Source organism: Methylomarinum vadi, assembly GCF_000733935.1.
Classification (GTDB): domain Bacteria; phylum Pseudomonadota; class Gammaproteobacteria; order Methylococcales; family Methylomonadaceae; genus Methylomarinum; species Methylomarinum vadi.
Genome location: NZ_JPON01000001.1, coordinates 1,670,120 through 1,727,790, shown reverse-complemented (window position 1 = coordinate 1,727,790; position 57,671 = coordinate 1,670,120). Strand labels below are relative to the sequence as shown.

Below are 57,671 nucleotides of genomic sequence, written 5' to 3'. Positions count from 1 at the left end.
CGCCGCGTTTGATGGCGGCCAATGAGGCGAGCGCCTTTTCTTTTCTATTTTTCTTGGCCTGGGCGCTGTTGTCATGGCGAATAAACCGGGCATGCGCATTGGTCTGGAAAACCGGAATATTGTATTGCCGGTTTAACGGGATACCATCGATCTCGGCGGACAGGCTAAGCCGCCAAAAATAGTAGTCGCCACGCTGTTCGACATCCGCTTCCGGTAATCCTTCCGGGACATCGAAACGAAATTCCAGGCGCACGCCCCGTCCGCCGGCTTCGGCTTCGGCGAACCCTTCTTCGGCCCATTTGACGCTTTCCCGGCGACTACGGTTATCGCCCGACCCGGAAACATAAGTGTTCACGCATTCCAGGGTGACTCTGTAGGGAATACGGAAGTCTGAGACTTTAGGCAATAACAGGCTACCGCCGACATGGCCGCCGATCGAACCGGGAAAAGGGTCCAGCTGTAATTCGATGATACCGAAGCGGCGCCATTCTCGCGTCATCTTCCAGGCCTTGCTTAATAAAAACAGACCAACCAATGGGAACAACAGGCCGAGCAAGGCGGCATAGTTATTCTTGTTCAATTCGTCTTCCAACACGAACAGAATCGGCATGCTGATCGCGCTCCAGAAGATGGCGAATCCCCACATGAAATACAGGCTGGTTTTGGCATTGGAAAGGATTCGGTTGCTCCGCCATTCTTTTTTGTCCAGCCAGGGAGTGGCTGACGGAGAACGGCGAGGCCCGGAAGATGCTGGATTTGTTGATTGTTGGTATTGTTCGGCTTGGTGCCGGACAAAGTCGAGAAAACTAACGTTGTTCGAAGTGTCCGCCTGCTGCCGCCATTGCCGCCTAAGTTCGAGCAGTGAGGGTTTATTTCGTCTACTGCGTACGGTCGGGGTGGGGCGAAGGCTGGCATAAGCAATGCCCAGGCCGATCAAAACAAAAATCGAACAAAAACCGGCCATCAGCGCGAACAAACCCCAGCGCATGTCCCGGTCTATGACGGCTTGGGCCGGGTCAGCGGGGTCATACCAGATCGGTACCGCCTGGCCGTTTTCTTTCAACCATTGCAGGTGTCGAGTCAGATCTTGGTGGTAGGAACCGATATTGTCCTCGCTGGTAGCCACATAAACGCGGTCGTTTTGGTATTCGATGCCGGCAATGCTATAGCGATAATTTGCCTCCGTCTTGAATTCGGAGCCGGCAACATGGAGTAATGTCGCGTTCGCCGGTTGCCAATGGCGCATGGCATGCCAGTAGCGGTAGGTCGGAATTGCCGTTTCCAATGCAATCATGATTCCGCCGCCGGCGAAGGCGCAGCCCAAGAGCAGGCCGAACAGCATGCCTATTATTTTCATCGAGTTGCCATCGATTGACAGTAAAGAGCCATGAAACGCAATTTAGCCTCTTTACATTGACGCATAGGCCGCGCAAGCTTGATAAAGCGCTTGTAACACCTGTTTATCGTGGCTGAAACGACAATTTGTTTCCTGCTTGTGTTCGAAATATTTGCCGCTCTGTTGCTGGCCTAGCGGATCGGTCGCCAACCAGACCGGCGTTTCGGCGCCCTGGTCGGGGGATTCGTGGCCGCCGAAGCCTAGATTGTTGCTCAAGGTGGAATTGACGTCGCCGGGGTGACAGGCATTGACGGCGATCCGGTAGGGACCGAGTTTTTCGGCGAAAGCCTTACTCAGCATGCGGTCGGCCTGTTTCGATTGGCGGTAGGCTAGGTCGTTATCGTAACGCCGGCGTTTGAATTCCAGGTCGTCCAGATCGAGCCCGCCGGCCCAGTAGCTGGCGACATTGACGATGCGGGCGGGCGCAGAGGCCCGCAATACCTCGCGGAATTCCTCGATCAAGTGGAAATAGCCCAGTACATTGGTGGCGAACTGCAGCTCGATGCCTTCGGGCGTTTCCTGCCGGGTGCGCGGCGTGCAGGCGGCGTTGTTTATCAGGGTATGTAATGGACCGGTCCAGCGCGCCGCCAATGCGCGAATCTCCGCCAGTCTGCTCAGGTCGGCGAGCTCGTAGCGTACGTTGGGGTTGTTCGTTGCCGAGACGATTTCATCGACGGCACATTGGCCCTTATCGGGGTTGCGGCAGACCAGGACGACGTCGGAATTCGGTGTCGCGGCCAGTCGCCGGGCGATGGCCTTGCCGATCGCCCCGGTCGCGCCGGAGACGAGAAAAACAGTGCGGCCGTTGGAGTGGGATGACGATGCGAGTTGAGACTGGGCCATGGCTATGGGAAATCGAATCACTTTTCAAAAGCATAGCATGAACTTAAGAGGCGGCAAGTAATGTTGCCGCCGATATAATGTCGATGCAGGATCAGAGATCGATATCGATACCGACCGGGCAATGGTCCGAACCCATGATATCGGGCGAAATAAAGGCGTCGGTAATTCTCTCGAGCAGCGCGGCGCTGGTCAGTACATAGTCGATCCGCCAACCGATGTTCTTGGCTCGGGCATTGGCGCGAAAGCTCCACCAGCTATAGGCGACGGTGTCGGGATGGAAATGGCGGTAGGTATCGACAAAGCCGGCTTCGAGAAAGCGGCCGAAGCCGTCGATCTCGGCCTGGGTGTAACCGGCCGTTTTATTGTAATTCGGCTTGGGCCGGGCGATATCGATTTCCTGATGGGCGACATTGAAATCGCCGCAGACGATCAACGGTTTTTGTTGTTCCAATTGTTTCAGATAGGCGAGAAATTCCACATCCCAGATTTGCCGGTAATCGAGCCGTACCAGTCCCTGCCCGGAATTGGGAATATAGACGTCGACCAGGATGAAATTTTCGAATTCGGCGGCGATGACGCGGCCTTCCCGGTCGTGTTCGTCGATGCCGATATCGTTGAGGATGTTCAGCGGCTGTTGCCGGGTCAGCAGCGCGACGCCGGAATAGCCCTTGCGCTCGGCGCTGTTGGAAAAAACATGATAGCCGTCGATATTTTCCAGCGCGGTGGCGACTTGCTCGGGCTGTGCCTTGGTTTCCTGTAGCAAAACGCAGTCGGCATCGAGGCCGGCTAAGGTTTCGGCGAAGCCTTTTTTTTGTACCGCGCGGATGCCGTTGACGTTCCACGAAATGATTTTCATCGTAAGTTCTTTCGCTTAGTGTTCAGTTGCTGCTGCCCGGCAAAGGCGGAGTTATGCCGGGCTAGTTCGTTAAGCCCAGAGTTAGGCCGAAATTTGCGCCGCTTCCTTGGCGCGGCGGGTGATTTCGTCCCAGTTCTCGGCGTCGACCAGATCGGCCGGAGCCATCCACGAACCGCCGACGCAAGCGACGTTTTTCAAGGCCAGATAATCGGCCGCGTTTTTCGGGCTGACGCCGCCGGTCGGACAGAAAGTCACTTGCGGCAACGGGCCGCCGATCGATTTCAGCATCGGTACGCCGCCAGCTGCTTCGGCCGGGAAGAATTTCATTTCGGTGATGCCTTTTTCCATCAGGCGCATCACTTCGCTGGGGCTGATGACGCCGGGCAGAATGGGTACGCCCGAGGCGATGGCCGCATCGATCAGGTTTTCGGTCACGCCGGGGCTGACCAGAAACTCCGATCCGGCAGCAATCGCTTGTTGCAGCGTTTCGGTGTTGATCACGGTGCCGGCACCGACGATCGCGCCCGGCACTTCGGCCTTGATTTGCTTGATCGCGTCCAGCGCCACCGGCGTGCGCAGGGTGATTTCCAATACTTTCAAGCCGCCTTCGACCAGGGCGTGAGCCAGGGGCACGGCGTGTTCGAGGCGGTTGATGACCATTACCGGAATCACCGGCGAGGTATGCATGATGTCTTTGATGGCTGTCATAGAGGGTTGTCGTTTGATATTGTGTAGGTTGGGTTAGGCGCTAGCCGTAACCCAACGTATTTGCTGGTAAAATTTCTTAATCTACCGGAAACAGATTCGAAGCGCCGGTTTCCGCAGTCGATGCGCCTAAACGGAAATTGCCGAACATTTCCCGTCCCATGCCGTAATGGTGGTTGGTGGTTTGTTTCGGCCGCGGTTCGCGGGCGTCGAATTCGGTTTCGTCGACCAAGGCATTGACGTCGCCGGTTTGCAGATTCAGCGAAATGATATCGCCTTCTTGGACTTTTGCCAGCGGCCCGCCCATTTCGCATTCCGGGCATAAATGGATCACCGAAGGCACCTTGCCGGAAGCGCCGGACATGCGGCCGTCGGTAACCAACGCGACATTAAAGCCCTTGTCCTGCAACACGCCAAGTGGCGGCGTCAGTTTATGCAATTCCGGCATGCCGTTGGCTCTCGGGCCCTGGAAGCGGATCACCGCGACGAAGTCTTTTTCCAGTTCGCCGCGCTTGAAGGCGGCCAGGAAGTCTTCCTGGTCGTCGAACACCACCGCCGGTGCCTCGACGATTTGATGGTCCGGCGAAACGGCGGACAATTTGGAAACACCGCGGCCCAGGTTGCCTTGCATCACATGCAGGCCGCCGGTGGCGTTGAACGGTTTTTCAACCGTGCTCAGCACTTCGGTATCCAAGGAGGCGGAAGGGCAAGGTTTCCACACCAGTTTGCCGTCTTCCAGCTTAGGTTCCCGGGTATAGCTGTTCATGCCTTTTTCGTCGGCGACGGTCAGGATGTCCGCATGCAGCAGGCCATGTTTCAGCAGTTCGGCGATCAAGACGCCCATGCCGCCGGCGGCATGGAAATGGTTCACGTCGGCAGGACCGTTCGGATAGATTTTGGTCAATTGCGGGATGACTTTGGACAGGTTGTCGAAGTCGTCCCAGTTCAACGTGATGCCGGCAGCGCGTGCGATCGCGATCAAATGCATCGTGTGGTTGGTTGAACCGCCGGTCGCGAGCAGGCCGATTACGGCGTTGATGATCGCCTTTTCATCGACCATGTGGGCGATCGGGCGGTAATCGTCACCCAGTGCGGTGAATTTAATGACCTGGCGAGCCGCCTGTTTGGTCAGTTCGTCGCGCAGCGGCGTATAAGGATTGACGAATGAACTGCCGGGCAGATGCAGGCCCATGATTTCCATCATCATCTGGTTACTGTTGGCGGTGCCGTAGAAGGTGCAGGTGCCGGGCGAATGATAGGAGGCCGATTCGGCTTCCAACAATTCCTTGCGGCCGATTTTGCCGACGGCGTAGGCCTGGCGGGCGCGCGCTTTTTCCTTGTTGGTCAGGCCGCTGGGCATCGGGCCGGCCGGCACGAACACCGCCGGTAAATGGCCGAAGCTGAGAGCGCCGATCAACAGGCCGGGTACGATCTTGTCGCAAACACCGAGATACAGGGCCGCGTCGAACATATTGTGGCTCATCCCGATAGCCGTCGCCATCGCGATCAGGTCTCGGCTGAACAGCGACAATTCCATGCCGGGCTGGCCCTGGGTGATGCCGTCGCACATCGCGGGCACGCCGCCGGCGACTTGGGCGACGCCACCCACTTCATGGACGGCTTCTTTGATCAACTTGGGAAAATCCTTATAAGGTTCGTGCGCCGACAGCATGTCGTTATAAGCGGTGATAATGGCGACATTGGCTTGCTGGTTGCCGGTCAGGGCGGCTTTATCCGCTGCGCTACAAGCGGCGAAGCCATGGGCTAGGTTACCGCAAGGCAATGTGGATCGATTAGGGCCTTCCTTGGACTGTTTGTCGATGTGTTTCAGGTAAGCCGAACGTGATTCATGACTGCGTTCGATGACCTCTTGTGTCACTTTTTCTATCGTGGGGTGCATAATGCATTCCTCTTGGTATTTGTGATCGAGTCGAAGCGCCCCCTCCTGAGCCGGAGATAGTGGGCGCTTATAATGATTGATTAAGGCGCCCAGTAAAGTTCGACCGGCACTTTATTCTGGCGCAGGATCGCGCGTACCGGCATGTCTTCGACAGCGCCGTCGGCCTGGGCTTGTTTAAACACGGCCAGTTTTTCCACGCCGGTCAGTAGGATGATCAATCGTTTTGAATGGAGCAGACCGTTCAACGTCAGGGTCAGGCGTTCGGTATTGGGGCCGGTCACCTCGCTTTGTTGCGCGGTGATGGGCGCAGTCAGTTGAGTATTGTCCTCCGCCAAGGCTTCGCTTAAGCCTTGGGCATGGGGGAATAGAGACGCGGTGTGGCCGTCGTTGCCCATGCCCAGTATCGCTACGGTAAACGGTTTGGGAATGGCCCGATAATGTTGCTCGCTTTCGGCGCAGCCTTCCAAGGCGGTTTCGGCGGCGGTTTTCATGCCGGTAAAAGTGGCTTCAGCGGCGTTATTGATCAACAACGTGCGCTCGATCAGCGCTTCGTTGCTGGCGTCGTGATCCTTGTCGACCCAGCGTTCATCGACCAAAGCAACATGGATTTTCGACCAGTCCAGATCGCTTTCCGACAAGGTCTGGTATAGCGGTGCCGGCGTGCCGCCGCCGGAAACCATGAAACTGGCTTCGCCCTTGTCGGTCAGGGCCTTGTCCAGATGTCTTTGGCAGGCCAGGGCCAATGCGCTGAATAAGCTGTCGCGGTCTTCGAATAGAAATTGTTTAATCATGATAATGTCCTATTGTTTTGTTAGCCTTCCCAAGCGCGGCCATCGCGAGCCAGCAGTGAATCGGAAGCGATCGGCCCCCAGGTGCCCGCCGGATAAGGTCGCGCTTCTTCGTTGGTTTTGGCCCAGGCTTTTTGGATCGAATCGATCCAGGTCCAGGCCTGCTCGATTTCCTCGCGGCTCAGGAACAGGGTCGGGTTGCCGCGCAGGGCTTCCAGGATCAGTTTTTCGTAACCGCCGAACAATTTGTTTTTCTTGAAGGCCTCGGAGAAACTCAAATCCAGCTTGGTTTTCTGCAGCTTGATGTCGCCATCGATGCCCGGAACCTTGTTCAACATTTCGATTTCCACACCTTCGTTGGGCTGAAGATGGATGATCAGTTTGTTCGGCGGCAGATGTCGGAAGCTGTCCTTGAAGATGTTGTGCGGCAGTTGTTTGAAATAGACGACGATTTCGGTGCGCTTGTAATTCATGCGCTTGCCGGTACGCAGATAAAACGGCACGCCGGCCCAGCGCCAATTGTCGATATCGACCCGCACCGCGACGAAGGTTTCCGTCGTGCTGTCGGTGTTGGCGCCTTCCTCTTCCAGATAACCCGGCACCGGCGTGGCTTTTTGGAAGCCTTTGGTATATTGGCCGCGCACGGTTTTTTCCTCGACGTTGTTCTCGGTGATCGGCCGCAGCGCCTGTAGCACCTTGATCTTTTCGTTGTGGATGCTGTGCGCCTCCAGATCGACCGGCGGTTCCATGGCGACGAAGGTCAGGATTTGCAGTAAGTGGTTTTGCAGCATGTCGCGTAGTTGGCCGGTGTGGTCGAAGTATTCCCAGCGGCCTTCAATGCCGACTTCTTCCGCAACGGTGATCTGGATATGATCGATCGTATTATGATCCCAGTTGGTGGTGAAGAAGGAATTGGCGAAACGCAATGCCAAGAGATTGAGGACGGTTTCCTTGCCCAGGTAATGGTCGATACGGAATACTTGGTCTTCGTTGAACACTTCGGCGACGACGTCGTTGATCTCGCGCGATGAAACCAAGTCGTGGCCAATCGGCTTTTCCATGACGATGCGCGATTGGTCATTCAGTACGCCGGCTTGATCTAAGCCCTGGCAAATGCTTTTGAACAAGACCGGCGAAACGGCAAAGTAATTGACCAGGACATTGGTTTCCGGATGCAGAACATCGTGCAATTGCTGATATTCTTCCATTTGGGTCAGGTCGATTTTCAGATAGGACAAGCGTGCTGAAAAGCGTTGCCAAATGTCTTCGTCGATGTCGTCGTTGAGGAATGAGTGCAGATTTTTATGCGCGATATCGACGAATTCCGCGTTATCTTTTCGATGTCTGTCGACGGCAATGATGCGGGTTCCGGCTTCCATTAAACCGGCCTTTTCCAATCGGTAAAGGGAGATGAGCAGTTTGCGGGTGGAGAGGTCACCCAGGCCGCCGTATATGACCAAGTCGCAAGGTTTAAATGTTTTGTTTTTCGGCATTAGTGTTTCGTTTGAGAAAGAAGGATTTAGACGCATCTTAACGATGCTATAGCAGGAAAAAAATACCGTGTTCGCACTCGGAACGGACAGTATAAAAGAGAGTGCCCACAGTCCTGCATGGAAAAAAATTCCACTATTATAGTGGGCGTTGTATAAGCGAACAAGTTTCTAGCCGGAGGGCTGTTGCAGGAATGCTTGAAGTTCCTGTTTGGTCGCTAACCCCTCGCGCGCGCCGGTGCGGGTGCAGCAAATGGCTCCGGCGGCGCTGGCATAACGCAAGGTGTCCTGCCAATTCAGTTTGGCCGCGACGGCTGCCGCGAAGGCGCCGTGGAAGGCGTCGCCGGCGCCGGTGCTGTCAATGGCGTCGATCGGGAAGGCCGCAAGGCTGCCGTGTTCCTGGCCGGTTTGCCAGATTAATCCTCGTTGACCCAGCGTGATGACGACGGTCGGTGCTTTTTCCGCGAGTTTGGACAGAGCGCTTTCTTCATTACCGGCGAACTGAACGGCAAATTTTTCCGAACAAACCAGATAATCCACTTTATTCATTAACGCCAAGGTGCCTTGATGGACCGAGCCGGCATCGAGAACGGTAGGAATATTGATGTTTCGGCAATAATCTGCCAAAGGTAGCGATAATTCGGGTTCGTGGCCGTCAAACAGCACGGTTTTGACATCGATACCGGAAAAATCGAGTGCGTTTGCTGGCAAAGGACGGGTGTCTCCTTTGTAATTGATTAGTGCTCTTTTGCCGTCCGGTTTGACGATAATCGCAGATATCGGTGTGGGATTAGCGCCGCGGATTAAGTAAGTATCGGCCACGCCGTTTTCTATAAATTCCTGCCGGTGTTTGTCCCCATACAGGTCGTTCCCCAAATAACCGGCAAAGGCGGAATGAAAGCCTAGCCTTGCCACGATGACGGCGGCATTGGCGGCCGGCCCGCCGCCTACGCCGTGGCAGCTTTGTGCGAAAAGTTTTTCGTCCTCATCGGGGTGATGGTCAACCGAAAAAATCAGGTCGTAACAGGCATGGCCGACACACAGGACATCGAGAAGGTTTTGCTGAGTGGTCATTCGCTTTGTGTTTCTGCGGCTAAAAAAACGAGATTAGCATTTTTACTATGAAATGCGAAAAGAATGGCAGAAACGGTTCCCGGTTCTTGAGTGTCGGAGATTCGGTTCGGTTGCTTGGGTGGACAGACCGGTAATGCCGAGGTATGCTCGAATTTTTTATGGACTAAAGGAAAAGACGATGCAAATTACTCCTCAGTTATTACCGGAGATGATCGAGGCGATCGATCAAGCGATCAGCGCCAATGCCGAGGAAGTAACGGCCCTGGATCAGGAAATCGGCGACGGTGATCATGTCTATAATTTACAGCGCGGCATCGAAGCGTTGAAATCTCAGGAGCAAGACTTTGCGGCACTGGATTGGGTGGCGGCCTGGCAAAAAATCGGCATGACGATGATGTCTAAAATCGGTGGAGCGTCCGGTTCCTTATATGGTTCCTTGTTTGTGACGATGAGCAAGGCGGCCAAAGACCGGCAAATGGATTTGTCGGTTTTCGCCAATGCGTTTGCCGAAGGGGTCGAATCGATCAAAAAAAGAGGTCGTGCCGATGTCGGCGAGAAAACCATGCTGGATGTTTGGGTGCCAGTAGTTGAGTGCTTGCAGGACGCTGCGTCCGAAGGTTTGTCGGAGTCCGAATTGTTGGATAAAATCAATGAAGTGGCCGAGGCCGGCGTGGAGGCCACGCGAGACATGGTGGCCAAAAAAGGGCGGGCGTCTTTCCTGGGGGAGCGTACCATCGGCCATATCGATGCCGGCGCGAAAACCGCGCAGTTGATGATTGCCGCAGTCTGTTCTGTAGTGGGAAAGCAGTTGTAGGAGCGATACCCTCGTCGCCAACCCAGGAAGGTCGGGTTGCATCATGCAACCCAACAGGGCAATGCCGGGCGTTACCGCTTAACAGCCCCAGCGCAAAGAGGCGGTATTGACCGGCGCATCCCAAAGTTTCAGCATTTCTTCGTCCAGTAGCGTCAAGGTGATGGACGCGCCGGCCATGTCCAATGAGGTGGTATAGTTGCCGACCAGGGAACGACAAATGTTGATGCCGCGCTTCTCCCAATATTGCGCGGCCAAATCGTACAGTAAATGCAATTCCAGTAATGGAGTGCCGCCGAAGCCGTTGACATGCAGCAGCGCTTGTTGGCCTTGCTGCGGTTTTAGTTCGTCGTCGATTTGTTGGGCTATATGTTCGACGATTTCCGTGGCGGAGGCGAGTTTCATCGTTTCCCTCCCGCGTTCGCCGTGAATGCCGACGCCCATTTCCATCTCGTCGGCGGCCAGGTCGAAAGTCGGTTTGCCCAGTGCCGGCACCGTACAACTACTGAGCGCGACGCCCATCGATGCAGTCGCCTGATTGACCTTGTCGCCCAAGCTTTTGCAGGTTGCCAAATCAGCGCCGTTTTCGGCGGCGGCACCGACAATTTTCTCGACAATCAGGGTTCCGGCGACGCCGCGACGCCCGGTGCTGTGATCTTTTGGTAACGAAACATCGTCGTCGATCAGCACGCTGGCATTGTTGCATTCCAGCATTTCCCCAGCGATTTCGAAATTCATGACATCGCCGGCATAATTCTTGACGATAAATAAAACACCGCCGCCGTTTTCGACGGCTTGCGCGGCGGCCAGCATCTGGTCCGGTGTCGGCGAAGTAAAGATTTGCCCAGGGCAGGCCGCGTCCAACATGCCCTGGCCGACAAAGCCGGTATGCAGTGGTTCATGGCCGGAGCCTCCACCCGAAATCAAGACCACTTTACCGTTTCGGGTCGGCTCTTTGCGGCGGACGAAGGTAGGTTCGCTTTGCAGTTGAATGATGTCGGCATGGGCTTTAGCAAAGCCGAGGATGCTTTCGTCGAGCAAGCTGTCAACGGCATTGATGAATTTTTTCATTATCGCGACTCCGGGCAATGATTGACTTTATTTTAATGATTGACTTTATTTTAATGTTAGCCTGTGTGTAAGGCTTGTTCAATGTTTGAAAAATGACGAAGGGCGGCCTGGCGGAAACAAGCGAGCTAGGCGCTGTTATTCCTTCCGCAATTTTTTATTGTTGATATTGGCGCTTATCCTCATTGTTTCAACATTTCCGTCACTTCTCTGATGTCCTGCATCACCCAGGTCGGCTCATAATCGACAGTTGCGATGTCCTGCTGTGACGAGATGCCGCTCAAAACCATCAGGCTGCGCATGTCGGCGCGAACCGCGCCAAGGATGTCGGTATCCAAGCGGTCGCCTATGGCAATGGTCTCGGCTGCGGTAGTACCCAGGATAGCCATCGCTTGCTGGTACATGATCGGCTCCGGTTTGCCGATGACAGTGGGTTTTACCCCGGTAGCCGCTTCCAGCGCGGCCAGGGTTGCGCCGTTGCCGGGAGCGAAGCCGCGTTCGGTAGGCAGCGTGACGTCGCCATTGGTGCCGATAAAAAGGGCACCGGCACGTATGTTTAGCGCGGCAGTGGCTAATTTGTCCCACGACAGTTCTCTGTCCAATCCGCAGACTACGATGTCGGCGCCGGAATCTCTTTTATCGTTTCGGATGTCGTCGATGTCGGTTAACGTAAAACCTTGTTCTAGTAAGGGTAGTTTGGCGCCGCTTTCGCCGATGACGAAAACCCGGGTGCTGTCAGGGTCGTGTTGTTGCGCCAGATAATGGGCGGTTGCCATGCCAGAGGTCAAAATTTCGGAACGCTGGACCCTAACCTGCATTTGCTCGAGTTTATCGATATATTGTTCCAGAGTCAGGCTGGCATTGTTGGTCGCTAATATGAAGGGTAGCCGTAATGCGCGGATTGTACTAAAGAATTCGTTTAACCCAGGCAAGGGAGTGCTGCCCTGCCATAAAACGCCGTCCATATCAATAATCAATGCGTTGATGTTCGAAATTGGTGCCATAGTGTTGTTTATCCGTAATGAAGTATGGTACGGTTCACCGCTGACACCGGTTGCAGGCATCGAGATATTTTCATTTTATGAAATGTCGCCGGAAGGTAGGTGCCGATTGTCGAACCGTTGTGTTGACAGGTCTGTGTGTCACCAGAATGATCATCATTCTAACAAAAATTTAAACATGTAATCTGCCAGTAAATTGACAATCTCACTCTAACTGTTTTAGAGTTTAACGTTAGCTGGTAATTTTATGTTTAAACAATAACTGTAACAAACGGAGCATATAACATGGCAACACCATTAATTCAAATGGCTTTAGATTCACTGGATTTCGATGCAACAGTAGCGCTGGCTGAACAAGTCGCTCCTTACGTTGATATCTTCGAAATCGGTACGCCTTGCATCAAGTACAATGGCCTGAAGCTGGTTGAAGAATTAAGAGCAAGATTTCCGAATCAACTGATTCTGGTTGACCTGAAAACCATGGATGCCGGTGAGTACGAAGCGACTCCTTTCTACGCGGCGGGTGCAGATATCTGTACAGTACTGGGTGTTTCCGGTATGGCGACAATTGGTGGTGTGATCAAAGCAGCTAAAGCACACAACGCTGAAGTACAAATTGACTTGATCAACGTACCAAACAAAGCAGAGTGCGCAAGAGAAGCAGCAGCGCTGGGTGCGCAAATCGTTGGCGTACACACTGGTCTGGACGCGCAAGCAGCGGGTCAAACGCCTTTCGAAGATCTGGCTGAAATTTCTAACCTGGGTCTGGATGTGCGTGTTTCTGTTGCCGGCGGTATCAAGCCTTCTACCGTACAAAGCGTGGTAGAAGCAGGTGCTGACATCATTGTTGTTGGTGCGGCTATCTATGGCGCTCCATCACCTGCAGAAGCGGCTCGCGAAATTCGTGAGTTGGTTGACGCTGCAGCGGCATAATCATGCATAAGCAACTTGTCGTAGACAAGATCAGCGGTATTCTTGGGTCCACTAAGGATTCCTATGAGCAAAAGCTGACATATTTGCTGGACAGAGCCGGAAGAATTTTTATTTCCGGCGCTGGCCGTTCCAAGCTGGTGGGTAATTTTTTTGCCATGCGTTTGATGCATGGTGGTTACGACGTCAGCGTGGTTGGTGAAATCGTTACGCCGAGTATTAAAGTTGGCGATTTGTTGATCGTGATTTCCGGTTCGGGTGAAACCGAGCAGTTGATTTCGTTCACCAAAAAAGCAAAAGAAGTTGGTGCCGATATCATCTTGATTTCTGCGAAAGGCAATTCGACTATTGGTGATTTAGCGGATGAAGTGTTCCAAATCGGTAAGGATGACCTTTATCAAAAGGTTAAAGGCATGCCGATGGGAACCTTGTTTGAACTGTCTACGCTATTTTTTCTGGAAGCAACTGTCTCTCATATCATTCATGATAAAGGGATTGAAGAAGAAGTTATGCGTAGCAGGCACGCTAATCTGGAATAATAAAACGGAATGGCGGGTGGGACTGAGTTCCACCCGTTTTGCTTATACGTTTCAGCTATATCTTTATGGCTCTACTTCACAAAAGGAATTGTAAAATTCAAGATGTGCGGAATGGCATATTGGGAAAATGTCTAATGCCAGCAATTAAGTTTTATCAGGTTCGGCTTCATCGTTGACAATGTATGAATCACTAAGGAGCTGTACTTTTATGCATAAAAAAAATTTAAACAGAGGCGGACACAGGTGAAGAAGAATAGTTTGATAAAAGGTTTGTTGGGCTCGCTGACCACTTTTTCCTTCGATCATGATGCGACTTCTGGGTCAGAAGTAAAACAAGAGTCATCGAGTGGATTAACAGGTGTGGCTCGTTACCTGAATAAAATGCCGTCGGCTACAGGTGTCGACAGATATTTAAAAACGCATAAACATGATCCGGCTACCGGAGTAGCCAGATACATGGCTAAACAGATTCTTGCCGCCGGTAATAAACCTGCGAATACAGGTGTGTCGAAATACATTACCCGGCAAATGATTTCGGAAAAAGAAAAACCGGCGGTCAGCGGCGTGGCACGCTACCTGGTCAAGCAAAGTATCGTTAATCGAGATAAGCCGGTTGCAACGGGTGTGGCCAATTATCTCACCAGACTGGCAAAAGCCGAAAAAGCAAGTGCCCCCGTAACAGGTGTTGGTAAGTATTTATTTGAGCAGGAAAAATCAGCTAGAAAAGCGGCCGCTGCAGCAATAGTGGCCAGAAGTATTGAAGCCGAAGAGAAGGCGGCTCGATTGGCGGCAGAAGAAAAAGCGAAAATGCCAGAGGAAACAGTTGCCCAGGACGATTTCGATCCAGCCGCGACAGGCGTTGCTCAATACTTGGCAAAGCATAGTTCTGAAAATAGAAGGTCGGCGACCGGTGTATCCAAATACATGGCCAAGAAAATAAGTGTGTCGAGTTCCGCCCCTGCAAAAACAAGCGTGGACAAGTACCTGGCTAAACAAGCCGCTCTCGTGAAAGAGGCGCCTACCGGAGTGGCCCGTTATCTGACCAAGCAGATTCTAGTGGAAAGGCATGTCGATACCTCGACTGGCGTGGATAAATACATGGACAGAATAGAGCACGAAGCGGGTGCGAGACCTAAAATCAGTGGGGTCGCCAAATATCTTGCCAGGCAAGTGATTTTGGCGAAAAATACTCAAGTTACCGTTGAATCGGAACAGGCTGAAGAGGTTTCTGTAGGAGAAGAAATCCAGGAAGAAGCCGCTTCCGAGCAAAACGTAGTTGAATTGACAGGGGTGGCTAAATATTTGGCTGAAAAAGCCAATGTTAAAGTCATTGAAGTTGCTAAGCCACTGACTGGCGTCGAAAAATATTTGCAAAATAAAGCATAATTAGTCCTGGCTTACATAGGATTGGCGAGGAATCTTTGCTTCGGCGAAATTTTTAGTCAGGGCCTAACTATCTAAAAGATCAGCCTTCTTTTTAGAAGGCTTTTCTTTATCATTGGGGCAAGCAGGTTAAATTCGGGCAATTGCCACGTTTGTAATAAAAAAATCAGGCACTCATTGCACGTTAGATTTGCAAGAGGTCGAAGCTTGATTGCCGAGTGATTTGAAGGGGCTGATTGTTTTATTATCAGTAAATAGGGTTTCATTTTAGTCACTTGGCTAAATTTGTGGTCGATAGGATGAGTTGATAATGGCGGATTGTTTGATTTAGGCAACAAATGGCATTTGCTAGTTCAGCTCAACATCGGCGATTCGATAATATTTTCGATTTGCTGCTCCATCTTCATAAATTAACTGATGTGCGTCGTCTTAGCCGCTGTTTAATAATGTTTTATTTAATTGTCTTTCTCGTTTGGTTTGAATAAGAATGTCTATATAGATTGTGCGAGTGGGACTATGCGGCATAGAGGAGAGATGAAATGTATCGGTGCTGTTGTAAATTTGCTAATGATTTAATTGAGGTGTTGCTTGCTGACACTTGGCGATGATCAATAAGCTGGGCGAGAAATAACCGGTCTAAGTGTAAGGAGTTATCGTTTTGTGAGTCACCCCGGAAAATTGACATTTAACCTACTTCTGTTTTAAAGTTCCTTCCGCGAAATAAGTCTGAAACAAAAAACTATAACCAATAACTAACCCTAACGGAGCATATAACATGGCAAAACCATTAATTCAAATGGCCTTAGATTCATTAGATTTCGATGCAACAGTAGCGCTGGCTGAACAAGTCGCTCCTTACGTTGATATCTTCGAAATCGGTACGCCTTGCATCAAGTACAATGGTCTGAAACTGGTTGAAGAATTAAGAGCGAGATTTCCAAATCAACTGATTCTGGTTGATCTGAAAACTATGGACGCCGGTGAGTACGAAGCCACTCCTTTCTACGCGGCAGGTGCAGACATCTGTACAGTTCTGGGTGTGTCCGGTCTGGCGACAATCGGTGGCGTAGTAAAAGCTGCAAAAGCACACAATGCGGAAGTGCAAGTCGATTTGATCAATGTACCTGATAAAATCGAATGCGCGCGTGCGTCTGCCGAGTTGGGTGCGCAAATTGTTGGTGTACACACAGGTCTGGACGCGCAAGCAGCGGGCCAAACGCCTTTCGCCGACCTGAATGACATTGCCTCTTTAGGTCTGGATGTACGCGTATCTGTTGCCGGTGGCATCAAACAATCCACCGTACAAAGTGTTGTTGAAGCGGGCGCAAACATCATCGTAGTCGGCGCGGCCATCTACGGTGCACCTTCTCCAGCGGAAGCGGCTCGTGAAATTCGTGAACTGGTTGATGCAGCAGCGGTGTAAACGATGCATAAGCAATTAGTCGTAGATAAAATCAGCGGGATTCTGGGAGCAACGGACGACACATACGAAGATAAATTGACGCAAATGCTGGATTCAGCTTCGCGGATTTTTATTTCCGGGGCGGGTCGTTCCAAGCTGGTCGGTAACTTTTTCGCGATGCGTTTGATGCATGGCGGCTATGATGTCAGTGTCGTAGGCGAAATCGTTACACCAAGCATTAAAAAAGGTGATTTATTAATCATCATTTCTGGCTCTGGCGAGACAGAACAGTTGATTGCCTATACTAAAAAAGCGAAACAGATCGGTGCAAAGATCGTGTTGATTTCCGCTAAGAGTGACTCAAGCATTGGCGATTTAGCGGATACTGTTTTGCAAATTGGTAAAGCGGAACAATACGCAAAAGTGAAAGGCATGCCGATGGGTACCGTTTTCGAACTGTCTACCCTGTTTTTCCTGGAAGCGACCATTTCTCATATTATTCATGAGAAAGGCATCGAGGAAGAGGTTATGCGTAGCAGGCACGCTAACCTGGAATAATGCTGAAAACGGGCGGGAAACCGCCCGTTTCGTTTGCACAGAATCATCGATCGTAAGTTTTTACGATTTCTTAACAGAATTCATAGTTAACAAACAAAATTTAAGGAGAAGAATATGCCTTCGCGCCGAGAATTAGCGAACGCTATACGCGTTTTGAGCATGGATGCAGTTCAGAAAGCGAACTCAGGCCACCCGGGTGCGCCTATGGGGATGGCAGATATTGCCGAGGTATTGTGGAACGACCATTTGAAACACAATCCAACTAACCCTAATTGGGCCGACCGCGACCGTTTCATCTTGTCTAACGGTCACGGCTCCATGCTGATCTATTCCTTGTTGCATTTGACGGGCTACGACTTGCCAATGGATGAGTTGAAAACTTTCCGTCAATTGCATTCAAAATGTCCGGGGCACCCTGAATATGGATATGCGCCAGGCGTTGAAACCACTACCGGTCCCCTGGGTCAAGGTATAACTAACGCGGTTGGTTTCGCCATGGCTGAAAAACTGATGGCTGACCAATTTAACCGTCCGGGTCACGATATCGTCGACCATAAAACCTATGCATTCATGGGCGACGGTTGTTTGATGGAAGGTGTTTCCCATGAGGCTTGTTCTTTGGCGGGAACCTGGGGATTAGGTAATCTGATCGCCTTCTGGGACGACAACAATATTTCTATCGACGGTCACATCGATGGTTGGTATACAGACGATACCGTTAAACGTTTTGAGGCATACGGCTGGCACGTCCAATCTGTCGACGGTCACGATCCCGATGCGATCAATGCGGCTATCGAAGCGGCAAAACAAGAGACCGATCGTCCTTCTTTGATTTGTTGTAAAACTATCATCGGTTTCGGTTCTCCTAACAAAAGCGGTAGCCATGATTGTCACGGTGCTGCTTTGGGCGAAGAAGAAGTTGCACTGACTCGTAAAGAATTGGGTTGGGAGCACGCGCCTTTCGTAATTCCTGAAGATGTTTATGCCGGTTGGGATGCAAAAGCAAAAGGCGCGGAAGCTGAAGCGGCTTGGAATGAAAAATTCGCGGCTTATGAAGCAGCTCATCCTGAATTGGCGGCTGAATTCAAACGTCGCATGGCTGGCGAATTGCCGGCCAACTGGAAAGAAGCGACCGATGCATTGATCGCAGAAACCAACGCTAAGAAAGAAAAAGTTGCCACGCGCAAAGCATCGCAAAATGCAATCGCTGGTTTGGCGCCTGTATTACCTGAGTTCTTGGGCGGTTCGGCCGATTTGACCGGCTCTAACCTGACTAGCTGCGGCAGCTTCAAACACGTCAGCGGTAAAGAGCCCGGTAACTATATCTCTTACGGTGTGCGTGAATTCGGTATGTTCGGCATCATGAACGGCATGGCGCTGCACGGTGGCTTTATTCCATACGGCGGTACTTTCCACATGTTCTCCGACTATGCGAAAAGCGCCTTGCGCATGGCTGCGTTGATGAAAATACGGACCATCGCCGTGCTGACTCACGATTCTATCGGCCAAGGCGAAGACGGTCCTACTCACCAACCTATCGAAAATACCGCTGCAATGCGATATATTCCGAATATGGAAGTTTGGCGTCCTGCCGATTCTGTTGAAACAGCTGTTTCCTGGGTTATGGCAGTTGAACGTAAGACCGGCCCGACTAGCCTGGTATTGACTCGTCAAGGCGTACCTTTCCTGGAGCGCTCCGATGATCAAATCGCGGCGATCCGTAAAGGCGCTTATGTCATTTCCGACGTTGACGGTACTCCTGATGTCGTATTGATCGCGACCGGTTCCGAAGTAAGTCTGGCATTGGATGCTAAGGAAGCGTTGGCTGCGGAAGGCGTCAAAGCTCGCGTTGTTTCCATGCCGTCTACTCATGTCTTTGATCGTCAAGATCAGGCATACAAAGACAGTGTTCTGACTCCTGGAGTCAAACGCGTTGCGATTGAAGCGGGTGTCACCGATTACTGGCGCAAATATGTCGGCCTGGAAGGCGGCGTAGTCGGTATCGATACCTTCGGCGAGTCTGCTCCTGCTGGCGACCTGATGAAGCACTTCGGCTTTACCGTTGAGAATGTAGTTAAAAACGTAAAAGCGGTTCTTTAATTTAGTCTTTAATACCGTTTGAACGGAATTTTGCATTCCATTTAGCGAGGAGACCCCTTATACTAGATAAACTCTTTTGAGATATCGAGCGGGGTCTCTTCCGCTTCTTATGACGCATAGGTGAACATGGTGAAAAATAATAATTTCTTACAAGGTGTTTTAGCGGTGATGTTGCTAGCTAGCCCGTTAGCGGGTGCGGAGACACAATATCCAGCATCAGATTTCAAGCCCAAGGTTGTTTACAACGATCCAGAATATAAGCATGCCGAATCGGCGGCTCCTGCTGCAAGCGTGAAAAAGGCGGCGAAAGCCGATCCAAGATATCCTGCGGCGGATTTCCAACCTAAAGTCTTGTACAAAGACACCGGTTACAAACATAAAGCGGATGTGGTGGCGTCTGCCCCTAAATCGACCGCTTCGACAAGTGCGGCTAAATCGCAACCGGCTGCGGAATCTGCACAAGAGGGTTCGGATAATACAATGCTGATCGGCCTCATCGTTCTGGCCGCAGTTGGCTTCTATTTCCTGAAAGGGAAAAAAGGAACGCCTGCACAAACAACCGCTGCACGGCCTGCACGCCGTCCGGCTCCGGTTCAAGCTGGTGAGGAAGGCGGTTTGACAGGTGTGGCCAAATATTTGGCAGGAAAGGAAACCGCGGTAACAGGTGTTGCTAAATATCTGGAAGCTAAGGAACAGGAAGCGCCTGTAACAGGTGTTGCGAAGTATATGGCGAAGCAAGTGGTTGCGGCTAGACAAGCGGCTGCCGAGAGAGTGACGGGTGTTGAAAAATACCTGCGTAACAAAGGTTAATTAGCCTAATTATGCTGGAGTCTTAGGGAAAAGGCTCCTTCCTGATTGTTTCAGGCCGAAATTAAAAAATGGACGGAGCGGGTTTGTTTTTATATGACAGCTTCCTAAACGTCTCCGAAACGTGCGCAATGAATACTTATCATGGCAAGCGTTCTGGCTGATTAATAATTATGTTAGTGTGATTGCAAAGTCATTTCTGGGATATCAGCTGGAGTGAATGATCTTCCCACCAAATTAGTTCAATTCTCGAGCAAATAGAATTGCAACTATCGCCTCCCGCTCTAAACAGAATAAATAAACCGCTTTATAATTCTGATTATCAAGGCGTTTTACGAATTTTTCATTAAATCACAAAAGGTACCATTATTATGGCAAAAAATTTATTAGAACAACTGAGTGAAATGACTGTAGTTGTGGCAGATACAGGTGATCTGGAAGCCATTGAAACGTTTAAACCGCGTGATGCGACGACTAATCCTTCATTGATTACTGCGGCGGCACAAATGCCTCAATATCAAGGCATCGTCGATGACACCTTGAAAGGCGCTAGAGAAACCTTGGGTGCTGACGCATCCGCGGCGGATGTTGCGACGCTGGCTTTCGATCGCCTGGCGGTTTCTTTCGGTTTGAAAATCCTGGAAATCATTCCTGGCCGCGTTTCTACCGAAGTCGACGCCAGATTGTCTTACGATACCGAAGGTACCATTGCCAAAGGTCGCGAAATCATTGCCCAGTATGAAGCCAAAGGCATTTCCAAAGAACGTATTCTGATCAAAGTCGCTTCAACATGGGAAGGCATCAAGGCGGCCGAAGTTCTGGAAAAAGAAGGGATCCATTGTAACCTGACCCTGTTGTTCGGTATGCATCAAGCGATCGCTTGCGCCGAAGCGGGTATTACACTGATCTCTCCATTCGTTGGCCGTATTCTGGACTGGTACAAAAAAGACACCGGCCGCGACTCCTATCCTGCGAACGAAGATCCAGGCGTATTGTCTGTGACTGATGTTTATAACTACTACAAGAAATTCGGTTATAAAACTGAAGTTATGGGAGCGAGTTTCCGTAACATCGGCGAAATCACCGAATTGGCGGGATGCGACCTGCTGACGATTGCGCCTGCATTGTTGGCCGAACTGCAATCAACCGAAGGCGAGTTGCCACGTAAACTGTCTCCAGAAGCTGCCGCAGCGATGGATATCGAAAAAATCTCCATCGATAAAGATACTTTCGACAAAATGCATGCGGAAAACCGTATGGCGACCGACAAACTGTCGGAAGGTATCGATGGCTTTGCCAAAGCTCTGGAAACTCTGGAGAAATTGTTGGCTGACCGCCTGGCCGAGTTGGAAGCCTAATAACTTTTCGTTAGTAAGTCGCATCGGTAACGATTCGGCTTTTGAGCTTACAAATATTGTTTAGTCATGCACCGCTCTTGAATTTGATTTAAGAGCGGTGTTACTTTTTAAATCAGGACCTAATAAATGGCACAAAAAATTTTAGACATCGTTAAACCTGGTGTAGTCACCGGTGAAGACGTACAAAAAGTATTCGAATTCTGTAAAGAACACAAATGCGCACTGCCTGCGGTTAACTGTATCAGCACCGACACCATCAACTCCGTGTTGGAAGCGGCGGCTAAAGCCCAATCGCCGGTTATCATTCAGTTCTCCAACGGCGGAGCGGCGTTCTTTGCAGGTAAAGGTTTGCCTGTAGAAGGTCAGCGCAGTTCAATCTTAGGCGCTATTTCCGGCGCGAAGCACGTTCACAACATGGCCGAGCATTATGGCGTGCCGGTGATTCTGCACACCGACCATGCGGCGAAAAAATTGCTGCCTTGGATCGACGGTCTGTTGGATGCGGGCGAAAAACATTTTGCCGAAACCGGCAAGCCTTTGTTCAGTTCCCACATGTTGGACCTGTCCGAGGAAAGCCTGGAAGAAAACATCGCCACTTGCGCGAAGTATCTGGAACGCATGTCCAAAATGGACATGACGCTGGAAATCGAACTGGGTTGCACCGGTGGTGAGGAAGACGGTGTCGATAACACCGATATGGACCATTCCATGCTGTACACCCAACCGGAAGACGTTGCTTACGCTTATGAAGAACTGAGCAAAGTCAGCCATCGCTTCACGATTGCCGCTTCTTTCGGTAACGTACACGGTGTTTACAAACCCGGTAACGTCAAGCTGACTCCAACCATCTTGAGAGATTCTCAAGCCTACGTTTCGGAAAAATTCGGTCTGCCGGCGAATTCCTTGAATTTCGTTTTCCACGGCGGTTCGGGTTCATCTCCTGAAGAAATCGAGGAATCGATCGGTTACGGTGTGATCAAGATGAACATCGACACCGATACCCAATGGGCGACTTGGGAAGGCGTGATGAACTTCTACAAAGAAAATGAAGGCTATCTGCAAGGCCAGATCGGTAACCCTGAAGGTGATGATAAGCCAAATAAAAAATACTACGACCCACGTGTTTGGCAGCGCGCCGGACAGGTTGGCATGGTCACTCGCTTGCAGCAAACATTCAAGGACTTGAATGCCGTAAACATTTTGTAATCGCTATCAATTACAAAATAAAGGCCGATTCGCCCTAGGCGTATCGGCCTTTTTTGTTTCATGAAAAAATGGTTTCGGTTTGTTACGACATAATATGTAGGTAAGCGTCCACTGCTACCACGTGGCAAGTGAACCGAGAAGCTGATTTAATCCGGATAATTGAAAGGCAACAGTTCGTCAATGCGGGTGTTAGGCCAGGTGGGGAGTTTATCCAGGGAGTCTTTTAGCCAAGTCGCCGGATCAAGACCGTTGAGTTTGACCATGCCGAGCAAGGTTTGAATGTTCGCCGCGCGTTTTCAGAACGTTCCGAGCTTGTAAACAACCAGTCCTTTTTGCCCAAGGCGATCGAACGGATGCTGTTTTCGATAGGATTGTTGTCGATCGGTAGGTCGCCGGTTTCGGCGTAACGCGCCAATGTAGCCCAGCGTTTCAGGCTGTAATCGATGGCTTTAGCAGTGGTGCTGTTGGGGGCGGTACGCAGCCGAGTTTTCGGCCAGAACGGACTGGCTTTTCTCGTTGCACAGGCGCTTCCATCACGTCTCGCGCTTCGGTTTCGACGGCATATAAGACCGCAATGCGATTTAACGCCTCTTGCGCGATCGGACTCTGGTTGGCCTGGAACAGGTCAAAGAATTTCCGCCGCGCATGCGCCCAACAGGCCAGTTCGATGCATGGTTCAAGCAGACGTGACCGTTGAGAGTGCGCACGAGCGGTCGCAAACAGGGCTTTAGCCACTGTAGTTGTCGACTAATAGGTGACCTTGCCAGTTGTCTAAAAACTGCCTCGCATATGAGTCACCGGCTTGGTAGTCGAAGACTATGATCGGAGGCCCACGTTGTAGATTGTTGCTGCGATACGCCCACAAGTAGACTTTCTTGGTCTTGCCGCTGCCGGGATCGAGTTGCGGTATCGGAGTTACGGAAAAATGCTACTGCATTTTTCTGGGGTGGCAACTTTTCAACGCTGTTTTCCCCAGAATCCTGATAAGTTTTTGTACGCTGATTAACATGATTGCACTCCCATCTTCCTTGGCGGTCGTAGACAAGGAAGGCGGAAAGATAGAAAATGCAGAGCGGTTTTCTACCGGCAATATCTGGTTCAACCCTTACCTGTGTTTCGAGCGTGGTCGCTTTTTGCTATGCTTGTCGGCAATTGCTCCTGCTTATGAAAGCAATAATTCACGGATATTATTGTAAGTTGTTTCATCACCCTGTTTATATGTCACTTCAGTGAGCTCTCTATTCACCTCAATCCAGGTTACATCTGCATTTAAGTGGTGATTGAGTTTGAACTGGGACAGAATAATATCCCAATCACTTTCTTCTTCAAGTAAGGCGTCAAACTCCTCTTGATTACAGGTTTCGGTTATCTGGTTTCCGGCTTTTTCCAATGCCATGATTATCTTGTCCGATATTGGACTGGGCTCTAGCCCCAACAAAATGTTTTTTTCTTGTTCTTGGACATTAATCGGCATGTGGGGGAGCCAAATGCTCGCTGTCATGCCGGGTTCTCCATCAGAATTATTGCTGAGTAATAAACGGCCCTCATGCGCTTCGATAATTTGCTGAGAAATTGCCAATCCGAGACCGCCTTGGCCTTCTGGTTTGGTTGAATAGCCCGGTTCGAATGCATGTGATAATTGTTCTTCCGACATTCCTGAGCCATTGTCCTTAATTCGGATTAACACTCCGCCTCTATGGTGTTGCGAATCAATATTGATTTCGCCACCCTCAGCTGTTGCTCTTAGGCCGTTTTTAATCAGGTTTGTTATGACACGGCAAATTTGTCCGCCATCGACATATAACGTTATATCGAGTGAATTTGCTAAAACAATTTTAATGTTTTTGTCCTTTGCCTGTGTTAGATTGATTGTTATTGCTTCTTGGATAATTTCTCTTAAGTTAGTAGTGGTAATATAAGGCTGGCTAATTACCTGTCCACTTACTAATTGACTTAGCATTTCCCGGCCTCTACCGATAGTAGCTTTCAGGGATGAAATTCCTTGTTGAAATACAATATCGTTTTTATTGCTGGTATTTTCTAGCTGTAGCAGCAAGCCTTGCATGCCTAAAAAGAGATTGGAAAAGTCATGGGATATAACGCTTCCAGCATTTTGAATGTCACGAAGTTTATTTTCTATGTTTTGTTTTCGTTTGAGCTGTAATTGACGAGTTATATCTTTTATCATCACAGAATAACCAACAGGTTGTTTTTGTGCGTTATAGCGATATGTCGCAGCCAGTTCGTACCAACATTCATGATCATTCAAATCGTCAATTTTTACAGTCACATTGGAGGAAGATATTGCCATTTTATTTAATGACAATGCTTGTGGATTATGAATTTTTTGAAAAAAATTACTTCCTGCCACCGGGCCGCCGAAAATTTTTTCGGCGGCGGGATTAGCGTATTGGATTTTTCCGTTAAGATTGATTAACAGGGTCCCGATTGGATTTTTTCTCATCTGATATCGATTGATTCTTTGAGCTTCCTCCAGTTCGTAGTTGAGTTGGCGTAATTCAGAGATGATTTTATTGGCATTCATGACATCTGCGCGCATTTCGGTTAAATTACTTTCCGTTATGCGCCACAGGCTAACAATGTCTTTCAGATTGCGTTTGGGCATTAATAATTGGTGCGAATAAGCCCAATGTCCATAAAAAGATGAAACGATCATGCATGGAATCGTAAATACGATATATTCCGGTAATTCATGTACGAATCCTCCCCAACCTATGACAAAACCATATTCAAAAATATTTTTGCAAAAACTGAATACAATAGAAGCGACCGCAGGCGTCAATAAAAAACTGATATTCGTGTTTAATTTTCTGAATAAATCATAACTAACCATGGTCACGATACTTGCCGTTAATAGGCTTAGAACGGCAACCAAATGTGTATAACGGGAAAGATAAAAAACATAGGGAATAGGCACTTGGTGAGCCAAACCATCATGAAATTCGGCAAATAGACAACCTACCAACGCAGTCAACATCATGACACCCACATAGGCGCGAGCGACTCTAATTCCATCCATGGCATAACTGAATAATAAACCTAGTAACAGAGGAGGAACGAAGGCTAATAGTGCCGTGTCTATTTTCAAGGTTCCCCAATTGAGCCACCAACCCAATTGACGCATTTGCCAAAGCAACATGATCTGAATGCCTACGACCGCGAAAAGGGGAGCTAGAGTAAATCGTCCGCGTAAAGCATGAGAGGTAATTATCGTAATTATTGATGTCAAATAAAGCTCAATAAAATAAATGGTTTCCAGCGAAAAAGGCGTGTTGATTACCATTGTCTATTTAACGTATTTGAGGAATTTTAGGGCTAGAAAATGGCATTGAGAGATTGTATTGCAAACACTCAATTGTCGGCAGGTTTATATCCATTTCCTTATATACAAATGTAGTGATGCCCGCCGGGAAGCGGGTATCCAGAGCCAGGGAGGGGACGATCAAAACATCCCTGTCGCCTGGATTCCGGCAATCCCTGCCTAAATGACGGACTTATGTATAAAGGCATAGCTTATATCCGCTTCCGGATTAAGTAAAAGTCAATTAAATGCTTCTTTCGATCATACAAATAATCTCAAGCCTCGCGAATGTTTTCACAGCACTCTTCGACAGGTATGTGTCACGTATGAAATAATGAAAAATAACTCAACTTCGCTGAAAATTATAAATCAACTAGAAAAAGTCGTTATCAGCCAAGCGTCGATGACTTCCTCTTTTACGTTTGATAGAACGGATCTGTACCCGTATGGTATGAATACTTCTATTCAAATGGTCGGCAATTTGTTTATCCAGCATCCCTTGACGAAGTAACATGAATACTTCGCGTTCCTTTGGTGTCAGGATTTGGTTTTTTTCATAGGCTTCCGTTGCTTTGACATACTGCTGTCGATTATCCAGCCATATATAATCGAAATCGCCAGGTAGCTCATGAATTTGTTCGATGGCTAAGGGCAGCTGGTCCGGATCCAGTTGTTTGCTGATAAACGCATTAATCGCTGTCGTATCTAAAATATAAAGAATGACATCGGGGTCATTTATGCCGGATATCAACACCGCCTTGCCAGGGTTGACGATGTCTTCCGAGAGAAGATCCGTACCTTTGCAAGTTTGCATATTATAGTCAAGCAGCAACACATCATAATATTCTTTCAAATCAATGCGCGCTTTTTCTTTGTTAACCGCGATCGTGACATCATGGCCGGCATTTTCCAAGGCCGTGGCGATGCTTTGCAGAACCAAGGGGTGGTCGTCAACGATTAATATTTTCATGATTAGCCACAAGAAAATTATACTGTTCGTATCAAAACTCAATTCTTTATGAAATCTTCACCTAGCCTTTCCTCAGAGGAGAGTGGCGTTAAAGCCAAAAGTAGGTTGGGTTAGCAAAGCGTAACCCAACAAATCCAACGGTTAAGGGAGCTTCAGCCTGGTCAGACTTTTTCGGCAACCTCAAAAGGGAGAAGGTGTTGATATGCAAAATTTTGAAGCATGATAATAATTATTATATATGCCCGATTTGTAAATTTTTTATCTTAATGTATCGGTTGTCCACTGGTTTTTTCTTGAAATATCTTCTGGAAATCAATATGACTGATATTAATGCCGGGATACCCGGCCGCCTTAGCGGCATGATCGATAGCATTATTTAAAAAAGGAATCAGACTAATGGGAACCGAGACGTTTAGAATTTGCGACTTGACCTGTTCCGGTATGTTATTCATTGTTACATAAGCGCAATAAGTGATTTCGCAAAGAAAGGCGGTGCGTTGCTGATACTTGGCTTCCAGCGTCAAGTTGAGCAATACCATATCGCTCCCCTCGGTTTCCTTGGTCGTCACCTCGGCTTCCAATTTTTTCTGGATATTTTCGCATTCTTTCGCGGGAACCGGTCCTCTCGGACTTTCGAAGGATAGATCGGTCAGAAAATGTTGATCAAGAAAGAAGCCGGGTTGCATGGTTGGATCGATAGGTTTGGATGCGTTTCCAGTCATTGTTTTTTTATCCTAAATTAGTCAATTTAAAGAAAGTGTGCTAATTTTCACTATTATTATTTGCCGCTATAGCAACTGAACTTTTGTTATAGTAACATTTTTGGTTCATCGAAATTCTGTGCCTTGATTACTTCCTTTCATGGATGGGAAGAGGATGCAAGGGGAGGGAAAAGACGTGAGTTTTTCCGTGCATAAAAGTATACTAAAATCACAGCAGGAACATTAATGAAACTGTTTTCTATGCGACCTTGTCTCCATATTTACCTCGTCGTTGTAGGCTTTTTGAGCTTTTTTGCCAGCATAACCCTGGCCGCCGTCGAAACGCCGGCGACGTTGATCGTTTCGGGGACGATACAAAAAGGGACCGCAACACCGTCAAAAAACGACAAGGTTTACGCGGTCCAATCCGGCGGCCAGATCGAAAGTATCGGCAGTGTCCAAGACAACAGCGGCTTTTACGCGATACAGATTTCGAAAACGACGGACTTCAATGGCACCGAGCTCGGACTTCAACTGGAACATGCTGGAGTGCGTTATACCCTGCTGGATAATGGCAATCCCGCCTCTTTTGTCTTTAGCGGCGGGTTTTTCCCCGTTACCTTATCCCTAGACGTGTTGGTCGGTTCCGCCGTTGGCGGGGGAAACAATAACTCGGGGGGCGGAACGAACGACCCGGGGACGGGCAATAATACCAATTTTCCGCCGACCTCCGGTTCAACTGAGTTCGACAGTCGCTTCGATGTCAACAGCGACGGCAATTTTACCCAAGTCGATGTCGATTTCGTCAAGCATGCGGTGGCTCGCGATCCCCGCAATCTACAAGCCGACATTAATTCCGACGGCTTATTGAATACCCGAGATATCATAGAAATCATCAAGGCTTATGTAAACTATATCAAACAACGTTAATCTTTGGCGGGGATGTTTAAGTCAACTGGCTTTACCCTGTTGGAAGTGCTGATAGCATTGGTCATCATGGCGGCCGCCTCGGGGATCGTATTGACGCATTTACGAACACTGCTCGATTTCAACTATAAGATTAGACAACACCAGCAAGAAGTAACCCAGCTGTTGAACGAAACCGCGAAATTTACCGCGATGGCGTATGGTGAACTGAGAACAGACATCAAGCCTGATCATGTCGACCTGATTCCTTTTAGCTCGTCCGAACCTTTATCCAGAGTAATAAATTTTTCCCCCACCGGTAAGACTTCCTTGCCCCCGGTAGATCAGGCTTATACGCCTTATCAACTCTACCAAGTTCTACCCCAAAGCCGATATTCGGTTTTCCTGCTGCAACCCGGTTTAAAGCAGCCGCCAAGCAGTTGATTGCTTTCCGATTCGTAAACTATGAGAAAAAGTTATACAAAAGGTTTTTCCTTGTTGGAATTGCTTGTGGTAATTACGATTTCATCGGCTTTGATCATCTTTCTGTCGCAATTGCATCGCATGGTTGGTCATGCAGCGCAAACCCTTTTTTCCAACAATGATGATTGGTTGTTCGAGCGTTTTGCGCGTAAGCAATTTTGGCATCTGGACAGCAATTTGTTAACGTCCGAATTAACGCACTGGCACCGTGATGAAATAATATTTGTCAGCCGCTACAGTGCAAGATACGCTTTGGATGGCCCTCCCGCTCTTGTCAGGTATCATTTAGACGATAGCAAGAATGCAATCGTTTATACGGAAACCCTGTTGCCGCCCTGGTGGGATGGTCAACTCGAACGTTTTCGGCACCGGGATCTTTTTCAAGCAAGTGAGGGACAATGGCAAAGCAACGCATTGACGCAAGTAGAAGATTTCAGTTTTTCATTTTTCAATGGCACGAGATGGGGCGACACATGGGATTCCGGGGAGCAATTGCCGGCTTTGGTCAAAATGCAATTCAGCAAAGGCGGAATGCACACGGAACTGGTTTTGGAAACAAAGGCTTTATCCTTCTCTATACCCTCTGGGTCTTGATGGCGGTTTCCGTTTATCTTGCCGTCGTGATCAAGCAGGCTAAAGAGATCAGTCCGCCGGGCGCCAATCAAATGAGTTCGGCGATTGCCGAAAAACAGGTCATCAATATTCTGCAGTTTGCGCTGTCGCGCACCTATAGCGATGGCGTTCCTGTCGACCCCAGGTACGTCAAATACAGGAGTGCGGTGCAAAGTAATCAGTCGGACCCGAGTAAAAACCAAAATGTGCAGTTTTTGCGGGAACTTTTGTCCCAGATGGGCATGGAGCTCAACCTGGACAAAAAAAACGATCAAAGCAATCTCTCGACCAGCGCCAGCGAAGATAACGGCAAGACTGACGAAGGAGCTGCTTCCCAGCAAGGCATTTTATATACGCCAAGGCAAAGACCCTTTACTTTGTCGGTAAACGGTGCCGATTACGAGATTAGCGTTTTACCGATCGACAGCCGGCCGAATATTAACTATCTTCAATCCGAGGCGTTGGAACGTTACCTGGTTTTTCTCGGAATCGATCCAAGCAAGGCCAAGCGCATCGCTTATGCTATTGCTGACTGGGTCGATTCGGATGACTTTATCTCCGATGAAGGTGTGGAGTTTAATTATTATTTAAACCTGGATCATTCCTACCGTCCGCGCAACAATCCGATTCGGAGTTGGGGCGAACTGTTCTATATCAAGGATGTTACTCCCGATCTTGTTCATCTGATGAAACAGCACTTCACTTATGTGGGGGAGGAACGTCAGGTTTGCGCCAAATATTTGGCGCCGGAGTCTCTTGCCGCCCTCGCCGATATCCCCGTCGCGGTGAGTCGGCAATATTTTGACTATCAGCAGCTCCCTAAGAAAGATAACAGTCTGCAAGACCTGATCGGCAACACGGATATCGAAAAAATCGCCAAAGTCGCCGATTGGGATTGCGCCGAGAGTCAGTTCATTATCATGCGGATCAAATCGGTTCAAGCCGAAATCGAGGGAGTATTCGACAAAAAACAAAAGCAATTGGCGTCTTGGCGCTTGCTTTAGGGTGAAGTATTTGTCCGGATAAATTTATAATGGTCGCGCAGCAAACTCCCGCCTCGACGCCATCTCCCGCAGGGAGCGTGGCGTAAACCCAGTCTTGTTATTGAAATATGTAAGATATTGATAAATAATGAATAAATCATTTTATGGCGCTGCAAGCAAGGAAAGTGGCATGATTTTTAATGTATATTAATCAATGGCTTAAAGACTTATGGCGCTACATTGACAAAGCTGGGTAAAAACCGAAAGGTAAGTTGGGTTCGCTCCGCGTAACCCAACAAAATCAAAAACGATGGGTTTTACCCGCGAGGCACAAGCGCTACGCACTACCTCTACTACCTTTTAAGACGCTCGGCAGCGACATGATGCGCTTCGCATTCGCTCAGCACACCCTACATGGTTTTTGCGGCAGCGTCCCCTGCAAAGGATTGAGGAGCAGGGTCAAGGCGGGCCCGATTCATTACCACTCATTCATTTATTAACTAAGCGAGAAAACAATGCAACAAAACACGCACGGATACGTTACCGAACTCGACTATGTCGGCAACTACTATGACTTCCAGAGCCCGGTATTGCTGAATTATATCGCCGGCCTGAACGGCATGAATCCGCCCGACAACCTGCAAAATTTCGACTATTGCGAACTGGGCTGCGGCAAGGGGGTCACGCTCAATCTGTTGGCCGACGCCAATCCCGACAGCCACTTCATCGGCATCGACTTTAATGAAAGTCATATCCAGGCCGCCCGGCAACAGGCGGAAGACTGCGACATCAAAAATGTTCGTTATTTCCCTTACAGCTTCGATCAGCTCGATCAAAAAGACCTCCCCGAATTCGACTACATCGTCCTGCATGGCGTTTATAGCTGGATCAGTCCGGAACTGCGCGGTCATATCGTCAATTTCATCCGGCGCAAACTCAAGCCCGGCGGCGTCGTCATGGTCAGCTACAATGCGCTGCCCGGCAAAGCCTTGGACAAAATCTTGCGCGATATGATGCTGACTTACGCCAACACGCAAGATGTCAGTCTGTTGGAAAAAACCAGTCACGGCATCTCCTATCTGGACTATCTGGCCCAGCATAAGGCGCCGTTTTTTCAACAGAATCCCAAGGCGATCGATAAAGTGGCTTTATTGAAAAAACAGGACATGCGTTATGTCGCGCATGAATATTTCGGTGAGCACTGGAATCCGCTGTATTTTTCAGATGTTTATAAAGAAATGCAAACGGCGGGCATGCAGTTTGCCGGGCAGACCGAAATTATGGCCAATTACGCAAATTTAGCGTTTCCGAGCGGCTTTCAAGATCAATTCAATCAGTCATCGGATCGTATTAGCTTGGAAATTCACCGCGATTTTATCCTGAACAATGGTTTTCGTCGCGATGTATACATTAAGCCCCATACGAGTACTGGCCAGCAGGATTTAAGTTTAGATCAATTGTTGCAGCGGTTTGCCTTTGTCTCCCTGGTATCACCGGATAAATTTAACTTCGATATTAAAACAGTGTCCAGCGTGATGAAGTTGCACGGTGACATATACAAGCAACTGGTTGATCTGCTTTATGGGCAGGCTCAGTCGTTAAACCAGTTGATGCAGCACCCTGCAATGCAACCGCATACGGTGGAGCAAGTGGCCGATGCCTTGCAAAAGCTGCTCATCGGCAATGAAATGAGGATCGCCCTAAAGCCCACGACTAATCAGTCCGAAGGCCGCCTTTCGCTGCTGAATCAACAGAAGTTAAGAAAGATGAATGGAGGGCAAATTTGGCTGTCTTCGCCGGTTTTAGGTGCCGCGGTCGCTGTCAATGAGCTGGATATGTTGTTATTCAAAGCCAGTCAGGAATTTTCAGGCGATGACGCCGCACGCAATGTGGTCGATCAATTACACAAACGGGGTAAGAAACTGGTCGATGAGAACGGCAACGCAATCGATTCCGATGAAAGTAGAAAGAAATATGTAGCCGAATTGCTGGAGCAAACTCGACGGCATTTTATTCCCTGCTTGCAAGGCTTGCGGGTGATCGAGTGATGACGGTTTATCGCAATGTTAGCTTTCGTCCTGACATTTCTAATCGACAGGCAAGGATAAAAATAACCATTTTTGGTTATTTCGTTCTGGACGGGTCTGCTCTATAGTTGCTACCGCTAAATAAAAAAGCCCCGCGATGCTCCACCGTTGCGGGAAAACGACTCTAATAATCCAAAAGAGGAAACTATGAGTAAATCTATATTCAAAAAATCGGCGCTGGCCACCGCGGTTACAACGGTGATGTTTGCCGGCGCGGCCAACGCGGCCGATATTACAGGGCCTAATGCATTCCCGAAATCGAACGGAGAGGTGTTCCTGGGCGCTAACAACACCAAAGTTAGAATTGTCGCGACAGAAAGTATTCCAGCAACAGAAATAAAAGCGACCATTCATTACTATGACGATTCGGATACATTGGTTGGTTCGTCATTGGCTCAAACCGATAGCGATGCGGGTGCCGGTGTTGTCATTAATTTGACCACCAGTAATCCTGATGGCGCAACCAAGGCAATCATTACTCTGGACAGTACTTCAGCTACCGATACCGTTGCTGGCGGTTTAGATACTGGCTTCGTAAATCCTGATGGCTCGTTCACCGGTTCAGCAGATCCAGTGAATGACGCGATAGCCGCGAATGCCTTCCTTGCTATCGACTCAACGTACAATACCATCAGCGTGGTCGATGCTAAGGTCGATACCGTGGCTTCTCCCAAAGTGTTGTATGTGACGTTCAGTGCCGATCCGAATATTGCTCGTAGCAATCCGTTAGCGGCTGACGAAAAAATCACCGTTAAAGAAGGCTTGACTTCAGTTGGTATCATTTCGAGCAGCAATGGCGGAATCACCGGTACGTTGGCGACTAATGTTCACGCCTTCGTGAAAGATGATGGAAAAAATGCTGCGGGTACCGATTTAGCGTCATTGAATCCCTATGCTGCGGCCATTGCCAGCGTTTCCAACTCCACAGGGTTGGACGACGGCGCCGGTAACGTTCCGGTTGCGCCTGCGACAATCGCGCCCATTACCGCCTTAGCCGCTCCTGAATATGCGGGAACGGGCGAAGTAATGGTGGCTGTTTCTGGTGCTCCTGACGACCTTTATGGCGATAACGGCGTTGGGAGCGTTACCTTGGCCATCCGCTTGAACGATGTGCCAGATTCAACTACTTGGGATGAAGCAGAAGATATCGCGTTCAACGTTGCCGGTGTTACTGTAATTCCGCCAAGTTTTAATGTGACCGCAGACGCCGATGGCGATGATACTATTTTGACAGTCGATGTGGCTGCCGGTGGTCTCAATAAATTCTATGCCGATCCCGCGACAGGTGACTTGTTGCATGGTGACAGCCGGGCAGATGCGGTTCCGTTCTCCGCTCGCGTTAAGCAAGCGACTGCAAATGGCGGTGCAAGCGATCTAGCCTTGGGTCTGAACAATGCCGTAGTAATTGACGCAGACCTTGATCTGACTCCGGTTAAAGTGGGCGAAGTTCAGGCTCCAATGGCCGTAACTCAAGACAGCGATTTGAATGGTTACATCGACGGTATCAAGATCGATTTCATGCAGCCGCTGAATGGCGTTGGCAGCGGTGCGAATCTGGGTCTGATCAGCTACCTGAATGACAGCGATCTGCAAGGTTCTGAAGTGGCTCGTCCAGTCAACCTGGCAACTCAGACACCAACCGTATCGACAGATAGCACCGAAGTGACCTTATTGTTGCAAAATCCAGACGTCCCTGCCGAAGATGGCACGGCTCCGGATGCGGCGTCTGTTCACAATGACTACAATGCCGATGGCACTGTCGATCAGGATGATGCCGATCTGGTTATCGATGACAATCTGGATACAGCGGCGACCGGCGTGCAGCCAGGCGATATTCCTGGAGCTGTAGGCGATTTGCCGTTTAGCGCGGAAATCGGTATCAATACCGCGGCGGCTGAAGAAGACAATAGCGATGTCGAAACCGATTTGGTCTATAAATTTGCTTACGATGCACAGACCGGTGCGAGATTGGCTGTAGACACGACTCGTTTTGCCGCGATCGACGATGGCGCTTCTCCTGTCGTTAAACGGGTCGAATATATCCAAACCGATGACGGCAAAGTGTCCGGCCGAGATCCATCCGGTACCGTGACAGTCGTTGCCTCCGAAGATTTGAGCGGCGTGCTGCCAAATGTCGGTGAATTCCTGTTCAACAATAAACCGGTCAGCTTGATCAACCTGGATGCCAATTTGGAAGACAAAGCCGTGGCTAAATCTCCGCTTGGTAACGAGTTCGATATCGAAAACGTTCCAGGTACGGTCTTCGGTCAACTCCTGACGCTGGGTGTAACACCAAATGTATTTGACCTGAACGACAATGCATTGGTGCTAAGCGATAACGACGATCAAAATGCCGTTCAAGCCCCTGCTGCGGCAGCGCCAAGAATGGTGAGCGCAGAGCCGGTTCATGCGGCCGAGTCGCTGAAATGGAACAAAGTGATCGTTACGTATGATCAAGACATCGAAAAAGCGGACGCCGATACCGATCTGGGCGGTCTGTTCGTGGTTCGTGCCCGTGTTGGCACGGCGCGTGGCGATGCCTTCCAAAACCGTGACGACGGAACCAGTGGTAGCGTGGATGGCAATACTGTTTCCGATGACGCCTACTATGATTTTCGTATCCCCGCAGCTGGTGTGGCTATCAGCGGTTCACAAGTTACCCTGACACTGCCTATCGACGACTTCCCGGCCGATACCCAAGAAATTTGGGTAGATTATGAAGGTGCGACCGATGCCGAAATCGAGGCGGGTTCGACGCATTATCTGAAATCGGCAGAAACCGAGACGCCAGCCGATGTCGAGGCCGGTGACAATGCCGGTGAATCATTGTTCTACGGTGAATTCGATACCAATGGTTCTTTTCCTGGCGGTGTAGCGGATGACGACATTCCTGAAACTGTCGATGTGGCGGCCTATGTCGATCCGTACGATGGCATTAATATAGACAATGACACCGTCAAAGCCAACTTGCCGCCATTATTCCTGGCGACCAACGGAACCGACAACCACCGTAACATTTTCGTCCAAACCATCAAGGGTACGGCGAAACGCGGTAGCGAAGATCTGATCGACGGTACCGGCGTCCGGGTGGATCTGGTTAGAGTTGAAGAAGGTTCTGTATACACCGATTATGCTGAAAGAGGCGCAGTAGGTGATGGTTATATCGAGGTTCGCCGTGGCGCCAACAGCGATGGCAATACCAATACGCCAACTGGTAATGAATACCAATCAGGGGCACCGGATGATCAGAACGATGACACCGGGGCAGATGAATGGCAAACCATCGCGTTGAAGAACGATTTGGTTAAAGTACAAACACTGGACGATATCGTTCGTCGCAATGTCAGTATTACAAAACTGCAAGATAACATTGATAAACTTCAGAGTGAAAATGCCTCTGCAGACGCCATTGCGAAAGTGGAAAAACAACTGTACGCAGAAATGGACGCGTTTGAGGTCTTGTATGTGGACCACCACGATCCGCAAATCAGCGGTTATGTCAAAGTTACCACGGGCGATGGTAGAACTTCTGGCGACGGCAATGTGGACGTCAACTCCAACGCCAATGTAGGCCGTACCGCGACGCTGGTGTCAAGGCTAGATAATAAACAGGAAAACGGAACGACTTACTATCCTGTGACTGTCCATCTGACTTCTGGAGATATTACGGAAAGAGGTCGCGATTCTGGGCAAGAAAGCGTCCAACATGGCAGTATCGACGTGAAGATGCCGCAAGCGGAAAGTACTTACAAATCGGGCGATCATTACAAAGTGCTCGATACGGCATGGGCCATCGTCGAAAATGGCCAATACAAGGCCGTGGTCGGCATGGAGCAGGCGGCGACCAACGCCAAAACCACACAATTGCAGCAGCAATATAACGATGCCTTCATCCTGGTATCGGTGCGTGATCCTAACAAGGGCACGTGGGTATTGACCAACAGCGCGGAACCTAGCTTCGCCAGCTACAAGCCGTTTGGTGCCGACATCGAGTCCGACCTGAGCAATCCGAACCGTAATATTCACAATATCGATTTGGATATGATCGCCGGCGTACAATTGTACGGTGACGGAATGTGGGAGACTTTCGGTTGGGCCGGTGAGGCGGCGCGTGACGACTCCAAGCCGTTGGATCTGCATCGCTTCTTCATTACGGTGGACGAAGACGATGGTAGACCGGTTACCGTATGGCACCTTGATCATGGCGACAACGAAATGTTGTTTGCCCTGGGTCTGGGTGAAAAACCGAACAACGTCCAATTGCAGTTCGAACTGGGCGGCGGCGGCGATTCCGACGTAAAAACCATCGGTAAAGTTCAACCGGCTCCTGGTGCGGCATTTGCCTACTTGGGTGATGGAGAGGCTTTGGAGGAAGATTGCTCCGAAGTGCATAATAACGGTACCGGATATAGCTCATGCGGAGTGTTGGATGATGGTACATCCGATCACAAAAAACTGTTCATTCCGTTGGCTAGTAAAACCGCTGCGGTTGATCTAGGTACCTCCGGTTGGCATCTGGTGTCCATGCAACAGGCGCAAAGCATCAAGGATTATGCGGCGGCCCATGCTGGTGTCGACGGCGTGATCGCTTTCGTTAACCAGGCTAATGCAACGGGTAACGTTGACTCCAGCAAAAACTACACGTACTTCCCAGGCGATGAAGCGAACGATGCTGAAATCAACGAAGTACTGCCGGCAGGCCAAGCGCTGTTTGTCCACATTCAAGGCGATAATTAATTAATCGCTTCGTCACGGTCCGTATCGTGTTCGCATGATGTGGATCGGATGTTGACAACACGTTTGTTGTAGTAAAAAGGGGAGCCTCGGCTCCCCTTTTTTTATGTCTCGTTTTATTGCACGATGGATTGGTAAACTCGACAGTTGTAATGCGCCGAACTGAGTGAGGCGCATCGGTCGCGATATGATGTGCGCCGCATGCGCTCAGCACATCGACATGGCGATGAAAGTCACAAAGCGACGCCCTAATCTCCCTCGCCCTCCGGAGGCCGTCGTAAAAATCAAATGTAGGTTGGGTAGAGCACAAGCGAAACCCAACGCAAAAAAACGGTAGCTAGGATGCAGCGTAGCGGAATCCGGGATGTTCGCGTCTCCAATGTGTCGCATTTCGCAGCGCTTAATGCGGGCTGCGAATGGTTTATGCCCCGTTCAAATGGGCGACAGATGGCTGGGGCGGAAAAGTGTCTGCGTCTTCTTCCAGTCGACTCTCGATGGGGTGGTGGACAGGCGTTTAGACCAGATCCGACATACTGAAGACGGCCAATAGCATCGAGATGACGACGAAGCCGATGACGCCTCCCATGACCAAGATGATGACGGGTTCGAGTAAGGCAACCAAGCCCTTGAGCGTGTTACGAAGTTCGCGTTGGATGATTTGGCTGGCCTTTTCGCTGCTATGGGCCAGGTTGCCGCTTTCGTCGCCGACGTTGATCAGGCGACGGGCGATGGTGGGAAGATAGGGAATATGTTCCATTGCTTTCGATAAGGGGCGGCCTTGTTTGAGCTGGCGGATACACGCTTCCATGCCTTGTTGTTGTGGTTCGTTCGACAATACTTTTTGTGTGATTTGCATCGATTTGACCAGCGGCACGCCGCTTTTCAATAGTACCGACAGGACGCTAAAGGTGTTAGCGGCCTCGTTCTGGCTGACCAGATTGCCGAACAAGGGTAGTTTGAATAGTAACACATGCCAGTGGTGGCGAATTGTGTCGTTATGTTTGACGGCCAGGGACAGAACGACAAAAAGCGTTGCGCAGGCAATCAACAGCCAGAAACCGTTGGCGGTCACCCAATCGCTGACTTGGAAGCTGATAAGGGCGCCTAATGGTAGATTGTCCATGTTGTCGGCGAAAATATCCTTGAACACCGGAATCACGTAAAGCGCCAGGGCAATCAGCGAGATAATGCTGACGATGACCAGGATCGAAGGATACGCCATGCTGGCGATGATGTCGCTGCGCAGCTGTTTTTTGGATTGATAGTAGTGGTCGAGAATGGCGAGTGATTCGGTTAACTGCCCGCTGGCCTCGCCGGCTTGAATCAGTGGAATCAATAAACTGTCGAAGCTGCCGATTTGTTGCAAGGCCTGGGACAGTGACAGGCCGCTTTTCAGTTGTTGGCGGATTTGCTCGCAGAGCTTGCTGAAGCGGGGGTCCGAGCTGTCCGAGGCGATAATCTGCAACGCTCGTTCCAATACCAGTCCGCTGCCGAGGAGATCGTTAAGTTCGATGATGAGGCGCAAGGTATGGTTGAAAGAAACCGGTTGCTTTTTCAGTTCCTTGGCTTTGACCAGTATCAGCTTACGTCGTTTCAATAATAGGGAAAGATTATCGAGACTATTGGCGCTTTCCACGCCCTTGATTTGTTCGCCCGATGGGGAAATGGCGGTGTATTGGTATTGCGGCATGGTTATCCTGCGGTGCGCATGACTTCGTCTATGCTCGTCAGTCCTTCGACGACTTTGGCTATCCCATCGCTGATCAGATTACTGGGATCATTGATGGCGGCGGCAGCGATCAAGTTGTCGAGGCTGGGGTTTTCCAGAATGGCATGGCGCAATTCGCCGTCGACGACTTTGAATTCGGCGATCGGCAGCCGGCCTTTGTAGCCGGTGTGCGCGCATTTTTTGCAGCCGACGGCTTCATAAATGGTCTGGTCGACAGGGATATTGTAATGTTGGGCGAGTAGCGGGTCTATTTGGTTGGCTTGTTTGCACTCGTCGCACAATTTTCTGACCAAGCGTTGCGCACTGACCGCGTTGAGCGATGAGGCCAGCAGGTAATCGGGGATGCCCATGTCGAGAAATCGGTTGATCGCGCCTAGGGCGCTGTTGGTGTGCAGCGTCGACAGAACCAGATGGCCTGTCAGAGAGGATTGGATGGCGATTTCCGCGGTTTCCCGGTCGCGGATTTCGCCGATAAAGATGACGTCGGGGTCGTGGCGCAAAATCGAACGCAGTGCGGCGATAAAGTGCATGCCGATGGCGTCGTTGACGGGGATCTGGGTGATGCCCGGAATTTCGTATTCCACCGGATCTTCCACCGTGATAATTTTCGTTTCGCCGTCGATGATTTCCTGCAAGGCGGAATAAAGCGTCGTGGTTTTGCCCGAACCGGTGGGGCCGGTAACCAAGATGATGCCGTGGCTGCGCTTGAGCTGTTGTTTGAAAATCTCGGTGATATTCGCGGACAGGCCGGAATTGGCCAGGCTGAGGACCTGCTTTTTTTGGTCGAGAATCCGCATGACTATGTCTTCGCCATGCGGTGTCGGAATCGTGCTGACCCGGATGTCGATATCGCGGCCGTTGCTTTTGGTGCGAATGCGTCCGTCTTGAGGCAGCCTGCGCTCCGCGATGTCCAGGTTGGCGAGAATTTTAATGCGGGAAACGATGGCGGGATATTCGTCGAAATTCGGGGCTGCCCGCGAAACCAAAACGCCATCGATGCGGTATCGCAGTTCGATGCGCGTGCGCGATGGTTCCAGGTGGATGTCGGAGGCGCCCAATTTGACCGCGTGGGACAAGATGTCGTTAACCAGTCTGATGATTGGCGCTTCCAGGGCCAGGTCTTTTAGGTGTTCGATATCCGGTAGTTTTGTGGTGCTTTGTTCCTCATCGCTTTGCTGCTCACTGGCCTGGAAGTGTTTGTCTATCAATTGCGATAATTCGGAATTCGGGTAGATTGCAACGGTCGACTCGGGAAAGGTTTCGCGCAGCAAGTCGGCCAACCCGTCGTCTTGGGCGTTATCGATTATGAACCATTGCTGATCAAGTTTATTGATAGGCAGGATATTGTTGTAAACGAGAAATTCCTCGGAAAAAGGAAGCGGGTCGGAGAGTTCGCCTTCGCCATCCCAGATAGGTAGGGCGGTAATGTCCGAATAGGCTTGCAACAACTGCTCTTCGGAAATGACGCCCATATCGAGTAGTTTATTTTCGAGGGGGGTTTCCGGTTGTAATTGTGCCGCCTGCCGCAGGGTTGCTTCGTCAAGCAGGCCTAATTTCAGGATACTGTCTTCGAGGGCCTGGGTCATTTTAGGTTTACTCCTAATTCCCGCGTTCTAATGGAGCGCATACGATGAGCTCTGTTTAATAGGCTCGGGGCGCGGGGTTTGGTAAGCATATATTTCCAACAATTAAATTTGGTTGGGACTCGTTACGCTTTACCCAACTCGCGCCTAAGTGGTTTCGGTAATCCCCGGAAAGAGTCGGCATCGGGATCAGAGCGCCGGATTTTGCAACGCAATAATTGTTTTCTATCGATAGAATCAACCGAAGCCAGTGCATGGTTTGTCTTCTTATTCCCAATTGCCTATGTCGGCATTCTCGCCCGTTCCGCCTTCTTGATTGTCCGCGCCCAGGGAATAGAGGTCATAATCGAGGCCGCCTTTTTGCGGCGGGATTTGGTAATAAAAATCAAAGCCCCAGGCATCTTTCGGCAGCCTTTTTTTCTTCAAGTAAGGCCCCGTCCAGTTAACTAGACCCTCCGGCTTTTCCAGTAACGCATTTAAGCCTTCTTTGTTAGTGGGATAACGGCCATTGTCGAGGCGAAAGCTGTCAATCGAGGTTGCCAGCATTTCGATTTGAGAACGAGTGGTTTTCGATTGTGATTTACTAAGTGCTGTCATCAACCTGGGGCCGACCAGAGCGGCCAGCATGCCAATGATCGCCAGCACTATCAACAATTCGATTAATGTGAAACCGGAATGCTTGTTATTGCAGTTTAAAACGAATCTTGTTGGAAAAGGGCGATGTGGAGATTGCATAGATTGTTGATCCTTCGGTTAGTGTGAAATCGTTGGCGGTCATGGTGCCATCTGGAAAAAAAACGGTTAGCGTTTTGTAGGGCAGGGATTGATCGTTGCCGCTAAAAACATCGTTTAGGTTGCCGGCAAACTGATAACTGTGTTGCGTTAAGGTTGAATACAGGCTATCTCTGCGTAGTTGAATATAGGTGGGTTTTTGCCTTTTTAGGGCGTTACTTCTCTCGTCGTTAAGAAATTGGATGACTTTTGGCGCCGTTGCTTTGGGTCGGGTTGTGATCCTAGTCATAAAGAGCGTTGAAATCAAAGCTACAATAACGAGAACCACGAGCATTTCAAAAAGGGTAAATCCGGCGTGTTTCGGTATGACCTGCATTTTATTGTTAATTTATGAATTGCTGCTAGAATAGCCGATTCAACTCATGAACGTTAAAAACCCTTGTCTCTTTAAAAGAGCTTCACTTCACTAATAACTTTAGTGTTGTTGGTTTTTTACAGTCGCTCGGATAATTTTATATTTTTTTTGGAGAGTTCGCCATGCTATTACGGATTAAAATTCTTGTCGTTGCATTGCTTACGCTATTGCTATCAGCTGGATGTTCACTGGATTACGATGAATCGATGCGTCATCTCGATCATGAAAAAACTTTGGCTAGAATACGGGAGTTTCAGACTCGGTCCGGCTTCGATTTTTCCAAGGTGGTGGTGGCAAAACTCAATATCGACGAACAGCCGGTTAAGGTAACTAGTTTGAGGCCGGAAAGGCTTGCTTATTTCAAGGACAAAAGCGGCGAATCGCTGACCTTAGCCTTGTTCAATCAGGAAAAAGATTCGCTAATCCTGTTTACACACGATGCCGCGCAAAAGAAAGGCTATGAAGTCCAGTTGCCATTAAGCGATTTTGCCAGCAAAAAGAAAATACTTTTTCCGGTCGTCGATAAAGATTCCGGACAAGTGGCTAATATGACGGTGGCGTTGTTGAGTGTTTCATCCCGATAAATTTTCGTGAATAAAAAGACCGTTATTCTTGCGGCTGTTGCACTTATTCTCGCCGTTCTGACTATTTACGACTATTCAACGGAGGAAAATGGAGACGAGTTATCAGGGAATGATTATCAGCAGGAGAATAATTTTGAACGTATTTTAAGTGTCGTTAATTCCGAGCAGGAGATTCTTTCCGCCTATGGGGATATCGCGATTCCTTATGCCCTGGAAATGGCCGAGGCGCAAACTTTTTTTATCGAGAATATTTCCCCAAAGCAAGCCGCCAAAAGATTATTTGAACAACTGTCTTCGCAGCATGGGATGAAAATTAAAGCGCTTAATATTGGCGAGCCTCAGTTAATGGCAGAGGGAGTCTATTCCATTTCGTCATCCGTCAAATTCGATACCTCTTCCCACCGGGCATTATTCAGGATTTTATCCGCTATGAGTAATAGCAACAATGGCATGACTTGGCGTTCATTTGAGATTAAGGCGTCCGTGGAAGAGAAGAATATCACGTTAATGGGCGATGTGATGATGGTCTTTATTAAGGCGATTGAATGAGCATACAGGAGGCGTCGCTATCGAACTTGTAGCATCCCTTGGTTCGCGTTTTTTGAAGATTCCCGTAATAGAATTTGGATAGGTATTAATGAATCCGAATTATTGGTTTTTTGGGATTGTAGTTGTTGGGCGATAAGTGTCTTACTACCAGTAGGCCAGGCCGACTTCCCTCGCGCATAGGAAATGATCTAACCTGATTGTTAGTTAAGAAAACTAAGGAGATGCGTTCTTTGATTGGCCGCGTTTTCTATTTTTATGTCAGTTCACGTGTATTAGATTGAGAGCATCATGGAACTATACATTCAGAGACTAAGTAAAATCCTCTATTTGCTTAGTCTGCTGTTTTTTGTGGTTGCACTGCTGGGATGGATGTGGCCGATTGATTCGCCAGAATATTTTAATGTTGAAAAAATCCGCCTCAAGACCATTGAGTTTCAGAATAAAGACGATGGCATACAGATGGATATGCCGGTGAAGAATGTTTTCGACCCGGAAGGAAAGGACTGGAGAGAGAAGAAAGTAAAACAGAAACAGCGTGTTTCAAGTGTATCTCCACAACAAAAAATCAACGGAATCATTCAGTTTTTTTCATTTGCCGGCGTATTGACCGATGCGGGGTTTGTTGCCGTGGGTGAGGAATTGGATGGCTGGACGTTAGTGGCTGTGAATAATGGCAAGGCAATCTTGGAAATGAACGGAAAAAAAATTGAAATCAATGTGGACAGTAGCCGAGAGGCGAGAAAGAAACGATTTGGCCAAGCGGGATTTCCTTTTTTAAAATGAAAAATTTACGGAAATGTTATGTTTTTTTGCCGGTCATGCTTGGCTCGTTTCTGATTTCAGGTTGCCAGGTATGGCAAAAATCACAGAAAGATGCTGTCGATGTATTGGAGGAAAGTAAGAAAGTCCGTGTAAAAAGCGAGAATTTTGAAAAAAACTATTCACGCAACAAAACCTTGCTGAAAAACAAGGGCGAAGCAAAAGCCACGGCAACTATTCCTGAGCGTCCAAATGCAGGCATTTTGAGCGATATATCTTTATCGGGCGAAAATGAAAGGAAAACGGCGAAAATAAAGGCTAAGGAGGATGATAAATCCACCGAGAAAGTGGAATTGGATTTTCAGGATATTAGTTTACGCGAATTGGTACGTCTGTTTTTCGAGGAGTATTTGCAGAAACCTTATACCATTCTTGATGATTTCAAGGACAAAAAGGTCAATTTTGTTTTCCGAGGACAAATATCGAAAGAAGATTTGCTGGTTTTGTTCGATACATTCCTTGGTTTTCATGGTGTCGATCTCAAATATAACCTAGGGGTTTATGCTGTCACGAGCAATGCCAGCAAAATCGTCAGTTTGCCGGGGGGGGATTCCCTTGGCGAGACATTAGGAATTTTTCATTGTAATTATGTCGATGTGAAAGATTTTCAGAGCGCGGCTCGATTGTTTTTGTCCAATCCGGGTGAGGCGATTTTGATGTCGACGACAAATACTTTGTTTGTCAAAGCATCCAGCGCGCAGATCAAAGCACTCGATACGATTCACCAAGCCATTGATATTCCTTATTTTGATGGTAAATATCTGATGGTTTATTCCCCTAAATATTTATCGTTATCCGCCACCAAGGCCATATTAAGTAAGTTCGAGTTTTCTTTGGGAGGAAAACTCAGCCATCCCAACCGCGGCATTGAAGTCGAAGAGGTCGTAGGTGCCGATAAGTTGGTTTTGGTGCTTTCCAATCAAGAAATGAGAGAGAAGGTCATCGAATTTTTGGAGGCCACCGATAACGCGGATGGGAACAGGCGCCAGCTTTTCAATTATTTCCTGTCCAGTCAAGATGCAACGGATATATTGACCACCGTTAAAGGGGTGATTAGGGGCATCATGGGAGACTCGGAAAAAGACGCCAATATCGTTGCCGATAAACAAACAAATAGTCTGTTCATCATGGCTACTCCGGAAGAGTATGCCGAGATCCTGAAAGTTTTACAAAAGCTTGATCATAGGACGCCGGCAGTGCACGTGGAAGTCTTGATAGCCGAAGCGACGTTGACCGACAGCATGCAATACGGCGTCGAGTGGTATTTAAGCAAAGAGACATCTGATAGCATTAGCGATCTTAATGTCTCGTTAACTGATGCGGCCTTGTTGGCATCCGGGGCGGGGGCAACCTTGGGCGTTGCGAGTCTGATCGATAATAAATTTTTCGCCTTGCAGGTTCTGGAGAGTGAGACCGATGTTACTGTTCTTTCGAATCCGCATATCATCGTCAAAAATGGTGTTACGGCACATATCAATGTTGGTCAGGATATAGCCGTTCCGAAGTCGAGAACGACAACCAATACTTCGGGTTCCAGTCAACAAATTGATTTCGAGCGCCATGACGTAACGGTAAATCTGGAGGTAACCCCGACAATCAGCCCTGACGGCACGATTCAATTGCAGGTTAAGTTGAAGGATGAGGGATTGGTTGGCTTTGATGATTTTGGTACCAGCAGACAACCGATTTTTTCTAAGAGGGAATTGGCGACGGATATGGTCTTAAATGATAATCAGACTGTGATTCTGGGCGGCATGATTAAACGTAAAACGGATGTCACTGCAAATAAAATTCCGCTTTTGGGTGATATTCCTTATTTAGGTATTTTTTTCAGGAGTCAGGATGAAACCGAGGAGTTGACCGAACTTTTTATGATGATTACGCCCCGACTCGTGCTGGATGAGAAAGGAGCCAATCTTGTAACTTCAGCGATTCTCGAGGCAACTAAAATCGTGAATAAAGAGTTTAATCAGCCCAATGTCATTGAAGAGTTTTTTAATAACTGACGCCACTATGATTGTTTTCGGGGTAATTAAATTGCCACGGACTTATTCAGAGGATAAATTCAGAGTCGTTAAGGCATTCTGGGCGCGATGCCTTAACTGTTTTATCTTGCTTACTTCGTTGACGTGATTTATTTTTTTTCTTGGCAAATTGTTTTTATTGATCGTGATAAAAACTTGCATTTTTATGCCATCAAATTCGGCTGGAATGGTGCATTCGAAATCAATTCGGTACCGACATTAAAAGGCAAAAAGAAAGCCATTGTCATTGTGGACAGCGACATTCCTTTTAGACGGAAATTTCAATTTATTGATAAAAAGCAAATCAATAAATCGGCTTTTTTGGCAGCCTGTGCCGGATTGTTTCCTTTCGAGATTGATGATTATGATTATGCGTTAGGGACTAGGAAGGATGAACGTTACTTATTCGCTCTGAAAAAAGACTTTCTGGGTTCCATTAAATTACCCGTTCCCTGCGTAAATATCTTGGTAAGCGATTTTGACCAGCTGGCGATTTGTCAGGCGCTCCAAAAATGGACATCTGAAGGTTTTTTATACGACTTTCTTGGTAAAAAAGCTTACTTTAATCCGGTAAAAATTCTGCTAGGCGGTCTTTGTTTACTATTGGGAGGTACTTTATTTTTCGCCTATGGCTCTTGGAATACTCATTTTGAGGCGGTGAGCGCTTTAAAACAAGAGCAAATACAGCAATTGAGAGCAAGGGCTAAGCCCTTAATCCAAAAGCGCCGGGCCATTGCCCACATGAATGCCGCATTGAGCGGCTTTCAAGAGTTGAATAAGATGAGTGCTAAAGAAGCAGTGGAATTGACTGGTTATATTTTATCGGCATTGCCCGAGGAGATGAATGTTGTAGATATTAAATATGATCAGCAAAGGTTGGATATTAGTGGTTGGGGCAATGAAATTAAATCTAAGTGGTTGGATAAATTGGATATCGATATTGAAGATATTGAGATCAACGATTTGCCAGAACGGGATCATTTTGTTCTGAAGATTGATTTGCCTCGCTCTAAAACCAAACAATAATGCTGGAAAAGGTTAAAAGGGAATTTTGAAGGATTAAATTAAAGTGTCGATAAATTGTCGTAACTATCCAGCTTAACTCTCCATCGCCTGAAACTGCGACTGTTCCTGGGATAGGAACCAGTTTTCCGAAATATCGTTATGCAGGTCGGCTAAGCGACTTTGCAAATCGTCCAAAATGGAGCGCAATTGGTATTGGGTGGTTTTTTGCGTGTCGATACTTTGAACGTATTTGTCTAATTCGGCTAATTTTTCCGGCAACGCGTCATGATTCGGCAATAACCGAATGGCATCGTCTATTTCATGGATACAACATCCGATCGCACGGGGTAACGCGGTATCGCGTAACAGATAGTTCAACACGTCGTCCCCTTTGACTCGGCTACCTACATGTTGCCGATACATCAACAGGGCATTGAGGGTCTGCAGGATATTCATCCACAAGATGCTTTCATATTGTCGCATTTCATGGCTACGCGATTCCGACAACAACAAGGTCGCCAGTTCCAAAATGCGGCTACTCATGTCGGCGCGCTCGATATTCCGCCCCAGGCGGATAAAACGGTATGGGTGATTATGGCTCATATAACCTGACAACAGGCCGGTAAAGCGTTGACACCCTTCCATGATTTCATTCAGAAACAACACTCTGCCACGACGATTAGTTACGGTGTCCAAGTTGTTTTTAGCAAAAAGATACATCTCATTGACTTGCTCCCAGGCCTCATCGGGAAGCAGTTCGCGCGTAGTACGCATGTTTTCGCGGGCAAAACTCAAGGATGAATAAAGCGAAATAGGATTGTCATTATCCACCAAAAGAAATTTCGCGACATTACGCTCACTTGCGGCTTTGTAATGTTCGTAGAATAGCGCTTCACAACCGTTGATCCGAATTAATTGCGGCCACCCCATTTCCACGCCCTTAGGCAAATCCAGCAATAAATTCATATAAACGCTGATTAAACGGGCTGAATTTTCGGTTCTTTCCAGATAACGAGCCAACCAATAAATACGTTCTGCCGAGCGGGATAACATTAGCGTTTCTCCACATTGATAATCCAGGTATCCTTGCTGCCACCACCTTGCGAGGAATTCACCACTAACGAACCTTTTTTCATCGCAACCCGGGTCAAGCCACCGGCCGTAACAAAGATATCCTCCCCTTGCAGTATGAAAGGGCGTAAATCGACGTGCCTGGGTTCCACTTTGTCGTTACACAAGGTTGGTGAGGTTGAAATACTCAAGGTGGGTTGAGCTATATAATTGCGGGGATTTTTTTTCATTACCTCGCGAAACGCGGCCAGCTGTTTCGATGTTGCCTGTGGGCCGATCAACATGCCGTAGCCACCTGATTCGTTAGCGGGCTTGACTACCAATTCATCCAGGTGCTGCATGACATAATGCAATTGCTCCGGTTCGGCACAGAGATAAGTCGGTACATTGGGCAACAATGCTTCCTCATTCAGATAAAAGCGAATCATTTCAGGGACATAGGCGTAAACCACCTTATCATCGGCTACCCCCGCACCCGGCGCATTCGCCAGCGCCACGTTGCCCGCCCGCCAGGCGCGCATCAATCCCGGAACGCCCAAAATCGAATCTTTCCTAAAAACCTCGGGATCGAGGAATTCGTCGTCGATGCGGCGATAGATGACGTCGACTTTTGTTAATCCCTCGATAGTGCGCATATAAACACACTCGTCTTCCTCGACCACCAAGTCCGAACCTTCCACCAACCTGGCCCCCATTTGTTGAGCCAGAAAAGCATGTTCGAAATAAGCCGAGTTATAAATTCCCGGCGTCAGTACGACAATTTGCGGAGACGATACCTGAACCGGAGCGATCGAACATAACATTTCATAGAGCTGGGCCGGATAATCGTCGATCGGTAGGATATCGATATTTTCCAATAATTCGGGAAATACCCGTTTGGTAATCACTCGGTTCTCGAGCATATATGAAACGCCTGACGGTACTCTAAGATTGTCTTCCAGCACGTACATAGTACCGTCTTTGTCACGCACCAAGTCGCTTCCGCAGATGTTCGCCCATACGTTATGTCGCGGTTTCATGCCCACGCACTGATGGCGAAAATTTTTGGAACTATTGATAATTTCCGACGGAATCAGACCTTCCTTGATGAATTCCTGTTTGTCATAGACATCGTTAAGGAAACAATTGAGCGCCCGCAGCCGCTGTTTCAAGCCCTTTTCGATGAAACGCCATTCGTCAGCCTCTATGATGCGGGGAATGATATCGAACGGCCAGGCACGGTCGATATTGCCTTCGTCGCTATAAACGGTAAAACTGATTCCCATTTCCAAAATAGCAAGCTCGGCGGCAATCTTGCGTTTTTCAATACTTTCTCGAGTTAATGCATTGAGATATTGGCATAGACTGTGACTTCCCTGCCGAGGTTGAAAACTCGAGAACATCAATTCGTCGTATGAGACATCAGTCTGATAATTGTCCCAAATTCTAGACATGCTGGTACCCTTCGGCTAAGCGCAAGTGAGATAATCACTTTTATAGCACTAAACATGCCATCATCCGGAAGAATTACAATATATTGATTTTATTATATTTTCCAAGAACCCTAAATAACGTGAGGATATCGCCGCACCAAAATAAAGCAATGCTTACCAAAATGTCGTTCATTTCTCATAACCCTTGAAGAGCCACCACTTATCGACCATTTGGTTGAACCATGGCGTACTTGATTATTTAGATTGCTTATATCAACAATTGTCTATTCCATGAAAACGTCTTAATTATCCATCATAAGGTTTAAACCACCGGCTTTAGCCGGTCAGCTTTAGCTGCGATAATTTGCCCAAGGAGGTGGCGATGGACTATAGATACGGCAGCCATACGGTTTACCAAATTGAGTATCATTTTGTTTGGGTTACGAAGTATCGTTATAAAGTGCTGAAGGATGAAATAGCCGAACGAGTGAGAGACTTGGTGCGGCAGACATGCGAAGCCTTTGAGATACGGATTATCAAAGGTGTCGTGAGCAAAGATCATGTGCACATTTTGGTGAGTGCGCCGCCGACTATGGCCCCAAGCGAAATCATGAGGCGAATCAAGGGACGAACTTCGAGCTATCTGTTCGAAGAGTTCCCGCACTTGAAAAAGCGATATTGGGGTCGACATTTTTGAGCCCGCGGTTATTTTTGCGCCACAGTGGGGCAAATGACTGATGAGATGATAAAGCAATATTTGGAGCATCACTTTGAACCTAATCCAAACGATAATTTCAAGATGGAGCCCGACTAAGACGCGTCGTTTAGTCGACGCGTATCCGGACTTTCAGTCCGTTATTGGAACCCACCCGCTTGAGCGGGTGGTTGTTTAGTCCCGCGCCTAGATTTTCTTTTTTCTTGCAATTACCTCACGAAAACGGTCAAATTTCGGTCACCCCCACCTTGATATCTTACCGAAACATCTTCTCCAATCATAAGTGGCCCGCTCTTTTGCTTATTTGGCGACTTATCAACCGTGGCGAGTGTTTTATCATGGCCATATGGGCCTTGCATGCAGTGCATTGCTAACACGATCCCCTTTCAATAAACCAAGGTCGATGAGCGCAATGCTTTGTTCGGGGGTTGCTTTCAAGTCATTCCCATCAAATACCTCGATTAATGCGAATATTTTTTGTTTATAACTATTCAGCGTAATATTGAGAAAATATTTCTTGGACTATTAGTTACTTGCTTAAGAAGTATAGGCGACAAGACAGATGTTTGCTTTGACCACCAAGGAAGGCGATGCCAAGCGCCGAAAAACCATTCGCTCCCATCTAATATTTGCATAATTGATCGCGCTTATAAGGCTTATGCGCTTCGTCGCCAAAGAGAGAATTCGAAATAGCGGGTTATCGTGCCCAGATTTCTTTAACTGCTTGACACCAGCCGGCGCGTTTCCAACGACAACTGTGAATCCTTTCAATCAAATAATTCCTGAACATAAAAAAGGCGCGATAACCCGTGAGGAGGAGAGGGTTAAAGCGCCAATGCTTTAATAACAACATCAAGAAGAGACTAGGGTAAATACATTGCCAGCAATGTATGATTAACTTACAGCATTAATGATGCCATTTCTTGATTATTTCGTAAGCATATGATTTTATAATACATTTTTATTCATCCTAGTTCCCATTATGATAAAACACCGGTTAGGACTGTTGCCCCAAAAAAGTGCTTATGCACTATGTTGAATCAAAATTTTTTTCTACATGCCCTCAAATCGAACTACCGATCGATAAGTAACTAGCAAACCTTAGCCTAATATCTGAATAGATAGAAATTTGCTGGGCCTAATCCGCTTAACTATCAAACAATCAAAGCATTCCCTCTCCATTGTCAACTCATAGAGGAACAATAATTGCTTCCTGTATTTAGTCAAAGCGAGTCGAATAATATTTTCCCTGGGCAATTTACCGGTATTCTTATGTCAAGAATGAGTCATATTAACGTTATCGAAAAGTACGAGGAACATCGCAGCGCCATACATCATCTACTTTCTTCGATCCTGAGCTGTTTTGCCGACCCCAAGATGTTCGAACAAAATCAACACGAATTGATTGAACAACTGAATTCCTTATGTAATTACTACCCCTTTATAAGCTTGCTGTATTTATTGGATGAGAAGGGAAAACAGATCTCTACCAACGTCCCTGGCAGCCATTTTAGACGCAGTCCGAAAACAGGACGCGGAACCGATCGTAGTAACCGCCCTTATTATCTCAAGGCGATTAAATCCGATTCGGTCGTTGTGACGGAACCCTATTTATCCAGTGTGAGACGAGAACTTTGTGTCTCCGCCAGCATTAAAATGAATAATGAAGACCATAGCATTAAAGGTGTTATCGTACTCGACATTGATTTAGCGACAACGATTTCTTTTTTAACTGGCGATAGTAAACGAATTCATTTTGAACCTTATTTCAAAGCAATCTATTCAATTATCGTCACCGGTCTATTCAGCGTGGCCTTCCTACTTTTGTACTTAGCGGCTAAGGAGTGTTGGCTAGTTATCCACCCTCTGCTGACTAACGATGAAAACAAACTGCTGCCGTTCGGCGTCGTGATTTATTTGACTTTAGCATTGGCTATTTTCGATCTGGGTAAAACCACCCTGGAAGAAGAAGTGCTGTTATATAAAGATATTCTGCGCCACAGTTCAACCCGCCGCACCATTACCCGCTTCATCGCCGCCATCATCATCGCCGTGTCGATCGAGGCATTGCTAATGATTTTTAAATCGGCCTTGAAAGAAAGTGGAGAACATATTATTCAGGCGGTATGGGTGATTTTGGCGGCCGGCTTTCTGCTGCTATCTTTAGCTGTCTACATCTATCTTGGCAGCAAATCCGAAGTAATGTTATTAAAACGAAAAAACTCCAAGGAATTCTCGTCATGAATAGCGTTTCCCGCCCCAACAATGAATTACCTCACTGGTTTACCCAAAAAGCGGAAGCTCGACTGCAATTTTTGTACGGATTAGAACGTACTCATGAATTAATGGAGCGTTTATTAGAGCGGTTGCAAGAAGTGCCTCCCCATCCCGCTCCATTAAAAGAAGAACAATGGAACGAGCAGGATATCATTCTGATTACCTATGGCGACACAGTACAACAAGTCAATGAAAAACCCCTGCAAACACTGTACGAATTTCTCACTTTGCATTTGCAGGATTGCATCAATAGCGTACATGTGTTGCCTTATTTTCCTTATAGTTCGGATGACGGCTTTGCAGTCATCGACTATAAAACGGTCGACCCCCAGTTGGGCGAGTGGTCGGATATCGAACGTATCAGTAAAAATTTCCATCTGATGACCGATTTAGTGATCAATCATGTCTCACGTGAAAATCTATGGTTCATCGACTTTCTCAGCCGAAAAGAGCCAGGCTGCCATTATTTTATCGATATGCCGCCGGACACGGATGTCTCCATGGTGGTGCGGCCACGAAGTACGCCGGTGCTTGTTCCCGCCCACACCCACGAAGGGGTCCATCATGTATGGGCGACATTCGGCGAGGACCAAATCGATGTCAATTTTAGCAATCCGGATGTGCTATTTGAATTTATCGATATTTTATTATTGTATATCTCCAAGGGCGCACGATTTATCCGTCTTGATGCGGTCGCTTTTTTGTGGAAAAAAATTGGCACACGTTGCATCAATCTGCGCGAAACCCATGAAGTGGTCAAGTTGTTACGGGATATCGTCGATGTTGTTGCGCCGGGCACTATTTTGATTACCGAAACCAATGTGCCGAACGGGGAGAATCTGAGTTATTTCGGTAACAGTGATGAAGCCCACATGGTCTATCAATTTACCCTACCGCCATTATTACTGCATGCACTACATCACGGTAACAGCCATTTTCTGAGCCAATGGGCCAAAGATACCCCGCGGCCGCAAAAACAATGCACCTATCTGAACTTTATCGCCTCCCATGACGGCATCGGTTTGCGTCCTGCAGAAGGAATCTTGCCGGAACAGGAAGTATTATCGTTAGTCGATGCGATGCACCAGTATGGAGGCTATGTCAGCATGCGTAGCGATCAATTTGGCAAAGAATCTCCTTACGAAATAAACATTACTTTGTTCGATGCCTTGAAGGGTACCCGCAAAGGGCTAGACAATTACCAAGTGCAGAGATTCATCTGCGCCCACACCATCATGCTGGCGCTCCAGGGTATTCCGGCACTTTACATCCATAGCCTGACCGCAACCCCCAACAACTATCAAGGTGTCGAGCAAAGCGGTCGAACGCGCACCATCAACCGGCGCAAATGGCAATATAATGAATTGCTGGATTTGTTAAACAACCCGTCTTCGTCGAATGCCATGACTTTTCACGAATTGAAGCGCTTGTTTAGAATCCGCCGCAAACAACCCGCCTTCCACCCCGATGCGAGACAAGAAACTATTTCTCTGGGAGATAGTTTGTTCGCCTTTTGGCGTATCAGTCCTGATCAGCAACAACGTATTCTGTCGGTCAGCAACATCACTCCGGAAGTTCAGACATTGCAGCTCCCCAAACATCCTTTAGCTTCCGGTTCAGGCGTATGGAGAGATTTAATCGAACGGACCGCTCTCAGCAAGGGAACCCGCAAACTTAAGTTATATCCGTATCAGTCGGCTTGGTTGGAGGCGTTGGATTGACTGAAGATGTCGCTTTATATTCATCATATGGTAAATTTCGGCACAGGGGCGCCTATAAGAGCATGCCGTTCATCCATCACCTACATTAACGAAGATGATATGAATCATAGCCAATGAAATTTTTAGGCGCTGGATAAATCTTGCAGACTTTATGACAACAAACCTTTTGTCGAAATCTCAGCTTATCCTGCAGCCTTGGAGAAATGTCGAAATTAGGAGTCAGAGCAGTATATATTGTCAACCAACTTGTACTTCTTGGGAAATTCAGTGTTTATAGACATCTAGCTGGAAAAGCGTCTTGTTATACTGAAATTCGATGACATTTTATTGTGTTCGTTCAGGCTTGAGTGAGGCGGTTGTTTACGTGTTTTAAACCTGGACGGCGACGCTGTCATTTTGTTGTCACGAATTCACGCTAAATTTGCCTGTTTTTAGAATGGTTAACCGAGAGAATGAATATAAAGTATAAGGCGCATCCCTGGCACGGTATCGAGGTCGGCCGGAGAGCCCCCGAGATCGTTACGGCGTTTATCGAAATCGTTCCCACTGATACAGTCAAATACGAAATCGATAAATTCAGCGGTTATTTGAAAGTCGATCGGCCGCAAAAATTTTCCAATACGATCCCAACTCTGTATGGCTTTATCCCGCAGACCTATTGCGCGGAAAAGATTGCCGAATTTGCCACGCTGAAATCCGGGAAAAAGGTATCTCAAGGGGATAAGGACCCGTTGGATATTTGTGTCTTGAGCGAACGCAATGTGATGCATGGAGATATTTTACTGGAAGCGATACCGATCGGCGGTTTTCGCCTGTTGGATAGGGGCGAGGCGGACGATAAGATTATCGCCGTGATGAAAGGTGATGAATTTCATGAGCAATGGAACGACATTTCCGATTGTCCGAAATCCTATATCAACCGACTCAAGCATTATTTTCTCACCTATAAGAACCTGCCAGGCGAGGAGATGACGTGTAAAATCGCCAATGTTTATGGCCGTGAGGAAGCGCATGAAGTCATCAGACGTGCCATGGAAGACTATAAAAACCTGGTGCGAGAATGTAAAAAAGGAAAATCCATCAAGCGGATTTTTGGTGTCTGATGTCTTCGCCATCGAGCATGAAAACCATTTGCTCGGCGATGCTGATACAGTGAGTTCCGCAGCGTAACAATCCATTGATGATTTGCATGCTATCAAGGGTGGGGCCGATTAATCGAACCTCCCTGGTCAGCATGTTCAACTGGCGAACCAGGCTTTCTTCGAGTTCTTGATGACAAAAATCTTCGCTACGAATGAGTTGATAGGCTTCCTGGGCTGAGCATTGTTCGATGCAATGAATGGTTTTATCCAGCACGGCTTTGATGACTTTCGCGATGGTATTGATTTCCGGGAGTATTTTGGGTTGGGGCAGGGCCATTTCGTCGGTATATAGGTCGATGACAAGGCCGCCGATTTTGACCAGCTCATCCCCGATTCTTTCCAATTCGGTAACGGTCTTCGATGTTGCTATGATGGTGCGCAGATCGTTCGCCAGCGGCGTTTGCCTGGCCAATATTTCGATCACCTCGGCATCGATGGTGACTTCGAACTGATCTATCACATTGTCTTGTTGCATCGCTTTTACCGCCAAATCCGTGCTCTTTTGATTGATGGCTAACACGATCGTGTCGAATTGCTCAATAATCAGGTTTGCCATCGTCAGCACTTGGTTATGCAGACAATTCAAATCGCCGTCGAAAGGGTGGTAGGTGTGAGCTTTCATTAAATGTGTCGAGATTGGGGGTAGTGGTTAGAGTATTTTATAACTCTTTTTTGTTACTAAAATATGACTGCTTGGCGGCAAAACTACTTGTTTGCTTCAAGCGTCAACGCTCCGTTACAATGGCCGGCCGATCGATCAGGACTTTACACCATGTTTGAGCTATATCTTGACAGTGCGGATCTGGAACGGATCGCGCGATTCAATGAATGCCTGCCATTAGCCGGCATCACGACCAATCCTTCCATTCTGGCGGCAGCCGGTATAGGCGTGAATCAATTTTTGAGCGAAGCGAGCAAGATTTTAGGCGATAACGCGCGTTTCCATGTTCAGGTCGTTAGCGCCGATATCGACGGTATGCTGGCCGAAGCCAGAAAACTGCATGACCTGCCTTATGATATTGTGGTTAAGGTGCCAACAACGGAAACCGGCTTGGCGGCCATGAAGCGCATTAAGACTGATAACATCCCGTTTTTGGCGACTGCCATTTATTCGGTCCAGCAAGGTTTTTTAGCGGCGCTCTGCGGGGCCGATTATTTGGCGCCTTATGTCAACCGAATCGATAATTTGGGCATGGATGGGATCGGCGTTGTCGCCGATTTGCAGTCATTGCTGGAACGGCAAGGGATGACCAGCAAAATTCTGGCGGCCAGCTTCAAAAGTACACGGCAGGCATTGGCGATTATGCAATGCGGTGCCGCCGCGGTCACGCTGCCGCTGGATGTGGCCGAGCGAATGTTGTCCCACCCAGCCGTGCAGCCGGCCGTCGATTGTTTCGGGGCGGATTGGCGAGCGGCATTTGGCGATAAGCTGTCCCATGAAAGCTGAACTGGGCAAATGAGAGACAGAGAGAGTTCGTTAATCTTGCTGTTGTATTTGAAGACGAAATAGGATCGTGCCCCAATTTTGAATTTGCGTTATCCTTTGCTTTAAGGCGGTTTTGGACAGGAGCAGGCGGATGATGCATTTGGTTACCGGAGCGACGGGGCAGATTGGCTCGGAATTATTGCCGGCTTTGGCCGAGGTATATGGCGCCGATCATGTGATTGCGGTGGGACATCGGCGCGAACCCGCGGCGGATATGCCGGTGGCGGCTTATTGTAGCCTGGATATTCGCGACCAGGCCGCTTTGAAGAAGATCGTCGCCAAGCATCGGATCGCTTGCATTTATCATTTGGCGGCATTGTTATCCGCGGTCGCCGAGGCTCGTCCCCAATTGGCTTGGGACATCAACATGAATGGGCTGTTCAACGTGCTGGAAGTGGCCAGGGAACATCAGTGCGCGGTGTTCTTTCCTTCTTCCATCGGCGCTTTCGGTCCTAACACGCCAAAGATCGACACCCCCCAGGATACCTTGCAACGTCCCAGCACTGTCTACGGTATCAGCAAGGTAGCCGGCGAGTTGTTGTGCGATTACTACCAGCGACGTTACGGAGTCGATGCGCGCGGGTTGCGTTTCCCTGGTTTAATTTCCTACCGAACGCCGCCGGGAGGCGGCACCACCGATTACGCCGTGGAGATATTCGCCGCGGCTTTGCAAAACCGGCGTTATCAATGTTTTTTAAAAGCCGATACGCAATTGGACATGATGTATATGCCCGATGCCATCGCCGCGATCATCCAATTGATGCAGGCCAACCCGTCTGAATTACAACATCATAACGCCTTTAATATCACCGCGATGAGTTTCACGCCGGAACAACTGGCGGCAGAAATCCGCAAGCATATCCCCGATTTCAATATCGATTATCGGATCGATCCGATTCGGCAAGGGATTGCCGATTCCTGGCCGGCGCACATGGACGATCAGGCGGCCAGGAAGGAATGGGGCTGGCAACCGCGATACGATTTACCGGCCATGGTCAGCGATATGCTACTACACATGAGGTAAACGCGATGAGTACAGAGAAACTATTGCCGTTGTTGCAGCGGCAGGTGGAAAATTTAAGGGAGCAAGGCATTGCCAAGGGGCGGGAAAACATCATCACCGGTTTTGTCGAGGCCGGCGAAGGCTTCGGCCCCAGGGTGTTGCTACGGGATTATCCCGACCGCCGGTTTTTACGAATGAATTCCAATTCCTATCTGGGGCTAGGCAGGAACCCAAGGGTGATCGCAGCGGAAACGGCCGCCGCCGAGCATTTTGGTGCCGGGCCCGGCGCGGTCAGGTTCATTAGCGGTACGTTCCAGGCTCATATCGATTTGGAACGGCGATTAGCCGCATTCCACGGCCGCGAAGCGGCGATGTTGTTCAGCGCCGCTTA

General features: G+C 48.6%; 49 protein-coding genes and 2 pseudogenes (2 of these 51 running past the window's edge). 28 read left to right on the top strand and 23 right to left on the bottom strand.

Translation table 11 applies throughout. The annotated features are described in order from the left end of the window. The 8 genes from EP25_RS0108740 to EP25_RS0108705 form a co-directional block, all read right to left on the bottom strand. Positions 1–1,357: the 5' portion of a DUF3592 domain-containing protein gene (locus tag EP25_RS0108740; protein WP_084190996.1), read on the bottom strand. It extends 542 nt beyond the left edge of the window; only the first 1,357 of its 1,899 coding nucleotides appear in the window; it begins with the start codon at positions 1,355–1,357; its stop codon lies beyond the left edge, outside the window. Between the two features lie 51 nt (positions 1,358–1,408). Next, the gene (locus EP25_RS0108735) at positions 1,409–2,239 is read right to left on the bottom strand and encodes an SDR family NAD(P)-dependent oxidoreductase (protein ID WP_031433519.1); all 831 of its coding nucleotides are present in this window, start codon (positions 2,237–2,239) and stop codon (positions 1,409–1,411) included. Positions 2,240–2,330: 91 nt separating this feature from the next. Then, positions 2,331–3,095: an exodeoxyribonuclease III gene (locus EP25_RS0108730; protein WP_031433518.1), complete on the bottom strand. Its 765-nt coding sequence runs from the start codon at positions 3,093–3,095 to the stop codon at positions 2,331–2,333. Positions 3,096–3,176: 81 nt separating this feature from the next. After that, positions 3,177–3,803 carry a bifunctional 4-hydroxy-2-oxoglutarate aldolase/2-dehydro-3-deoxy-phosphogluconate aldolase gene (locus EP25_RS0108725; protein WP_031433517.1) on the bottom strand — a complete coding sequence of 209 codons (627 nt, stop codon included), beginning with the start codon at positions 3,801–3,803 and terminating at the stop codon, positions 3,177–3,179. 76 nt (positions 3,804–3,879) lie between these two features. Beyond that, positions 3,880–5,700 carry a phosphogluconate dehydratase gene (gene edd, locus EP25_RS0108720; RefSeq protein ID WP_031433516.1) on the bottom strand — a complete coding sequence of 607 codons (1,821 nt, stop codon included), beginning with the start codon at positions 5,698–5,700 and terminating at the stop codon, positions 3,880–3,882. Between the two features lie 80 nt (positions 5,701–5,780). Next, on the bottom strand, positions 5,781–6,491 hold the full coding sequence (pgl, locus tag EP25_RS0108715; RefSeq protein WP_031433515.1) for a 6-phosphogluconolactonase: 711 nt from the start codon (positions 6,489–6,491) through the stop codon (positions 5,781–5,783). A 20-nt stretch (positions 6,492–6,511) separates the two neighbouring features. After that, positions 6,512–7,981: a glucose-6-phosphate dehydrogenase gene (gene zwf, locus EP25_RS0108710; protein WP_031433514.1), complete on the bottom strand. Its 1,470-nt coding sequence runs from the start codon at positions 7,979–7,981 to the stop codon at positions 6,512–6,514. A gap of 168 nt (positions 7,982–8,149) precedes the next feature. Next, positions 8,150–9,052 carry a carbohydrate kinase family protein gene (locus EP25_RS0108705; RefSeq protein ID WP_031433513.1) on the bottom strand — a complete coding sequence of 301 codons (903 nt, stop codon included), beginning with the start codon at positions 9,050–9,052 and terminating at the stop codon, positions 8,150–8,152. A 178-nt stretch (positions 9,053–9,230) separates the two neighbouring features. Here EP25_RS0108705 and dhaL point away from each other — a divergent pair, with 178 nt between their 5' ends. Beyond that, on the top strand, positions 9,231–9,866 hold the full coding sequence (dhaL, locus tag EP25_RS0108700) for a dihydroxyacetone kinase subunit DhaL (protein WP_031433512.1): 636 nt from the start codon (positions 9,231–9,233) through the stop codon (positions 9,864–9,866). A gap of 78 nt (positions 9,867–9,944) precedes the next feature. On the opposite strand, the gene dhaK is transcribed toward dhaL, so the two are convergent. Together dhaK and EP25_RS0108690 are read right to left on the bottom strand one after the other, a co-directional pair. Next, positions 9,945–10,934: a dihydroxyacetone kinase subunit DhaK gene (dhaK, locus tag EP25_RS0108695; RefSeq protein ID WP_031433511.1), complete on the bottom strand. Its 990-nt coding sequence runs from the start codon at positions 10,932–10,934 to the stop codon at positions 9,945–9,947. Positions 10,935–11,113: 179 nt separating this feature from the next. Then, positions 11,114–11,935, bottom strand: a complete 822-nt coding sequence (locus tag EP25_RS0108690) for an HAD-IIA family hydrolase (protein WP_031433510.1) — start codon at positions 11,933–11,935, stop codon at positions 11,114–11,116. Between the two features lie 282 nt (positions 11,936–12,217). On the opposite strand from EP25_RS0108690, the gene hxlA (EP25_RS0108685) reads away from it, so the two are divergent. From hxlA (EP25_RS0108685) to fbaA, 9 genes are all read left to right on the top strand, one after another. Continuing rightward, entirely contained in the window at positions 12,218–12,865 is a 648-nt protein-coding gene (gene hxlA / locus EP25_RS0108685; protein ID WP_031433509.1) for a 3-hexulose-6-phosphate synthase, read from the top strand. A gap of 2 nt (positions 12,866–12,867) precedes the next feature. Then, positions 12,868–13,401 carry a 6-phospho-3-hexuloisomerase gene (hxlB, locus tag EP25_RS0108680; RefSeq protein ID WP_031433508.1) on the top strand — a complete coding sequence of 178 codons (534 nt, stop codon included), beginning with the start codon at positions 12,868–12,870 and terminating at the stop codon, positions 13,399–13,401. A gap of 243 nt (positions 13,402–13,644) precedes the next feature. Beyond that, complete coding sequence (locus EP25_RS0108670) at positions 13,645–14,787, top strand: hypothetical protein (protein WP_152555625.1); 1,143 nt, start codon at positions 13,645–13,647, stop codon at positions 14,785–14,787. 772 nt (positions 14,788–15,559) lie between these two features. After that, on the top strand, positions 15,560–16,207 hold the full coding sequence (hxlA, locus tag EP25_RS23855; protein ID WP_031433506.1) for a 3-hexulose-6-phosphate synthase: 648 nt from the start codon (positions 15,560–15,562) through the stop codon (positions 16,205–16,207). A gap of 3 nt (positions 16,208–16,210) precedes the next feature. Next, positions 16,211–16,744: a 6-phospho-3-hexuloisomerase gene (gene hxlB, locus EP25_RS23850; protein ID WP_031433505.1), complete on the top strand. Its 534-nt coding sequence runs from the start codon at positions 16,211–16,213 to the stop codon at positions 16,742–16,744. A 114-nt stretch (positions 16,745–16,858) separates the two neighbouring features. Next, the gene (tkt, locus tag EP25_RS0108655) at positions 16,859–18,844 is read left to right on the top strand and encodes a transketolase (RefSeq protein ID WP_031433504.1); all 1,986 of its coding nucleotides are present in this window, start codon (positions 16,859–16,861) and stop codon (positions 18,842–18,844) included. 129 nt (positions 18,845–18,973) lie between these two features. After that, the gene (locus EP25_RS21880; RefSeq protein ID WP_036301116.1) at positions 18,974–19,654 is read left to right on the top strand and encodes a hypothetical protein; all 681 of its coding nucleotides are present in this window, start codon (positions 18,974–18,976) and stop codon (positions 19,652–19,654) included. Between the two features lie 368 nt (positions 19,655–20,022). Further along, positions 20,023–21,009, top strand: coding sequence for a transaldolase (locus EP25_RS0108645; RefSeq protein ID WP_031433502.1), 987 nt, complete (start codon positions 20,023–20,025; stop codon positions 21,007–21,009). Between the two features lie 126 nt (positions 21,010–21,135). Next, positions 21,136–22,215, top strand: coding sequence for a class II fructose-bisphosphate aldolase (fbaA, locus tag EP25_RS0108640; protein WP_031433501.1), 1,080 nt, complete (start codon positions 21,136–21,138; stop codon positions 22,213–22,215). A 146-nt stretch (positions 22,216–22,361) separates the two neighbouring features. On the opposite strand, the gene EP25_RS24165 is transcribed toward fbaA, so the two are convergent. The 6 genes and pseudogenes from EP25_RS24165 to EP25_RS0108620 all read right to left on the bottom strand — a co-directional run bounded on the left by EP25_RS24165 (position 22,362) and on the right by EP25_RS0108620 (position 27,229). Next, on the bottom strand, positions 22,362–22,478 hold the full coding sequence (locus EP25_RS24165; protein WP_327036923.1) for a transposase domain-containing protein: 117 nt from the start codon (positions 22,476–22,478) through the stop codon (positions 22,362–22,364). Further along, positions 22,439–22,950: pseudogene (locus tag EP25_RS21875) on the bottom strand (IS66 family transposase). Before EP25_RS21875 ends, EP25_RS24165 begins: the two are co-directional and overlap by 40 nt. Then, positions 22,943–23,080, bottom strand: a complete 138-nt coding sequence (locus EP25_RS24160) for a transposase (RefSeq protein WP_327036921.1) — start codon at positions 23,078–23,080, stop codon at positions 22,943–22,945. Before EP25_RS24160 ends, EP25_RS21875 begins: the two are co-directional and overlap by 8 nt. A gap of 297 nt (positions 23,081–23,377) precedes the next feature. Continuing rightward, on the bottom strand, positions 23,378–25,519 hold the full coding sequence (locus EP25_RS0108630) for a sensor histidine kinase (RefSeq protein ID WP_031433500.1): 2,142 nt from the start codon (positions 25,517–25,519) through the stop codon (positions 23,378–23,380). A 391-nt stretch (positions 25,520–25,910) separates the two neighbouring features. Next, the gene (locus EP25_RS0108625) at positions 25,911–26,507 is read right to left on the bottom strand and encodes a response regulator transcription factor (RefSeq protein ID WP_031433499.1); all 597 of its coding nucleotides are present in this window, start codon (positions 26,505–26,507) and stop codon (positions 25,911–25,913) included. 263 nt (positions 26,508–26,770) lie between these two features. After that, positions 26,771–27,229, bottom strand: coding sequence for a protein-export chaperone SecB (locus tag EP25_RS0108620; RefSeq protein WP_031433498.1), 459 nt, complete (start codon positions 27,227–27,229; stop codon positions 26,771–26,773). Between the two features lie 225 nt (positions 27,230–27,454). Here EP25_RS0108620 and EP25_RS0108615 point away from each other — a divergent pair, with 225 nt between their 5' ends. From EP25_RS0108615 to EP25_RS0108590, 6 genes are all read left to right on the top strand, one after another. Continuing rightward, positions 27,455–28,138 (top strand): hypothetical protein, encoded by a 684-nt coding sequence (locus EP25_RS0108615; RefSeq protein WP_152555624.1) that lies wholly within the window; start codon positions 27,455–27,457, stop codon positions 28,136–28,138. 12 nt (positions 28,139–28,150) lie between these two features. Beyond that, entirely contained in the window at positions 28,151–28,558 is a 408-nt protein-coding gene (locus tag EP25_RS0108610) for a prepilin-type N-terminal cleavage/methylation domain-containing protein (RefSeq protein WP_031433496.1), read from the top strand. Between the two features lie 21 nt (positions 28,559–28,579). Further along, positions 28,580–29,191 (top strand): type II secretion system protein GspJ, encoded by a 612-nt coding sequence (locus tag EP25_RS0108605; RefSeq protein WP_031433495.1) that lies wholly within the window; start codon positions 28,580–28,582, stop codon positions 29,189–29,191. Further along, positions 29,191–30,213 (top strand): type II secretion system protein GspK, encoded by a 1,023-nt coding sequence (locus EP25_RS0108600; RefSeq protein WP_031433494.1) that lies wholly within the window; start codon positions 29,191–29,193, stop codon positions 30,211–30,213. Before EP25_RS0108605 ends, EP25_RS0108600 begins: the two co-directional genes overlap by 1 nt. A gap of 494 nt (positions 30,214–30,707) precedes the next feature. Continuing rightward, positions 30,708–32,240 carry a class I SAM-dependent methyltransferase gene (locus EP25_RS22440; RefSeq protein ID WP_051906495.1) on the top strand — a complete coding sequence of 511 codons (1,533 nt, stop codon included), beginning with the start codon at positions 30,708–30,710 and terminating at the stop codon, positions 32,238–32,240. Positions 32,241–32,426: 186 nt separating this feature from the next. Next, the gene (locus EP25_RS0108590; RefSeq protein WP_031433492.1) at positions 32,427–37,016 is read left to right on the top strand and encodes a hypothetical protein; all 4,590 of its coding nucleotides are present in this window, start codon (positions 32,427–32,429) and stop codon (positions 37,014–37,016) included. 511 nt (positions 37,017–37,527) lie between these two features. On the opposite strand, the gene EP25_RS0108585 is transcribed toward EP25_RS0108590, so the two are convergent. From EP25_RS0108585 to EP25_RS0108570, 4 genes are all read right to left on the bottom strand, one after another. Beyond that, positions 37,528–38,703, bottom strand: coding sequence for a type II secretion system F family protein (locus EP25_RS0108585; protein ID WP_031433491.1), 1,176 nt, complete (start codon positions 38,701–38,703; stop codon positions 37,528–37,530). Positions 38,704–38,705: 2 nt separating this feature from the next. Continuing rightward, positions 38,706–40,328, bottom strand: a complete 1,623-nt coding sequence (locus EP25_RS0108580; protein WP_036300383.1) for a GspE/PulE family protein — start codon at positions 40,326–40,328, stop codon at positions 38,706–38,708. A 264-nt stretch (positions 40,329–40,592) separates the two neighbouring features. Beyond that, positions 40,593–41,060: a type II secretion system major pseudopilin GspG gene (gene gspG / locus EP25_RS0108575; RefSeq protein ID WP_036300380.1), complete on the bottom strand. Its 468-nt coding sequence runs from the start codon at positions 41,058–41,060 to the stop codon at positions 40,593–40,595. Then, complete coding sequence (locus EP25_RS0108570; protein ID WP_031433488.1) at positions 41,008–41,433, bottom strand: pilus assembly FimT family protein; 426 nt, start codon at positions 41,431–41,433, stop codon at positions 41,008–41,010. The genes gspG and EP25_RS0108570 overlap by 53 nt, the downstream gene beginning before the upstream one ends. A gap of 161 nt (positions 41,434–41,594) precedes the next feature. Between EP25_RS0108570 and EP25_RS0108565 the strand changes: the two genes are divergently transcribed. The 5 genes from EP25_RS0108565 to EP25_RS0108545 all read left to right on the top strand — a co-directional run bounded on the left by EP25_RS0108565 (position 41,595) and on the right by EP25_RS0108545 (position 46,474). Beyond that, positions 41,595–42,056, top strand: coding sequence for a hypothetical protein (locus EP25_RS0108565; protein ID WP_152555623.1), 462 nt, complete (start codon positions 41,595–41,597; stop codon positions 42,054–42,056). A gap of 6 nt (positions 42,057–42,062) precedes the next feature. Then, positions 42,063–42,605, top strand: a complete 543-nt coding sequence (locus EP25_RS0108560; RefSeq protein ID WP_031433486.1) for a hypothetical protein — start codon at positions 42,063–42,065, stop codon at positions 42,603–42,605. Positions 42,606–42,893: 288 nt separating this feature from the next. Further along, positions 42,894–43,388: a hypothetical protein gene (locus EP25_RS0108555; protein ID WP_031433485.1), complete on the top strand. Its 495-nt coding sequence runs from the start codon at positions 42,894–42,896 to the stop codon at positions 43,386–43,388. Beyond that, the gene (locus EP25_RS0108550) at positions 43,385–45,430 is read left to right on the top strand and encodes a type II secretion system protein GspD (RefSeq protein WP_031433484.1); all 2,046 of its coding nucleotides are present in this window, start codon (positions 43,385–43,387) and stop codon (positions 45,428–45,430) included. Before EP25_RS0108555 ends, EP25_RS0108550 begins: the two co-directional genes overlap by 4 nt. A 123-nt stretch (positions 45,431–45,553) precedes the next feature. After that, positions 45,554–46,474 carry a hypothetical protein gene (locus tag EP25_RS0108545; RefSeq protein ID WP_031433483.1) on the top strand — a complete coding sequence of 307 codons (921 nt, stop codon included), beginning with the start codon at positions 45,554–45,556 and terminating at the stop codon, positions 46,472–46,474. A 72-nt stretch (positions 46,475–46,546) separates the two neighbouring features. Here EP25_RS0108545 and EP25_RS0108540 read toward each other — a convergent pair whose 3' ends face one another. Next, positions 46,547–47,506 carry an alpha-E domain-containing protein gene (locus tag EP25_RS0108540; RefSeq protein ID WP_031433482.1) on the bottom strand — a complete coding sequence of 320 codons (960 nt, stop codon included), beginning with the start codon at positions 47,504–47,506 and terminating at the stop codon, positions 46,547–46,549. Then, a complete protein-coding gene (locus EP25_RS0108535) occupies positions 47,506–48,957 on the bottom strand; it encodes a circularly permuted type 2 ATP-grasp protein (RefSeq protein ID WP_031433481.1) in 1,452 nt (483 codons plus the stop codon). Before EP25_RS0108535 ends, EP25_RS0108540 begins: the two co-directional genes overlap by 1 nt. A gap of 361 nt (positions 48,958–49,318) precedes the next feature. On the opposite strand from EP25_RS0108535, the pseudogene tnpA reads away from it, so the two are divergent. The 4 genes and pseudogenes from tnpA (at position 49,319) to EP25_RS0108505 (ending at position 54,752) form a co-directional block, all read left to right on the top strand. Next, positions 49,319–49,750, top strand: a pseudogene (gene tnpA / locus EP25_RS0108530) (IS200/IS605 family transposase). 1,173 nt (positions 49,751–50,923) lie between these two features. After that, positions 50,924–51,895, top strand: coding sequence for a PDC sensor domain-containing protein (locus tag EP25_RS0108515; RefSeq protein ID WP_031433480.1), 972 nt, complete (start codon positions 50,924–50,926; stop codon positions 51,893–51,895). Continuing rightward, on the top strand, positions 51,892–53,649 hold the full coding sequence (locus EP25_RS0108510; protein WP_036300377.1) for a sugar phosphorylase: 1,758 nt from the start codon (positions 51,892–51,894) through the stop codon (positions 53,647–53,649). The genes EP25_RS0108515 and EP25_RS0108510 overlap by 4 nt, the downstream gene beginning before the upstream one ends. A 452-nt stretch (positions 53,650–54,101) precedes the next feature. After that, positions 54,102–54,752 (top strand): inorganic pyrophosphatase, encoded by a 651-nt coding sequence (locus EP25_RS0108505; protein WP_051906493.1) that lies wholly within the window; start codon positions 54,102–54,104, stop codon positions 54,750–54,752. Here EP25_RS0108505 and phoU read toward each other — a convergent pair. Beyond that, the gene (phoU, locus tag EP25_RS0108500) at positions 54,730–55,413 is read right to left on the bottom strand and encodes a phosphate signaling complex protein PhoU (protein WP_031433477.1); all 684 of its coding nucleotides are present in this window, start codon (positions 55,411–55,413) and stop codon (positions 54,730–54,732) included. The two genes, EP25_RS0108505 and phoU, sit on opposite strands and share 23 nt — an antisense overlap. A 150-nt stretch (positions 55,414–55,563) precedes the next feature. On the opposite strand from phoU, the gene EP25_RS0108495 reads away from it, so the two are divergent. The 3 genes from EP25_RS0108495 to EP25_RS0108485 form a co-directional block, all read left to right on the top strand. Further along, a complete protein-coding gene (locus tag EP25_RS0108495; protein WP_031433476.1) occupies positions 55,564–56,238 on the top strand; it encodes a transaldolase family protein in 675 nt (224 codons plus the stop codon). Between the two features lie 130 nt (positions 56,239–56,368). Next, positions 56,369–57,301, top strand: coding sequence for an NAD-dependent epimerase/dehydratase family protein (locus tag EP25_RS0108490; protein WP_031433475.1), 933 nt, complete (start codon positions 56,369–56,371; stop codon positions 57,299–57,301). A 5-nt stretch (positions 57,302–57,306) separates the two neighbouring features. Further along, positions 57,307–57,671, top strand: the 5' end (the start) of a protein-coding gene (locus tag EP25_RS0108485) for an aminotransferase class I/II-fold pyridoxal phosphate-dependent enzyme (RefSeq protein ID WP_031433474.1). 853 nt of this gene lie beyond the right edge of the window; the window shows 365 of its 1,218 coding nt (coding positions 1–365); the start codon lies at positions 57,307–57,309; its stop codon lies off the right edge, out of view.

Coding starts and splice junctions, on each gene's coding strand:
- hxlB (WP_031433505.1), top strand. CDS start 16,211: ATGCATAAGCAATTAGTCGTAGATAAAATCAGCGGGATTCTGGGAGCA.
- EP25_RS0108580 (WP_036300383.1), bottom strand. CDS start 40,328: ATGACCCAGGCCCTCGAAGACAGTATCCTGAAATTAGGCCTGCTTGAC.
- EP25_RS0108620 (WP_031433498.1), bottom strand. CDS start 27,229: ATGACTGGAAACGCATCCAAACCTATCGATCCAACCATGCAACCCGGC.
- hxlA (WP_031433506.1), top strand. CDS start 15,560: ATGGCAAAACCATTAATTCAAATGGCCTTAGATTCATTAGATTTCGAT.
- pgl (WP_031433515.1), bottom strand. CDS start 6,491: ATGATTAAACAATTTCTATTCGAAGACCGCGACAGCTTATTCAGCGCA.
- EP25_RS0108630 (WP_031433500.1), bottom strand. CDS start 25,519: ATGGTAATCAACACGCCTTTTTCGCTGGAAACCATTTATTTTATTGAG.
- EP25_RS0108590 (WP_031433492.1), top strand. CDS start 32,427: ATGAGTAAATCTATATTCAAAAAATCGGCGCTGGCCACCGCGGTTACA.
- EP25_RS0108490 (WP_031433475.1), top strand. CDS start 56,369: ATGATGCATTTGGTTACCGGAGCGACGGGGCAGATTGGCTCGGAATTA.
- EP25_RS0108555 (WP_031433485.1), top strand. CDS start 42,894: ATGGAACTATACATTCAGAGACTAAGTAAAATCCTCTATTTGCTTAGT.
- EP25_RS0108645 (WP_031433502.1), top strand. CDS start 20,023: ATGGCAAAAAATTTATTAGAACAACTGAGTGAAATGACTGTAGTTGTG.
- EP25_RS0108705 (WP_031433513.1), bottom strand. CDS start 9,052: ATGACCACTCAGCAAAACCTTCTCGATGTCCTGTGTGTCGGCCATGCC.
- EP25_RS0108515 (WP_031433480.1), top strand. CDS start 50,924: ATGTCAAGAATGAGTCATATTAACGTTATCGAAAAGTACGAGGAACAT.
- EP25_RS0108540 (WP_031433482.1), bottom strand. CDS start 47,506: ATGTTATCCCGCTCGGCAGAACGTATTTATTGGTTGGCTCGTTATCTG.
- fbaA (WP_031433501.1), top strand. CDS start 21,136: ATGGCACAAAAAATTTTAGACATCGTTAAACCTGGTGTAGTCACCGGT.
- EP25_RS24165 (WP_327036923.1), bottom strand. CDS start 22,478: ATGGTCAAACTCAACGGTCTTGATCCGGCGACTTGGCTAAAAGACTCC.
- dhaL (WP_031433512.1), top strand. CDS start 9,231: ATGCAAATTACTCCTCAGTTATTACCGGAGATGATCGAGGCGATCGAT.
- phoU (WP_031433477.1), bottom strand. CDS start 55,413: ATGAAAGCTCACACCTACCACCCTTTCGACGGCGATTTGAATTGTCTG.
- EP25_RS0108535 (WP_031433481.1), bottom strand. CDS start 48,957: ATGTCTAGAATTTGGGACAATTATCAGACTGATGTCTCATACGACGAA.
- EP25_RS22440 (WP_051906495.1), top strand. CDS start 30,708: ATGCAACAAAACACGCACGGATACGTTACCGAACTCGACTATGTCGGC.
- EP25_RS0108615 (WP_152555624.1), top strand. CDS start 27,455: ATGAAACTGTTTTCTATGCGACCTTGTCTCCATATTTACCTCGTCGTT.
- EP25_RS0108600 (WP_031433494.1), top strand. CDS start 29,191: ATGGCGGTTTCCGTTTATCTTGCCGTCGTGATCAAGCAGGCTAAAGAG.
- EP25_RS0108570 (WP_031433488.1), bottom strand. CDS start 41,433: ATGCAGGTCATACCGAAACACGCCGGATTTACCCTTTTTGAAATGCTC.
- EP25_RS0108605 (WP_031433495.1), top strand. CDS start 28,580: ATGAGAAAAAGTTATACAAAAGGTTTTTCCTTGTTGGAATTGCTTGTG.
- EP25_RS0108510 (WP_036300377.1), top strand. CDS start 51,892: ATGAATAGCGTTTCCCGCCCCAACAATGAATTACCTCACTGGTTTACC.
- EP25_RS0108735 (WP_031433519.1), bottom strand. CDS start 2,239: ATGGCCCAGTCTCAACTCGCATCGTCATCCCACTCCAACGGCCGCACT.
- EP25_RS0108725 (WP_031433517.1), bottom strand. CDS start 3,803: ATGACAGCCATCAAAGACATCATGCATACCTCGCCGGTGATTCCGGTA.
- EP25_RS0108550 (WP_031433484.1), top strand. CDS start 43,385: ATGAAAAATTTACGGAAATGTTATGTTTTTTTGCCGGTCATGCTTGGC.
- dhaK (WP_031433511.1), bottom strand. CDS start 10,934: ATGAAAAAATTCATCAATGCCGTTGACAGCTTGCTCGACGAAAGCATC.
- EP25_RS0108730 (WP_031433518.1), bottom strand. CDS start 3,095: ATGAAAATCATTTCGTGGAACGTCAACGGCATCCGCGCGGTACAAAAA.
- tkt (WP_031433504.1), top strand. CDS start 16,859: ATGCCTTCGCGCCGAGAATTAGCGAACGCTATACGCGTTTTGAGCATG.
- EP25_RS0108565 (WP_152555623.1), top strand. CDS start 41,595: ATGCTATTACGGATTAAAATTCTTGTCGTTGCATTGCTTACGCTATTG.
- edd (WP_031433516.1), bottom strand. CDS start 5,700: ATGCACCCCACGATAGAAAAAGTGACACAAGAGGTCATCGAACGCAGT.
- EP25_RS0108505 (WP_051906493.1), top strand. CDS start 54,102: ATGAATATAAAGTATAAGGCGCATCCCTGGCACGGTATCGAGGTCGGC.
- gspG (WP_036300380.1), bottom strand. CDS start 41,060: ATGCAATCTCCACATCGCCCTTTTCCAACAAGATTCGTTTTAAACTGC.
- EP25_RS0108690 (WP_031433510.1), bottom strand. CDS start 11,935: ATGGCACCAATTTCGAACATCAACGCATTGATTATTGATATGGACGGC.
- EP25_RS0108625 (WP_031433499.1), bottom strand. CDS start 26,507: ATGAAAATATTAATCGTTGACGACCACCCCTTGGTTCTGCAAAGCATC.
- hxlB (WP_031433508.1), top strand. CDS start 12,868: ATGCATAAGCAACTTGTCGTAGACAAGATCAGCGGTATTCTTGGGTCC.
- EP25_RS0108585 (WP_031433491.1), bottom strand. CDS start 38,703: ATGCCGCAATACCAATACACCGCCATTTCCCCATCGGGCGAACAAATC.
- zwf (WP_031433514.1), bottom strand. CDS start 7,981: ATGCCGAAAAACAAAACATTTAAACCTTGCGACTTGGTCATATACGGC.
- EP25_RS0108610 (WP_031433496.1), top strand. CDS start 28,151: ATGTTTAAGTCAACTGGCTTTACCCTGTTGGAAGTGCTGATAGCATTG.
- EP25_RS0108495 (WP_031433476.1), top strand. CDS start 55,564: ATGTTTGAGCTATATCTTGACAGTGCGGATCTGGAACGGATCGCGCGA.
- hxlA (WP_031433509.1), top strand. CDS start 12,218: ATGGCAACACCATTAATTCAAATGGCTTTAGATTCACTGGATTTCGAT.